The organism is Streptomyces sp. CA-142005, assembly GCF_050942335.1.
In the GTDB taxonomy this organism is placed as follows: Bacteria; Actinomycetota; Actinomycetes; order Streptomycetales; family Streptomycetaceae; genus Streptomyces.
Genome location: NZ_CP192078.1, coordinates 3,835,483 through 3,892,330 on the forward strand (window position 1 = coordinate 3,835,483; position 56,848 = coordinate 3,892,330).

Annotated in this window: 50 protein-coding genes and 1 pseudogene (1 of these 51 cut by a window edge); 29 read left to right on the plus strand and 22 right to left on the minus strand. The window is 72.6% G+C overall.

Annotated features, from left to right (window positions below):
* The first annotated feature begins 3 nt into the window (after nt 1–3).
* A complete protein-coding gene (locus tag ACQPXS_RS18080) occupies nt 4–453 on the plus strand; it encodes a DUF3887 domain-containing protein (RefSeq protein WP_433450350.1) in 450 nt (149 codons plus the stop codon).
* Here the strand turns inward: ACQPXS_RS18080 and ACQPXS_RS18085 are convergent, their stop codons facing one another.
* Nucleotides 454–1,881 (minus strand): FGGY-family carbohydrate kinase, encoded by a 1,428-nt coding sequence (locus tag ACQPXS_RS18085; protein WP_433450352.1) that lies wholly within the window; start codon nt 1,879–1,881, stop codon nt 454–456.
* A 197-nt stretch (nt 1,882–2,078) separates the two neighbouring features.
* Here ACQPXS_RS18085 and ACQPXS_RS18090 point away from each other — a divergent pair, with 197 nt between their 5' ends.
* From ACQPXS_RS18090 to ACQPXS_RS18100, 3 genes are read left to right on the plus strand one after another with little or no spacing between them, the layout of a single operon-like run.
* Nucleotides 2,079–2,900 (plus strand): DeoR/GlpR family DNA-binding transcription regulator, encoded by an 822-nt coding sequence (locus tag ACQPXS_RS18090; protein WP_433450354.1) that lies wholly within the window; start codon nt 2,079–2,081, stop codon nt 2,898–2,900.
* Nucleotides 2,897–3,922: a 2-hydroxyacid dehydrogenase gene (locus ACQPXS_RS18095; RefSeq protein ID WP_433450356.1), complete on the plus strand. Its 1,026-nt coding sequence runs from the start codon at nt 2,897–2,899 to the stop codon at nt 3,920–3,922. Before ACQPXS_RS18090 ends, ACQPXS_RS18095 begins: the two co-directional genes overlap by 4 nt.
* 17 nt (nt 3,923–3,939) lie before the next feature.
* A complete protein-coding gene (locus tag ACQPXS_RS18100) occupies nt 3,940–5,367 on the plus strand; it encodes an FGGY family carbohydrate kinase (RefSeq protein ID WP_433450357.1) in 1,428 nt (475 codons plus the stop codon).
* Between the two features lie 29 nt (nt 5,368–5,396).
* On the opposite strand, the gene ACQPXS_RS18105 is transcribed toward ACQPXS_RS18100, so the two are convergent.
* Entirely contained in the window at nt 5,397–6,065 is a 669-nt protein-coding gene (locus tag ACQPXS_RS18105) for a mycothiol-dependent nitroreductase Rv2466c family protein (protein ID WP_356311509.1), read from the minus strand.
* A gap of 149 nt (nt 6,066–6,214) precedes the next feature.
* Here ACQPXS_RS18105 and pepN (ACQPXS_RS18110) point away from each other — a divergent pair, with 149 nt between their 5' ends.
* The 4 genes and pseudogenes from pepN (ACQPXS_RS18110) to ACQPXS_RS18125 form a co-directional block, all read left to right on the plus strand.
* Nucleotides 6,215–8,794 (plus strand): aminopeptidase N, encoded by a 2,580-nt coding sequence (gene pepN / locus ACQPXS_RS18110; RefSeq protein WP_351797683.1) that lies wholly within the window; start codon nt 6,215–6,217, stop codon nt 8,792–8,794.
* A gap of 207 nt (nt 8,795–9,001) precedes the next feature.
* Complete coding sequence (locus ACQPXS_RS18115; protein WP_433450359.1) at nt 9,002–10,051, plus strand: hypothetical protein; 1,050 nt, start codon at nt 9,002–9,004, stop codon at nt 10,049–10,051.
* Between the two features lie 156 nt (nt 10,052–10,207).
* Nucleotides 10,208–11,014: an SGNH/GDSL hydrolase family protein gene (locus tag ACQPXS_RS18120; protein ID WP_433450360.1), complete on the plus strand. Its 807-nt coding sequence runs from the start codon at nt 10,208–10,210 to the stop codon at nt 11,012–11,014.
* A gap of 50 nt (nt 11,015–11,064) precedes the next feature.
* Nucleotides 11,065–11,433: pseudogene (locus ACQPXS_RS18125) on the plus strand (GNAT family N-acetyltransferase); the annotation flags it as partial.
* On the opposite strand, the gene ACQPXS_RS18130 reads toward ACQPXS_RS18125, so the two are convergent.
* The 6 genes from ACQPXS_RS18130 to ACQPXS_RS18155 all read right to left on the minus strand — a co-directional run bounded on the left by ACQPXS_RS18130 (nt 11,383) and on the right by ACQPXS_RS18155 (nt 17,982).
* Nucleotides 11,383–12,750, minus strand: a complete 1,368-nt coding sequence (locus ACQPXS_RS18130) for a glycosyltransferase (RefSeq protein WP_433455852.1) — start codon at nt 12,748–12,750, stop codon at nt 11,383–11,385. The pseudogene ACQPXS_RS18125 and the gene ACQPXS_RS18130 overlap by 51 nt on opposite strands.
* Before the next feature lie 152 nt (nt 12,751–12,902).
* Nucleotides 12,903–14,033 (minus strand): serine hydrolase domain-containing protein, encoded by a 1,131-nt coding sequence (locus tag ACQPXS_RS18135; protein WP_433450362.1) that lies wholly within the window; start codon nt 14,031–14,033, stop codon nt 12,903–12,905.
* 95 nt (nt 14,034–14,128) lie between these two features.
* On the minus strand, nt 14,129–15,880 hold the full coding sequence (locus ACQPXS_RS18140; protein WP_433450364.1) for a TIGR03767 family metallophosphoesterase: 1,752 nt from the start codon (nt 15,878–15,880) through the stop codon (nt 14,129–14,131).
* A 201-nt stretch (nt 15,881–16,081) separates the two neighbouring features.
* Nucleotides 16,082–16,573, minus strand: coding sequence for an NUDIX hydrolase (locus ACQPXS_RS18145; protein ID WP_351797675.1), 492 nt, complete (start codon nt 16,571–16,573; stop codon nt 16,082–16,084).
* Between the two features lie 9 nt (nt 16,574–16,582).
* Nucleotides 16,583–17,533: a pyridoxamine 5'-phosphate oxidase family protein gene (locus ACQPXS_RS18150; RefSeq protein ID WP_433450366.1), complete on the minus strand. Its 951-nt coding sequence runs from the start codon at nt 17,531–17,533 to the stop codon at nt 16,583–16,585.
* 2 nt (nt 17,534–17,535) lie between these two features.
* The gene (locus ACQPXS_RS18155) at nt 17,536–17,982 is read right to left on the minus strand and encodes a VOC family protein (protein ID WP_351797672.1); all 447 of its coding nucleotides are present in this window, start codon (nt 17,980–17,982) and stop codon (nt 17,536–17,538) included.
* A 109-nt stretch (nt 17,983–18,091) separates the two neighbouring features.
* On the opposite strand from ACQPXS_RS18155, the gene ACQPXS_RS18160 reads away from it, so the two are divergent.
* Nucleotides 18,092–18,634, plus strand: coding sequence for a CGNR zinc finger domain-containing protein (locus ACQPXS_RS18160; RefSeq protein ID WP_433450367.1), 543 nt, complete (start codon nt 18,092–18,094; stop codon nt 18,632–18,634).
* Nucleotides 18,635–18,789: 155 nt separating this feature from the next.
* Nucleotides 18,790–22,092, plus strand: coding sequence for a S8 family serine peptidase (locus ACQPXS_RS18165; protein ID WP_433450368.1), 3,303 nt, complete (start codon nt 18,790–18,792; stop codon nt 22,090–22,092).
* 51 nt (nt 22,093–22,143) lie between these two features.
* On the opposite strand, the gene ACQPXS_RS18170 is transcribed toward ACQPXS_RS18165, so the two are convergent.
* Together ACQPXS_RS18170 and ACQPXS_RS18175 are read right to left on the minus strand one after the other, a co-directional pair.
* On the minus strand, nt 22,144–22,998 hold the full coding sequence (locus tag ACQPXS_RS18170) for a hypothetical protein (protein WP_433450370.1): 855 nt from the start codon (nt 22,996–22,998) through the stop codon (nt 22,144–22,146).
* A 1-nt stretch (nt 22,999) separates the two neighbouring features.
* On the minus strand, nt 23,000–23,557 hold the full coding sequence (locus tag ACQPXS_RS18175; protein ID WP_351798642.1) for an RNA polymerase sigma factor: 558 nt from the start codon (nt 23,555–23,557) through the stop codon (nt 23,000–23,002).
* Between the two features lie 330 nt (nt 23,558–23,887).
* Between ACQPXS_RS18175 and ACQPXS_RS18180 the strand changes: the two genes are divergently transcribed.
* The 3 genes from ACQPXS_RS18180 (at nt 23,888) to ACQPXS_RS18190 (ending at nt 27,212) form a co-directional block, all read left to right on the plus strand.
* Entirely contained in the window at nt 23,888–24,907 is a 1,020-nt protein-coding gene (locus tag ACQPXS_RS18180; RefSeq protein WP_365323678.1) for an aspartate-semialdehyde dehydrogenase, read from the plus strand.
* 137 nt (nt 24,908–25,044) lie between these two features.
* Entirely contained in the window at nt 25,045–26,385 is a 1,341-nt protein-coding gene (locus tag ACQPXS_RS18185) for an RNA polymerase subunit sigma-70 (RefSeq protein WP_433450371.1), read from the plus strand.
* A 68-nt stretch (nt 26,386–26,453) separates the two neighbouring features.
* A complete protein-coding gene (locus ACQPXS_RS18190) occupies nt 26,454–27,212 on the plus strand; it encodes an SDR family NAD(P)-dependent oxidoreductase (RefSeq protein WP_433450372.1) in 759 nt (252 codons plus the stop codon).
* 84 nt (nt 27,213–27,296) lie between these two features.
* Here ACQPXS_RS18190 and pepN (ACQPXS_RS18195) read toward each other — a convergent pair whose 3' ends face one another.
* Nucleotides 27,297–29,909, minus strand: a complete 2,613-nt coding sequence (gene pepN, locus ACQPXS_RS18195; RefSeq protein WP_433450374.1) for an aminopeptidase N — start codon at nt 29,907–29,909, stop codon at nt 27,297–27,299.
* Nucleotides 29,910–30,021: 112 nt separating this feature from the next.
* Between pepN (ACQPXS_RS18195) and ACQPXS_RS18200 the strand changes: the two genes are divergently transcribed.
* A complete protein-coding gene (locus ACQPXS_RS18200; RefSeq protein ID WP_351797658.1) occupies nt 30,022–30,513 on the plus strand; it encodes a DUF1203 domain-containing protein in 492 nt (163 codons plus the stop codon).
* 37 nt (nt 30,514–30,550) lie between these two features.
* On the opposite strand, the gene ACQPXS_RS18205 is transcribed toward ACQPXS_RS18200, so the two are convergent.
* Genes ACQPXS_RS18205 through ACQPXS_RS18225 form a run of 5 tightly spaced genes read right to left on the minus strand, consistent with a single transcriptional unit; the run spans nt 30,551 to nt 35,733 of the window.
* Nucleotides 30,551–31,534, minus strand: a complete 984-nt coding sequence (locus tag ACQPXS_RS18205; RefSeq protein ID WP_433450375.1) for a tetratricopeptide repeat protein — start codon at nt 31,532–31,534, stop codon at nt 30,551–30,553.
* Nucleotides 31,535–31,547: 13 nt separating this feature from the next.
* The gene (locus ACQPXS_RS18210; protein ID WP_433450376.1) at nt 31,548–32,471 is read right to left on the minus strand and encodes a LysR family transcriptional regulator; all 924 of its coding nucleotides are present in this window, start codon (nt 32,469–32,471) and stop codon (nt 31,548–31,550) included.
* A 17-nt stretch (nt 32,472–32,488) separates the two neighbouring features.
* Nucleotides 32,489–33,415, minus strand: a complete 927-nt coding sequence (locus ACQPXS_RS18215) for a DMT family transporter (RefSeq protein ID WP_433450377.1) — start codon at nt 33,413–33,415, stop codon at nt 32,489–32,491.
* A gap of 33 nt (nt 33,416–33,448) precedes the next feature.
* Entirely contained in the window at nt 33,449–34,378 is a 930-nt protein-coding gene (locus ACQPXS_RS18220) for an EamA family transporter (protein WP_433450379.1), read from the minus strand.
* Nucleotides 34,375–35,733, minus strand: a complete 1,359-nt coding sequence (locus ACQPXS_RS18225) for an MFS transporter (RefSeq protein WP_433450380.1) — start codon at nt 35,731–35,733, stop codon at nt 34,375–34,377. Before ACQPXS_RS18225 ends, ACQPXS_RS18220 begins: the two co-directional genes overlap by 4 nt.
* A gap of 108 nt (nt 35,734–35,841) precedes the next feature.
* On the opposite strand from ACQPXS_RS18225, the gene ACQPXS_RS18230 reads away from it, so the two are divergent.
* Nucleotides 35,842–36,360, plus strand: coding sequence for a MarR family winged helix-turn-helix transcriptional regulator (locus tag ACQPXS_RS18230; protein WP_351797650.1), 519 nt, complete (start codon nt 35,842–35,844; stop codon nt 36,358–36,360).
* Nucleotides 36,361–36,368: 8 nt separating this feature from the next.
* On the opposite strand, the gene ACQPXS_RS18235 is transcribed toward ACQPXS_RS18230, so the two are convergent.
* Nucleotides 36,369–37,856: an FAD-dependent monooxygenase gene (locus ACQPXS_RS18235; protein ID WP_433450381.1), complete on the minus strand. Its 1,488-nt coding sequence runs from the start codon at nt 37,854–37,856 to the stop codon at nt 36,369–36,371.
* Nucleotides 37,857–37,985: 129 nt separating this feature from the next.
* On the opposite strand from ACQPXS_RS18235, the gene ACQPXS_RS18240 reads away from it, so the two are divergent.
* A complete protein-coding gene (locus ACQPXS_RS18240) occupies nt 37,986–38,564 on the plus strand; it encodes a TetR family transcriptional regulator (protein ID WP_365323657.1) in 579 nt (192 codons plus the stop codon).
* Between the two features lie 138 nt (nt 38,565–38,702).
* Here ACQPXS_RS18240 and ACQPXS_RS18245 read toward each other — a convergent pair whose 3' ends face one another.
* From ACQPXS_RS18245 to ACQPXS_RS18255, 3 genes are read right to left on the minus strand one after another with little or no spacing between them, the layout of a single operon-like run.
* On the minus strand, nt 38,703–38,978 hold the full coding sequence (locus tag ACQPXS_RS18245) for a hypothetical protein (protein WP_351797645.1): 276 nt from the start codon (nt 38,976–38,978) through the stop codon (nt 38,703–38,705).
* 58 nt (nt 38,979–39,036) lie between these two features.
* On the minus strand, nt 39,037–41,127 hold the full coding sequence (gene malQ, locus ACQPXS_RS18250) for a 4-alpha-glucanotransferase (protein ID WP_433450382.1): 2,091 nt from the start codon (nt 41,125–41,127) through the stop codon (nt 39,037–39,039).
* The gene (locus ACQPXS_RS18255) at nt 41,128–41,421 is read right to left on the minus strand and encodes a hypothetical protein (RefSeq protein ID WP_433450384.1); all 294 of its coding nucleotides are present in this window, start codon (nt 41,419–41,421) and stop codon (nt 41,128–41,130) included.
* Nucleotides 41,422–41,595: 174 nt separating this feature from the next.
* Between ACQPXS_RS18255 and ACQPXS_RS18260 the strand changes: the two genes are divergently transcribed.
* From ACQPXS_RS18260 to ACQPXS_RS18270, 3 genes are read left to right on the plus strand one after another with little or no spacing between them, the layout of a single operon-like run.
* The gene (locus tag ACQPXS_RS18260; RefSeq protein WP_365323649.1) at nt 41,596–42,129 is read left to right on the plus strand and encodes a PadR family transcriptional regulator; all 534 of its coding nucleotides are present in this window, start codon (nt 41,596–41,598) and stop codon (nt 42,127–42,129) included.
* The gene (locus ACQPXS_RS18265) at nt 42,126–42,824 is read left to right on the plus strand and encodes an ABC transporter ATP-binding protein (RefSeq protein WP_433450385.1); all 699 of its coding nucleotides are present in this window, start codon (nt 42,126–42,128) and stop codon (nt 42,822–42,824) included. The genes ACQPXS_RS18260 and ACQPXS_RS18265 overlap by 4 nt, the downstream gene beginning before the upstream one ends.
* Entirely contained in the window at nt 42,821–44,212 is a 1,392-nt protein-coding gene (locus tag ACQPXS_RS18270) for an ABC transporter permease (RefSeq protein WP_433450386.1), read from the plus strand. Before ACQPXS_RS18265 ends, ACQPXS_RS18270 begins: the two co-directional genes overlap by 4 nt.
* A 98-nt stretch (nt 44,213–44,310) precedes the next feature.
* On the opposite strand, the gene ACQPXS_RS18275 is transcribed toward ACQPXS_RS18270, so the two are convergent.
* Nucleotides 44,311–44,847: an HNH endonuclease gene (locus ACQPXS_RS18275; RefSeq protein ID WP_039649619.1), complete on the minus strand. Its 537-nt coding sequence runs from the start codon at nt 44,845–44,847 to the stop codon at nt 44,311–44,313.
* 324 nt (nt 44,848–45,171) lie between these two features.
* On the opposite strand from ACQPXS_RS18275, the gene ACQPXS_RS18280 reads away from it, so the two are divergent.
* On the plus strand, nt 45,172–46,284 hold the full coding sequence (locus ACQPXS_RS18280; protein WP_433450387.1) for a mechanosensitive ion channel family protein: 1,113 nt from the start codon (nt 45,172–45,174) through the stop codon (nt 46,282–46,284).
* 140 nt (nt 46,285–46,424) lie between these two features.
* Nucleotides 46,425–47,045, plus strand: coding sequence for a Uma2 family endonuclease (locus ACQPXS_RS18285; RefSeq protein ID WP_433450388.1), 621 nt, complete (start codon nt 46,425–46,427; stop codon nt 47,043–47,045).
* Here the strand turns inward: ACQPXS_RS18285 and ACQPXS_RS18290 are convergent.
* Complete coding sequence (locus tag ACQPXS_RS18290; RefSeq protein ID WP_433450389.1) at nt 47,035–47,565, minus strand: hypothetical protein; 531 nt, start codon at nt 47,563–47,565, stop codon at nt 47,035–47,037. The genes ACQPXS_RS18285 and ACQPXS_RS18290 overlap by 11 nt on opposite strands.
* Before the next feature lie 270 nt (nt 47,566–47,835).
* On the opposite strand from ACQPXS_RS18290, the gene ACQPXS_RS18295 reads away from it, so the two are divergent.
* The 8 genes from ACQPXS_RS18295 to ACQPXS_RS18330 form a co-directional block, all read left to right on the plus strand.
* Nucleotides 47,836–49,047 carry an ROK family transcriptional regulator gene (locus ACQPXS_RS18295; RefSeq protein WP_433450390.1) on the plus strand — a complete coding sequence of 404 codons (1,212 nt, stop codon included), beginning with the start codon at nt 47,836–47,838 and terminating at the stop codon, nt 49,045–49,047.
* Between the two features lie 48 nt (nt 49,048–49,095).
* A complete protein-coding gene (locus tag ACQPXS_RS18300; RefSeq protein WP_433450391.1) occupies nt 49,096–50,442 on the plus strand; it encodes an ABC transporter substrate-binding protein in 1,347 nt (448 codons plus the stop codon).
* 3 nt (nt 50,443–50,445) lie between these two features.
* Entirely contained in the window at nt 50,446–51,387 is a 942-nt protein-coding gene (locus ACQPXS_RS18305; RefSeq protein ID WP_433450393.1) for a carbohydrate ABC transporter permease, read from the plus strand.
* Between the two features lie 2 nt (nt 51,388–51,389).
* Nucleotides 51,390–52,283: a carbohydrate ABC transporter permease gene (locus ACQPXS_RS18310; RefSeq protein ID WP_433450394.1), complete on the plus strand. Its 894-nt coding sequence runs from the start codon at nt 51,390–51,392 to the stop codon at nt 52,281–52,283.
* Between the two features lie 7 nt (nt 52,284–52,290).
* Nucleotides 52,291–53,556, plus strand: a complete 1,266-nt coding sequence (locus tag ACQPXS_RS18315) for a 6-phospho-beta-glucosidase (protein WP_433450395.1) — start codon at nt 52,291–52,293, stop codon at nt 53,554–53,556.
* On the plus strand, nt 53,547–54,530 hold the full coding sequence (locus tag ACQPXS_RS18320; protein WP_433450396.1) for an N-acetylglucosamine kinase: 984 nt from the start codon (nt 53,547–53,549) through the stop codon (nt 54,528–54,530). Before ACQPXS_RS18315 ends, ACQPXS_RS18320 begins: the two co-directional genes overlap by 10 nt.
* Nucleotides 54,531–54,677: 147 nt before the next feature.
* A complete protein-coding gene (locus ACQPXS_RS18325; protein ID WP_433450398.1) occupies nt 54,678–56,111 on the plus strand; it encodes a hypothetical protein in 1,434 nt (477 codons plus the stop codon).
* 14 nt (nt 56,112–56,125) lie between these two features.
* Nucleotides 56,126–56,848 carry the 5' portion of a glutamate ABC transporter substrate-binding protein gene (locus ACQPXS_RS18330; protein ID WP_433450399.1) on the plus strand. 312 nt of this gene lie beyond the right edge of the window, so the window shows 723 of its 1,035 coding nt (coding positions 1–723); the start codon lies at nt 56,126–56,128; its stop codon lies beyond the right edge, outside the window.

Genomic DNA, 56,848 nt, shown 5'->3' on the forward strand with positions numbered 1-56,848 from the left:
CGCATGTCCGACAAAGACATCGCACGCGGCGGCGAACGGCGACTGCTCCGGGCAGCGGCCAGGCTCGCCCTGGCCGCATCCGCGCCGTTGCCGGCCGCCGGTTCCGCACAGGCCGCGACCCAGCACGACACGATCGCCCTGAAGGCGCTCGACGACATCGTCAAGGGCGACTACAAGGCCGCCACCGCCCACTTCGACGCGGACATGCGCAAGCACCTGCCGCCGGAGGGCCTGAAGGACTCGTGGACGCACTACCAGGACGAATTCGGGCACTACAAGTCGCACCGGAAACCCAAGGACGTCAAGTCCGGCCGGTTCACCGTGGTGAGCGTGCCCCTGCGCATGGCGAAGAGCGACGGCGAGTTCCGCGTGAGCTTCGACAAGTCCGGTGCCATCGCCGGCCTGTTCTTCCTCAGGCCGGGCGTACCGTTCCCGAAGTCGATGCCCACGTGATCACCGGTCCAGCCGGTCCAGAGCGTGCGCCGCCACCTCCCTGGGCAGCCACCCGCGCAGCTCCAGCTCCCCCACCAGCCGTGCGTACGGCTCGGCGAACCGCGCCGTGCGGCCGGGGCGCGGCTCGACCGTCGTCCCCACGCGGGCCATCGCCTCGGCGACGGCGGCGAGGCGGTCTCCCGCTCCGGTGCCGTACGCGGCCAGGGCCGCCATGCCCAGAGCGGGTTCCGGCCGCTCGGGGACGCGGACCGGGCGGCCCAGGACGTCCGCGCGCAACTGGGTCCAGTAGGCGCTGCGGGCCGCGCCGCCGGTGAAGGCGAGGGGGCCGTCCACGCGGGCGCCGAGGTGGTGGAGGTAGTCCAGGCAGAGGCGTTCGGCGAAGGCCACGCCCTGCAGGAGGGCCGCCCACAGGTCGGCGTCCGACTCCGGGTCGCCGAGCAGGAGCGCGGTGGCCTGCGGGGCGCGGAAGGGGAAGCGTTCGCCGGGTGAGACCAGCGGGTAGGCGACGGCACCCGAGGGCTCGTACGCGGCCGCGCGGCCGTCCAGGGCGGCCGGATCGGCGGCCGGGAAGCGGGCGGTGAGGACGCCGGCACCGACGCTGGAGGCGCCCCCGGGCAGCCAGGTGCCGTCCGGGGCACGGTGGTTGTAGACCACACCGGCCGGATCCCGGACCGGCTCGGCGGCCGCGCCCTTGAGCACCAGTGTCGTGCCGAGCACCGAGTTCCACGCGCCCTCGCGCAGCGCGCCCGCGGCGATCTGGGCCGCGCAGCCGTCGGTCATGCCCGCGACGACCGGGGTGCCGGCGGGGATGCCGGTGGCGGCGGCGGCGGCCGCGCAGACCTCGCCGAGCCGGGTGCCGGGCGGTACGACGTCCGGGAGGGCGCCGGCCGGGAGCCCGGTGAGGTCGGGCCAGCGTTCGCGCTCCACGTCGTACGCGGTCTTCAGGGCGTGGCTGGAATCGGCCGGGACACGCTCGCCGGTAAGCCGTGCGGTGATCACGTCCGGCTGGTGCGCGATCCGTCCGGCGCCGTACCGGCCGACGAGCCAGCGCGCCTTCGGCAGGGCCCAGCTGTCCTGCACGGCGAGGCCCGCCGAGCGCAGCCGGCCCGCATCGGCGGACGCGCGCCCGTCGTCGTACATGAGCGCGGGCCCGGCCGGGCGTCCCGTGTCGTCCGTGAGCAGCACGGTCCCGGAGGTCCCGCACACCGCGAGCCCGGCCACCTCCGCACGGGCCCCGCCGAGCGCCTTCCGGCAGGCCGCGCACACCGCGTCCCACCACTCCCCCGGGTCCTGCTCGTGCCGCATCCCGTCCCGCCGCCCGCGCACCAGGGGTGCGGCACCGCTGCCGAGGACCGTGCCGTCGGCCGTCACGAGCAGTGCCCGCACCCCTTGGGTACCGAGGTCGATCCCGAGCCACGCCACCGCCATCCGAACCTCCGCACATCGCGAACGCTCCTGTGAAGTTCCCACTCCTCCCTGAGATTTCCCCCTGTTTTCCCCGTGCACAAGGGATTGACGGCCTTCCCGTGCCGTTACACCCTCTGTTGTCGAGTCGACTCGCCTGTCATCCCGGCCCGACCCCACCGCGACCGGGCCGAGCGACCGGGACGGCGGACAGAGGCAAGATGGGCAACAGCAGCGCGCACTCCCCGCAAGGGCCCGCGGCCCGGCAGACGGCCATGGCCGAACTCGTCCTCGCGGAGGGCTCGGCGACCGCGGCCGAGCTGGCCGAGCGGTTCGGGGTGAGCCTGATGACCATCCACCGGGACCTCGACGAGCTCGAACGGCAGGGGATCGTAAGGAAGTTCCGGGGCGGGGTGACCGCGCAGCCGTCCGGGGTGTTCGAGTCGAACGTGCAGTACCGGCTGAAGACCATGCGCCCGCAGAAGGCCGCGCTCGCCGCGCACGCCATGCGGCACATCGAGCCCGGCATGGCCGTCCTCCTCGACGACTCCACCACCGTCCTGGAGATGGCCCGCCGGCTGCGGCTCGGCGAGATCACCCCGCTGACGGTCGTCACCAACTTCCTGGAGGCGATCAACCTCCTCGCCGGGCAGCGCGGCATCCATCTGATGGCACTGGGCGGCGACTACGACCCGCTGCACTCCTCCTTCCTCGGGGTGTCCTGTGTGGAGGCGGTCGAGCAGCTGCGCGTGGACGTCGGTTTCCTGTCGACGTCGGGGGTGCACGGCGGCTACGCCTACCACCAGGAGCAGCACATCGTCTCCGTGAAGCGGGCGATGCTCGACGCGGCCGCCCGCACCGTGCTGCTGGTCGACCACACCAAGCTGAGCCGGGTCGCGCTGCACCGGGTGGCCCCGCTCTCCCGCTTCGACCTGCTGCTGGTGGACGACGGCGCCTCGCCCGAGGCGCTGCGCGACCTGGACGAGCACAAGGTGCGCCACGAGGTGTGCGCCACGGATCCGAAGGAGCGTGCCTCCCTGTGACGACCTCCCGCGTGCGTGTGCTGGCCGCCGGCGACCACTTCGTCCTGCCGCGGCTGATCACGGCCGCCCTCGGCCGGGAGGCCGACTGCGAGGTGCGGGAGCTGACGCTCGGCTGGCCGCTGGAGCCGTTCGGGCCGGTCGCCGAGGTGAGCGAGGCGAGCGACGCCGAGGACGAGCTGATCACGGCGCTCGACGGCGCGGAGGTGCTGGTCACCCAGATGGGCCCGGTCACCGCCCGCGTCCTCGCCGCCTGCCCCGCGCTGCGGCTGGTCGTGGTCTGCCGGGGCGGGCCGGTGAACGTCAACCTGGAGGCGGCGAAGCGGCACGGCGTACGGGTGTGCTTCGCACCCGGCCGCAACGCCGCCGCCACCGCCGAGTTCACCGTCGGCCTGCTGCTCGCCGCCCTGCGCCGCATCCCGCAGGCCCACAACCTTCTCGCCGGTCGAGGGAGTTGGGGCGGGTCCGCGTACTACACGTACGAGCACAGCGGTGTCGAGCTGGAGGACCTGCCCGTCGGGATCGTCGGATACGGCGCGGTGGGCAGCCGGGTCGCGCGGGTGCTGTGCGCCTTCGGGGCCCGGGTGATGGTGTACGACCCCTATGTGCGCGGCGAGGTGCACGGGCTGCGCCTGGACTCGCTGGACGAACTGCTGCGCCGCTCCCATGTGGTCACCCTGCACGCCCGGCTGACGGCACAGACCCGTGGCCTGCTCGGCGCCCGTGAGCTGGCGCTGCTGCCGCCGGGCGCGGTGGTCGTCAACGCCGCCCGCGGGGCGCTGCTGGACGAGGACGCGCTGTGCGACGCGCTGGCGGACGGGCGGCTCGGCGCGGCGGCCCTGGACACCTACGCCCGCGAACCCCTCCCCGCGGACTCCGGGCTGCGCGCGCCGGCCGACCGGGTGGTGCTGACCCCGCACCTCGGTGGTGCGAGCCGGGCGGTGGCGGAGAAGGCGGCACGGATCGCGGCGGCCGAGGTGGGCCGCTGGGTGCGCGGGGAGCCGCTCGCGCACTGTCTGACCTGAGAACACCCGGGGGTGTCATGTTCGTCGGGATCGATGTGGGCACGTCTTTGGTGAAGGCCGCCGCCTTCGACCGTGCCGGCCGCCAACTGGGCGTGGAGGTGCGGCCGGTGAACCTCGATGTGCGCTTCGGAGCCGTCGAGCAGTGGATGCCGGAGGTGTACGCGGCCGTGTCCGGCGCGCTGAAGGTCCTCACCGGGCGGCTGGAGGAGCCCGTGGAGCTGGCCGGGCTGACCGGGCAGGGCGACGGGGTGTGGCTGGTGGACGCGGCGGGCCGGCAGGTGCGGCCGGCGATCTCCTGGATGGACGGACGGGCGCACGAGCTGGTGGACCGGTGGCTGGCGGACGGCACCTTCGAGGCCGTCTTCCGGCGCACCGGCAGCGCGATGTTCCCCGGCTGTCCGGGTCCGCTGCTGGCCTGGCTGGACCGGCACGAGCCGGCGTCCCTGGACCGGGCGGCGGCGGCCGTGTACTGCAAGGACATGGTGTTCCAGCGGCTGACCGGCGCCGAGCGGGCGGTGACGGACGTGTCGGACGCGTCGATGCCGTTCCTCGACCCGCGCACCCGGTCGTACGACCACGGGGTGCTGGAGCTGCTCGGCCTGACGCACCGCAGGCGGCTGCTGCCTCCGATCGGCGACCCGATCGCGACCGGCGAGGCGGTCGGTGAGGGGCTTGCGGCCGGCACCCGGCTGGCGAACGGCCCGTACGACCTGCCGGCCTGCGCGCTCGGCGCGGGCGTCACCGCGCCCGGCGACGGCCTGCTGATCGTCGGCACCTGTCTGGCGAGCCTGGTCGCCACCACCGAGCTGGATCTCGCGGGCGAACCGGCCGGGCTGTACATCTCCACCGACCGGCCGGGCCACTGGCTGCGCGCGATGCCCGCGATGGTCGGTACGGCGGCCCTGGACTGGGTGCTGGCCACGACGGGCGCCCGGCACCAGGAGCTGGACGCCCTGCTGGCCGAGGCCCCGCCCGGCTCGTTCGGGGTGCGGGTGCTGCCGTACTTCGCGCCCTCCGGTGAGCGCGCGCCCTTCGTGGAGCCGGGGCTGCGCGCCGAGTTGCTCGGTGTCTCGCTGGAGACCCGGCCCGCCCACCTGGTGCGCGCCACCTGCGAGGGCATCGGCTACGCGGCCCGGCACTGTCTGGAGGCCGCGGGTCTGACCGGGACGCTCGCGGTGTGCGGCGGCGGCACTCGCAGTCCGGCCTGGACGCGGCTGCTGGCGGACGTGCTGGGCCGGCCGCTCAGGGTGATGGAGGGCGAGGTCGGCGCGCGGGGCGCGGTGCTGGCGGCGGCGGAGCGGTACGGGGTCCCGCTGGACACCGCGGCCTGGACCGAGCCGACCCGCGTCATCGAGCCGGACCCGGACCGGGCGGCGTACTACGCCAAGGGGTACGAGGAACACCTGGAGCTGCTGGCGGAGGCACGGCAAAGGGCCCGGCGCTGAGCGGCACCGGGCCCTGCGTCTGCCGGGGCTCAGAGGTTGCTGAAGTCCGGCCCCTGCGTCCTGGTGCGCTTGATCTCGTAGAAGCCCGGCACCGAGGCCACGGCGATCGTGCCGTCCCACAGCCGGGCCGCCTCCTCGCCCTTCGGGGCGGGGGTGACGACCGGGCCGAAGAAGGCGATCTGCTCGCCGTCGGGGCCGGGCACCGCGATGACGGGGGTGCCGACGTCCTGGCCGACCTTCTCGATGCCCTCCTTGTGGGAGGCGCGCAGCTCGGCGTCGTACTCGAAGTCCTGCTGCTCGGCGTAGTCGATGAGGTCGGCGGGCAGGCCGACGTCCGCGAGGGCGCCGGCGACGGCCTCCAGGGTCGGGCCCTCGCCGTTGTTGTGGATGCGGGTGCCGAGCGCGGTGTACAGCGGGCCGAGGATGTCGTCGCCATGCTTCTGCCAGGCCGCGGTGACCACGCGGACCGGCTGCCAGGCCTTGGTCGCGAGCATCTCCCGGTACTCCTCGGGCAGCTCGTCGAGCCTGTTCTCGTTGAGGACGGCGAGGCTCATGATGTGCCAGCGGACCTCGATGTCGCGGACCTTCTCCACCTCCAGCACCCAGCGGGAGGTCATCCAGGCCCAGGGGCACAGCGGATCGAACCAGAAGTCGACGGGGGTCTTGCCGGGCGCGGTCGAGGTCGCGGTCTCGGACATGGTTCTCCTCAGCGAAAAGGTCTTTTCAAGCTCAACGACGTCCTCGCGGCCCGCATTCCCCGCTGATTCCCTGCTGCCCCCTGTCAGGGGCACATGGGAGGATCGGTCCTGTTCAGCCGCATCCACGCGATCACAAGGGAGTGCCGTCCGTGCCCGGTGAGAATCTGTCCCGCGACGAGGCCCGGGAGCGGGCCGCCCTGCTGTCCGTAGACGGGTACGAGGTGTCCCTGGACCTCAGGTCCGCGACCGGCGACGGCGAAGGCGAGCCGCGCACGTTCCGCTCGGTGACCACGATCCGCTTCCGCTGCAACGAACCGGGCGCGTCCAGCTTCGCCGATCTGATCGCGCCGAGCGTGACCTCGGTGTCGCTCAACGGCCGGGACCTGGACGCGGGCCAGGTCTTCGACGGCTCGCGGATCCTGCTGGAGGACCTGGCGGCGGAGAACGAGCTGGTGGTGGACGCGCAGTGCGCCTACTCCCGTACCGGTGAGGGCATGCACCGCTTCGTCGACCCGGAGGACGGCGAGGTCTACCTCTACACCCAGTACGAGCCGGCCGACGCCCGCCGCGTCTTCGCCAACTTCGAGCAGCCGGACCTCAAGGCGCCCTACCGCTTCGAGGTGCGGGCGCCGGAGGGCTGGACGGTGTGGAGCAACGGCGCGGGCGAACGGGCCGACGGGGTCTGGCGGTTCGCGGAGACCAAGCCGATCTCGACGTACATCACGTGTGTGGTGGCGGGGCCGTACCACTATGTGACGGATTCCTACGAGCGGGTGTTCGAGGACGGGACCAAGCTGGAGATCCCGCTCGGCGCGATGTGCCGCAAGGGGCTCGCCCCGCACTTCGACGCCGACGACGTCTTCCTGGTCACCAAGCAGGGCCTGGACTTCTTCCACGACCACTTCGACTACCCGTACCCGTTCGGGAAGTACGACCAGGCGTTCGTGCCCGAGTACAACCTGGGCGCGATGGAGAACCCGGGCCTGGTGACCTTCCGCGAGGAGTACATCTTCCGCGGCAAGGTGACGCAGGCGTCGTACGAGGCGCGGGCCAACGTCGTCCTGCACGAGATGGCGCACATGTGGTTCGGCGACCTGGTCACCATGGAGTGGTGGGACGACCTGTGGCTGAAGGAGTCCTTCGCGGACTTCATGGGCACGTTCGCGAACGTGGGCGCGACCCGCTTCAAGGACGCCTGGATCACCTTCGCCAACCGCCGCAAGGCGTGGGCGTACCGCGCGGACCAGCTGCCGTCGACGCATCCGGTCACGGCGGACATCCGTGACCTGGAGGACGCCAAGCTGAACTTCGACGGCATCACCTACGCCAAGGGCGCCTCGGTGCTCAAGCAGCTGGTGGCGTACGTCGGCCAGGACGCGTTCCTGGAGGGCGCGCGGCGCTACTTCAAGCGGCACGCGTACGGCAACACCCGCCTCGGCGACCTGCTGTCGGCGCTGGGCGAGACCAGCGGCCGGGACATGTCGGCGTGGGCGCGTTCGTGGCTGCAGACGGCCGGGGTCAACGCGCTGACGCCGCAGGTGCTGCTGGACGCGGAGGGCCGGGTGGCCGAGCTGGCGGTGGTGCAGGAGGCGCCGGAGACGCATCCCGAGGAGCGCCCGCACCGCATCGCGGTGGGCCTGTACCGGCGTACGCCCGAGGGCGCGCTGGAGCGGTACGCGCGCGTGGAGACGGATGTGGAGGGCCCGCGCACGGTCGTCGCGGACCTGGCGGGCGCCGAGGCCCCGGACCTGGTCCTGGTCAACGACGACGACCTGACGTACTGCAAGATCCGCTTCGACGACACCTCGCTGGCGACGCTTCTGGAGCACCTGGGCGCGCTGACCGACCCGCTGGCCCGTGCGCTGTGCTGGTCGGCGCTGTGGAACATGACCCGGGACGCGCTGCTGCCGGCGCGGGACTTCGTCGGTCTGGTGCTGCGCTTCGCGGGCCGCGAGTCCGACATCGGGGTGCTGCAGATGCTGCACGCGTGGGCGAACTCGGCGCTGGTGCACTATGCGGCGCCCGGGTGGCGGGCGGCCGGCGGTGAGCTGCTGGCCGAGGGCGCGCTGCGGGAGCTGGAGGCGGCCGAGCCCGGCAGTGAGCACCAACTGGCGTGGGCGCGTTTCTTCGCCACGGTCGCGTCCGGCGAGACGGACCTCGCCCTGCTGAAGCGCCTGCTGGACGGCGCGGAGGTCATCGACGGCCTGGAGGTGGACCAGGAGCTGCGCTGGGCGTTCCTGGAGCCGCTGGCGGCGCACGGCGTGGCCGACGAGTCCGTGCTGGCGGCCGAACTGGCCCGCGACGACACGGCGTCCGGCAAGCGCCACCAGGTCCGCTGCCTCGCGGCCCGCCCGTCGGCGGCGGTCAAGGCGCAGGCGTGGGCGCAGGTGGTGGAGTCCGACGCGCTGTCGAACGCGCTGGTGGAGGCGACCATCGCGGGCTTCGGCCAGCCTTCGCAGCGGGAGCTGACGGCGCCGTACGCGGAGAAGTACTTCGCGGCGATCGAGCGGGTGTGGCGGGAGCGGTCGATCCAGATCGGCATGGACGTCGTACGGGGCCTGTTCCCGGCGCTGCAGGACCGGCCGGAGACGCTCGAGGCGACGGACGCGTGGCTGCGGGCGCACCCGGACGCGGCGCCGGCGCTGCGCCGGCTGGTGCTGGAGGCGCGGGACGACCTGGCGCGGGCGCTGCGCGCGCAGGAGTGCGACACGACGGCGGCCGGCGACTGACCTTTGGCCTGAGTTCGGGCTGCCGGTGACCGTTACGGAATTCGGTCAATGTGACCCGTAACCCCTGGTCCGCACCCGATCGGACCAGGGGTTTCCCGTCCCTACTCGGCACCCGAACACCTGACCTTTAGTACCGGCTTGTCCGCATTTCTCGACGACCGTGTAACAGCGGTTAAGGGTGGGACCGGGCGCGGGAATCCCGACGCCATGACGCACAACACCCCGCTCTCCCCCCGCCCCCTCCACCGCCTCTCCCAGGTCTACCGCCGCGTCCTGACGACGGCTCAGCTCCGCGCCCACGGAGTGACGGCGGCCGACCTGACCGAGCAGTGCCGCCCCGGCGGGCCCTGGCAGCAGCTGCTGCCGAACGTGGTCCTGCTCCACCCCGGCCCCCCGACGAGCGAGGAGCGTCTGCACGGGGCGCTGCTGTACGCGGCCCGCGAGTCCGCGCCCGGCGTCCCGGCCCAGCCGCCGGCCGAGGAGCCCCACCGCCCCGTCTACGCCGACGCGATGATCACGGGCCTCGCGGCCCTCACCCTCCACGGCTTCTCCGCCACCCCGCCGCTGCTCTCCCTGGACCACGTCGACGTCCTGGTCTCCCGCCTGCGCCGGCTGCGCTCCACGGGCTATGTCCGCGTCCTGCGCACCCCCGCCCCGCCCACGCCCGACGCGGTGACCGGCCTGCCGGTGGCGCCGGTGCCGCGGGCGCTCGCGGACGCGGTGGCGGAGCTGACGGACGCGGATGCGGTACGGCGGCTGCTGACCGAGGCGGTGCGCGGCGGCCACTGCGAACCCGCCGCCGTCGTACGGGAGTTGACGCAGGCAAAGCTGCTGAACCGCCCGCACGTGGTGGACGCGGTGAACTCGCTCGTGGCGGAGGGCCGTTCGATCGCCGAGGACCGCCTGTACCGGATGGTCGGCGAGTACGGTCTGCCCGACCCGGTCTGGAACGTCGACCTGCGGCTGCCCGGCGGCCCGCACCTCGGCGGCCTGGACGCGTACTGGCCCGAGCAGGCGGTGGCGGTGGAGCTGGACACCCGGGCGCCCCGGCAGGGCCACCGGCGGGACGACGACGGGCTGTGGTCGGAGTACGCCCGCAAGCGGGAGCACCTGGAACGCCTCGGGATCACGGTGGTGTACCTCACGCCGAAGAAGCTCAGTGACGCGATGGAGCAGCAGGCGGCGGTGGTCCGTACGGCCCTGATGGCCTCGGCGGACCGTGATCCGGCCGCGTACGTCGTGGTGCTTCCCCGGTAGTGACGGACCGGAGGGGCGCCAGGAGGGGAGAGGAGGGGCCACCGGGCCGATGCCGGTGGCCCCTCCTCGTGGTCACCGCCCCGGGTGACTCCGCGTTCTCACCCGAACGGAGGAGCCTCGCGGGCGGCGCCGTCCGGACCACGAAAGATGAGAGGTATGCGACACACCCGGACAGCCGCGTGTTCGCCGGCCCTCCTGCTCGCCGCCTGCCTCGTCGCCGCCCCCGCGACGGCACAGGCGGCGCCGCTGAAAGCGGGCCCGGGGTACGTGGCACTCGGTGACTCCTACTCCGCCGGGCTCGGTGCCGGCGACTACCTCCCCACCGGCACGGACTGCAGGCGCAGCGGCCGGGCGTACCCGGTCCTGTGGGCCTCGGCGCACAAGGTGACGACCTTCGCCTTCGCCGCGTGCAACCACGCCCGGACGAGCGACGTCCTGTCCGGCCAGCTCGGCACGCTCGGCGCCGGCACCAGGCTGGTCACCCTCACCGTCGGCGGCAGCGACGCGGGCTTCGTCGGCGTCATGACCACCTGCGCACTGGGCGGCACCAGCCGCTGCCTGTCGGCCGTCGCCGGCGCCCGCGCCACCATGGACCGGTCCCTCGGGGACAGCCTGGACCGGCTCTACTCGGCCATCAGGAACCGGGCTCCCGCCGCCCGCGTCGTGGTGCTCGGCTATCCGCACCTGTACCACCTCAGAGGCGTCTGCGAAATCGGCCTCCAGGACAGCGCGCGCGCCGCCATCAACGACGGTGTGGACCACCTCGACGCGGTGATCGCCCGCCGCGCCGCCGCCCACGGGTTCACCTTCGCCGACGTCAGGGCCGCCTTCGCCGGCCACGAGATCTGCTCCCGCAGCCCGTGGCTGCACAGTGTCGACGTGCTGGCCCCCACCGAGTCGTACCACCCCACGGCTCCGGGGCAGAGCCTCGGCTATCTCCCGGTCCTCGACCGGGTCTCCTGAACCCCGCCGGGGCCGGATTGCCACATCCGTGCCAGGGGCAGAAGTCCTCCATGCCCGCTGAACCCGTTTCCCTGCGGCCCGTCCGTGAGGACGATCTGCCCCTGCTGGAACGCTTCCTGGGCGAGCCCGAGACGGCGGGGCCCTTCCAGTGGTACGGATACGCCGACCCACGGCGGTTCCGGCAGCGCTGGACGGAGAACCGGCTGCTCGGTGAGGACGGCGGCCAGCTGATCGTCGCGGCCGGAACCGAGCCGCTGGGGTTCGTCGCCTGGCGGAAGATCGTCGTCTCGGCCTCCACCTACTGCTGGAACATGGGCGCCCAGCTGCTGCCCGAGGCCCGCGGCCGGGGCATCGGCACCCGGGCCCAGCTACAGCTCGTCCGCTACCTCTTCGCCCACACCCCCGTGATGCGCATCGAGGCCGACACCGAGGCCGAGAACATCGCCGAGCAGCGGGCCCTGGAGAAGGCCGGGTTCACCCGCGAGGGCGTACTGCGGGGCATCGTCTTCCGGGACGGCCGGTGGCGCGACGGCGTCGCCTACAGCGTGCTGCGCCACGACCCGCTGCCCACCGACGTGTGAGGCGTACACCTCGTCGAGCAGCGTGGCGTAGGCCGCGATCATGCGGGTGCGGCTGAAGCGCTCCCGGGCGGCCTCCAGGGCCGGGGCCAGGTCCGTACGGCCGGCGGCCGCGGCGGACCAGGCCAGGGCGATCGCGCCCGGGTCCGGCGGGGTGACGAAGCCGAGGCCCTCGACGATCGACGCGCTGTCGCCGACGTCGGTCGTCACCGGGACCGCGCCGCACATCATGCCCTCGATCAGGCACAGCGGCGCCGCCTCGCCGGAGACGGAGGTCAGGGCGACGACGTCGGCGGCGGCGTACACGGCCGGCATGTCGTGCCGCACGCCGAGCAGGTGGACGCGGTCGGTCAGGGGCGGCGCGTCCGCGAAGGCGTCGGCGAGGTCCGCGCGCAGCCCGGCGTTGCCCTGGGTCATCCCCGCGCCGCACATCAGCACGTGCCCGCCGCCCTCCCGGGCCAGCCAGGCGCGGGCCGCCCGGAGCAGCAGGGGGACGTTCTTCATCGCGGCGTACCGGGCCGCGAAGACGACCACCGGCGCCCGGTCCGCGATCCCGAGGGAGGCGCGCAGGGCGAGCCGTGCGGCCGGGTCCGGGCGGAAGCGGAGCAGGTCGACGCCGTTGGGGATGACATGCAGCAGCCGGCCCGGGATGCCCGCGGCCTCGTAGGCGGCCCGGGTGGACTCGGCGCAGCACACGCACGCGGCCACCGTGCCGTCGGCGATGGCGGCCTTCAGCTCCTCGAGCGCGGGTCCCTGGTTCTCCGGGTCGGAGCGGTGCAGACAGACCACGACCGGGCGGCGGGGCAGGCCGCCCTGGTTGAGCAGGGCCAGCGGCTGCTCCTTCAGGGAGAGGATCACATCCGCCCCGGCCATCGACCGAGCCGTTTCGGCCAGCTCGGGCCCGCTGAAAACGTTCGCCGCGAGCGAGCCGTCCACCAGCCCTGCGCTACGGCCGAGCGAGGTGACACCGACCCCGCCGGCGGTCAGCGCCCGGTAGCAGTGGTCGTCCTCCATGCGCTGCCTGGTGGCCTCGCGATGGACCTCGCCATGGATGCTGAGTACCTGGTGGGACTGGCCGCCCTCGGCCAGTCCCAGTACGACGTCGCTGTGCACGATCCGGGCTCCTCCGGAGAAGAAACCCTCGTAGACCGACAGCACTCGCAGTCCGTGCCTCGTGCGCACGCGACCACCCCGCCTTGCATAAATGATCGAGAAGATCGAGCCATCCCCGTCCAAAGCGGGATAGCCGATATGAGGCGGTACGGACATTGCGTCCGCGTTAACACGGAATGACGTGGGTGAAACGGTGGCTAACAGAATTCCGCTTCGGCCACCGCGCGCCCGCCGCCGGCCCAGTCCCCGTTGAAATTGACGGCGAGGGAATGCCGGCCGTCCTCGGTCGTGATCGCCGTCGAGGTGGAGCCGTGGATGCCGCCGTCGTGGCCCCACACATGAACGCCGCAGCTCAGCGGGGTTTCCATGAGGCCGAGGCCATAGCGTCCCGGCGAGGGGGAGTCCTTGATCTCGACCGTGGTCTTCATTTCCTTCAGCTGGTGCGGTGGAAGGATCTTTCCGCCGAGCAGAGCGCCGTAGAAACGGTCGAGATCGGCGGAATTCGAGATCATTTCACCGGCCGCGGAGGCCAGGGACGGATTCAGGGCCGTCACGTCGTACGTCGGACCCGACGGGTCGGTGAATTTCGAGTAGGCCCGGCTGCTCGGATGCGGGACGGTGACCTCCGTCCCGGGCAGGGAGGTGGCCCTCAGGCGCAGCGGGTGGATGACGCGCCGGGTGATCTCGGTGGCGTACGAGTGTCCCGTCACCTTCTCGATCACCATGCCGGCCAACACGTAGTTGGTGTTGGAGTAGTGCCAGGACGTGCCCGGCGCGAAGTCCGGCTTGTGGCGCATGGCGACGGCCACCAGCTCGCGCGGGGTGAGCGTGTCGTAGCGGTGCCGGGAGAAGCCCTCCTCGGTGAAGTAGGCGCGGCCGAAGTCCTCGTCCTCGGTGTAGTTGTAGATGCCGCTGGTGTGGTTCAGCAGCTGCCGTACGGTGATGTGCCGCCCGTCGTGTCCGTGCCCGCGGACGACGCCCGGCAGCCACTTGTCCACCGTGTCGTCCAGCGACAGCCGGCCCTCCGCCTCCAGCTGGAGCAGGACGGTGGCGACGAAGGTCTTGGTGATGCTGCCGACGCGGTAACGGTCGGCGGTGGAGCGCGGCGTGCCCGTGCGCAGGTCGCCCACGCCGGCGGTGGCGGACCAGGTGCCGTGGGCGTCCTTCGCGGTGGCGGTCACCCCGGGCACGCCGGCCCGGACCGCGGCCTCGACGGCCTTGCGGGTGGCGGCGTGCCCGTGGCCCTCGGCCGCGGCCGCTGCCGGAGCCGCCAGGGCCGCCGAGAGGAGTACGGCCGTGGCGACCGCCAGGGTCGTGCGTACGCGCATGTCTTCCCCCAACCTGAGCTGTTCGGTGCGGTCGGGGGAGGAAACCGGCGTGGGATACCGGAAGGTTGCTCGGCCTTAGGCCAGTTGAGTGGCTCTCAGCCCTTCTTCAGCACCAGCTCCGTGTTCCGGTCGGCCGCGGTGCCCGCGAGGGTCTTGTTGGCGCCGGGGGCGTTGAAGGCCAGTTCGCGGTAGAGGGCGGCGAGGCCGGTCTGGGAGAGGTCGGCGAAGTCGGTGCGGTGCGGGGCCGCGGACTCGATCAGGGTGGTGAAGAGGGAGATCGTGCCGTCCTTGTTGTCCACCAGCTCGATGATGCGGGCCAGGTGGGGGTAGTCGACGTGCGAGGCGGTGGAGATCTCCCAGAAGGAGCGGCCGCCGGAGGCCTGGTGCGGGGTGATGACGTTCTTGTGGATGTGTCCGTTCACCCAGGCCAGGACGTTGGCGTGGGCGGACAGCAGCGAGATCACCTCGGCGCCGCTGTGCCGCTTCTCCCGGGGGCGGGCCGGGTCGGGGCGGGTGTTGTCCATCGTCTTGCTGGTGTGGTGGCTGAAGACGACGGCGTAGGAGTCCTTGTTGTCCTTCAGCGTCCTGTCCAGCCAGTTCAGCTGGGCGGTGCCGATGGAGCCCTCGTAGTGGCCGCCGGCGTCGGTGGTGTCGAGGCTGATGCCGATGACGTCGTCGGAGATGCGGAAGGCGTAGTACTGGGTGCCCGCGTCGAGGTTCGCCGAGGAGTAGCCGTGCCCGGCCGGGCCGTGCCCCTGGTAGGCCGGGTCGAGGTGGGCCTTGAGGTAGTCGGCCTGGGTGTAGGGGGCGCGCTTCTCGTCCGGCGTGACCGAACGCATCGAGCGGGCGTGGGCCTTGAGGAAGTCCCGGTAGCCGGTGCCCTTGGGGTCCTTGGCGTTCTTGATGGCGTCCTGGAGCTTCTGGGCGTCGGCGGCGGAGACACTGAACAGCTTCTTGCCGCCGATGGCCGCCTCGGCGAGGTAGGGGTCGCCGTGGGAGCCGTAGCAGCCGAGCGGGAGGGCGTCGTGGTTGCCGACGGTCGAGAACCAGGGCAGCTTCAGGCCGGGGCTCTGCACCTCGCGGATCGCGGCGGCCAGGAAACCCTTGAGCTGCGGGAAGCCGAGCGCCTTGTCGCCGTCGCGGAGGGCGGAGTCGGGCTGCCAGTACAGCTTCAGACCGCTGTTCTGCACGCCCTCGTAGTGCCTGGCGTCCCCGGAGTTCGGGGTGATGCGCCCACCGCTCATCACCTTCATGAACCACTCCAGTTCGGAGTGGGCGTTGTTGTCGGTGTTGTCGCCGGTGGTCATGACGAAGTGGAGCGGGGCGCCGGTGACGGGGGCGCCCCGCAACGCGTTGACCCGCTCGACGAGCGAGACGGCGCCGGGCACGGTCAGCGCCTCGTGCGGACGCCAGGCGTGCACGTCGTGGGAGCGCAGGTACTCCAGCCGCAGCGGGTGCTGGACGTCCTGCAGGTGCAGGTCGGTGAACTGCACGAACGCGGCGAGGGTCGTACGGCGACCCGCCCGGCCGGACTTGGGCGTGGCCAGCTCGCCGCGCACCACCCGGCCCCAGCCCGGGCCGTCGCCGAGCCTGCGGTAGCCGGAGCTGCCCCGCGGCGCGGCCACGGAGGCGAGGGTCGTGCCCTTGGTGTAGGGGACGAGCGGGGTCGCCGCGGGGGCCTGCCGGGAGTGGGCGACCGGCGCCGCGGCGGTGGTGGCGGCCTGGCTGTCGGTGGGGCGGAGGGCGTAGCCGACGCCCGCGGAGAGCGAGACCGCTCCGGCGGCGGCGAGGACGGTACGGCGGTTGACCTCCAGGGCGGAGGCGGCGACAGAGCGTATGCGCGACATTGGCGCGATCTCCCCGAGTGCGAACGCGTCGGCAGTGGTCGCGGGTCGTCGCTCACGCGAACAACCCGCTCGCTCTGGATCGTTGGCACCGGGGATGACCTGCGCGTGAACGCGGCGGCAACGCGCAGCGCCGATCACCGTACGTGGATCACGGGGTACCGGTCGCGGTCATGGAGTGGCTTTCGGGCGGCCGGGGGGCGGTTACTCCTCGTTCATCTCCTGGGGTACGGGAGGGGTCTCGACGGCGAGATGCCCGTTCGCGGGGCGCTCCCGCCAGAGCCGCAGCGCGGTGTCGACCAGGCGCACCCGGTTCAGGTCCGGTACGACCGAAAGATCCCGCCATGCCGCGAAATCAGTGGATCCATCGATCTCGTATCGGAGTTCACCGCCGACGACCTGCCCTTCGTACACCAGGCGCAGGGCGTGGTGGTCGGTACGACGACGGTGGTGGCGACGCCGGCGCAGGGTCAGCCGGCGCGAGTCCACGCCGAGGAGACCGGTCACCTCGATGCGGTAACCGGTCTCCTCCATGACCTCGCGGCGGACGGTGTCGTACGGGTCCTCGCCGTGCTCCATGCCGCCACCCGGCAGCACCCACTCAGGCGTCCCGTCGGGCCCGGGTGAGCGGGCCAGCAGGATCTGTCCGTCGCGCACGCACACGGCGTAGGCCGCCACCCTCAAATTCCGTCGCATGGACGGACGTTAACGCGCGATGTCGGGATTCGCCGGTGAGTATTCCGGCGTCGACCACCGCAGCGGAAGGGCGGCGGGGGTCCAGCGGGCCTCGGTGAGGGTGAAGCGGACGTCGCGCTCGCCGGCCGCCGTGAACTCGGCGCGGGCCTCTCCGGTGAGCTGGAGGGTCGTGCCGGTGGTCCAGTCGAGGAACAGCAGTCCGGCGCGGGGGTCGGCGCGCAGGTTGCCGAGGGTGAGGAACATGGCGTTGCCGGGGTAGTCGGGCCAGGTCAGTTCGCGTGGCGAGGTGACCTGGACGAAACCGGGGTTGCCGCCGCGGTGGCTGACGTCGGCTCCGCCGGGGTGGGCGGTGGCCAGGAAGAAGGTGTCGGCCGAGCGGATGAACTCCGTTGTCCGCGGGTCGAGTTCGGTCAGCCTCCGGGTGCTGCCCGGCTCGCGGTCGGCGAGTGTCTCGTACGAGTTCCTGCGCTGGATGTACTTGGGGCAGTTGGAGAAGACCTGGTCGGCTTCTACGGCGAAGCCGCGGGGTGTGGGTCTCAGCCGGCCGTTGAGGCGCATGCGGCGGCGGGTCCGGGGATCCAGGGCGATGGTGCCGATACGGGTGCCGGGGGTTTCGAGGGCCGTTGCGAGAGGGTCGTCGTTCGGGTGCCGGCTGTCTGTGGTTGCTCGCGCAGTGCCCTGCACCCCTTCAGGTCGGCTGCACGACCGCCGACCGGTGACCACCGACATCTGCCGCGGGCCCGTCGCCCGGACGAAACCGGGTGCGCCCGTGAGCGCCGACGCACACACCCGGCCCGTTGCCGGGTCCGCCGCCCCCACCACCAGCAGGGGCTGGAGCTGAAGGAAGGCCGCCGCGACCGGCTTGATGTCCTGGCCGAGGGAGCGGCCCACGTGCTCGGCGCGGTCGCGGACGCCCAGCAGTTCCTGCACGGCGAGCGAGCCCGCGTGATAGGTGCTCATGGCTAGAAGAAGCCGCAGGTCGGGGCGTCCGAGTGGGGGGCCGGGGCGCCGTCGGGGCCGAGGGGGGCGGCGATCTCCAGGCGGATGCCGTCCGGGTCGTGGAAGAAGATCCCGCCCGAGGCCGCGCCCTCGCGGTGGGCGACCACGCCGTCGTGGGCGAAGTCCACTCCGGCGGCCCGCAGCGCGGTCTCGTACTCCCGGACGCGGTCGATCGAGTCGGCCGTGAAGGCGAGGTGGTGCAGCCCGGGGCGGCCGCTGTCGTACGAGCCCTGCGCCTGCTGCCAGAGGGTGACGAGCGGGGCGCCGCCGGTCTCCCCCAGCATCGCCCAGCGCCGGTCGTCCTCCTTGCCCTCGGCGAGCACGGCGAAGCCGAGGAGGTCGCGGTAGAAGGCGAGGGAGCGGTCGAGGTCGGTGACGTTCAGGCCGGTGTGCGCGATGCGCGGGGTCATGGATCTTCCCTTCGAGATACCTAACCGTTGTTTCTTAAGCTAGACGGTTAGAGGCGAGATCGTCAACCGGTCACGTACTCTTGAGGGGTTAGTCGAGAAGGAGTGCCCGATGTCCATCGCCCGCGACCCCCGCCCGCTAACCGGCGAGCCCCTCGCGCTCGACCTGCTCAACACCCGGTGGAACCGGGAAGGCGTCACCCAGGACCTGCTCGACTCCACCGAGGGCCTGGCGGTGTGGCTCGCGAGCAACGGGCTGGCCGGGGACCACGCGGCCGACGCGGAGGTGCTGGAGCATCTGCGCGAGGCGCGCGAGGCGCTGAAGGCGGCGGTGGACGGGGCACCGGCCCAGGCCGCGCCGCTGGTGGACGCCGTACTGGAGCACGGGCGGATCCGGGCCCGGCTGACCCCCGACGGCCCCGCCGAGGAACCGGAGTTCGCCGATCCCTCGTGGGGGCCCGCCTGGCTCGCCGCCCGGAACTACCTGGAGCTGATCACCCGGGCCCCGGAGCGCATCCGCACCTGCGCCGGCGGCACCTGCATCCTGCACTTCTTCGACACGTCCCGGAACGGCACCCGCCGCTGGTGCTCGATGGCCGCGTGCGGCAACCGTGCGAAGGCGTCCCGGCATTACGCGCGCTCGAAGGAGAACTGACCCCATCTCCGGCCATACGGGGCCGATAACGGCGAAACGCATCGCGGGTTTTCCCCATACATCGATATCGATTCGGTCAACGATCCCCAAAGAACCGTCCCTTGGGTAAGGCTGAGCGCCCTCGTCCGCTCAATTCCTTGACCTGAGGGATGCCGATGACCCACACGCCCGAGCGTGATCCCATACCCGGTCCGAGACGCCTGGCCCGCATAGCCGTGGCCGTGGGCGTGGTGGCCGCCCTGTCCGCCGCCGGGCCGATACCCCTGGCCCTCGCCGCGGACACCCCCTCCGCCCCACAGGGGCAGTACGACTCCGGTGTCAAGTCCGCCCACGACAAGCTCGGTTCGGACGACGCCGATCTGCTCGCCGAGGCCAAGGCCGACGGCGACAAGAACGTCACGATGATGATCGCGACCGCCCCGGGACAGACCGGGCAGGTCGCCGGGGAGCTGGACGCGGTCGAGGGCGGCTCGGTGGGCCGCACCTACGACAAGCTCGGTTACGTCCGCGCCACCGTGCCGACGGCAAAGGCCGACTCGGCCATCGCGGCCGCCGCCAGGCTCTCCTCGGTGCACGCCATCGACCTCAAGCAGGAGATCCCGCTCGACGACCCGGCGCCGAGCGGCGCCGAGTCCGGTACGGCCACCGGCACTTACCCGGCCCCCGGCCGGAACACCCCGGCGAAGAACCCGTACAACCCGTCCTTCGAGACCGGCGCCGTCGACTTCGTCCAGGACCACCCGAAGTGGGACGGCCGGGGCATCACCATCGGCATCCTCGACTCCGGCGTCGACCTCGGCCACCCGGCGCTGCAGAAGACCAGCACCGGCGAGCGGAAGATCGTCGACTGGGTGACCGCGACCGACCCGATCGTGGACGGCGACGCCACCTGGCGCCCGATGGTCACCGCCGTCTCCGGGCCGAGCTTCTCCTACGGCGGCGCGACCTGGACCGCGTCCTCCGGCTCGTACGAGATCAGCACCTTCAAGGAGTCCGCGACCACCGGCGGCGACGAGAAGGGCGACCTGAACCGGGACGGCGACACGACCGACAGCTGGGGCGTGCTGTACGACCCGGCGGCCGGCACGGTCACCGTCGACCTGGACAACGACCACGACTTCACCGACGACACCCCGATGAAGCCGTACAAGGACGGCTACCAGGTCGGGTACTTCGGCACCGACGACCCGAAGACCGACGTGGCCGAGCGGGTGCCGTTCGTCGTGCAGATCCGCAAGGACGTGCCGATGGACCCCTACGGCGGGTCCTGGGTCGGCAAGAAGGCGGACTTCGTCAACATCGGTGTCATCGAGTCCGAGCACGGGACGCATGTCGCGGGCATCACGGCCGCGAACGGCCTGTTCGGCGGCAAGATGAACGGCGCGGCCCCCGGCGCGAAGATCGTCTCCTCGCGCGCCTGCACCTGGACCGGCGGCTGCACCAACGTGGCCCTCACCGAGGGCATGATCGACCTCGTCGCGAACCGCGGTGTCGACATCGTCAACATGTCGATCGGCGGCCTGCCGGCGCTGAACGACGGCAACAACGCGCGCGCCGAGCTGTACACCCGGCTGATCGACACCTACGGCGTCCAGCTGGTGATCTCCGCGGGCAACTCCGGCCCCGGCGCCAACACCATCGGCGACCCCGGCCTCGCCGACAAAGTGATCTCGGTCGGTGCCGCCATCTCCAAGGAGACCTGGGCCGCCAACTACGGCTCGGTCGTGGAGAAGAAGTACCAGATGATGCCGTTCTCCTCGCGCGGCCCGCGTGAGGACGGCGGCTTCGCCCCGACGCTGGTCGCGCCCGGCGCCGCGATCAACTCCACCCAGACCTGGCTGCCCGGCTCGCCGGTCGGCGAGGCGGGCTACTCGCTGCCGGCCGGCTACTCCATGCTCCAGGGCACCTCGATGGCCTCCCCGCAGGCCGCCGGCGCCAGTGCGCTGCTGCTGAGCGCCGCCAAGCAGAAGGGCATCGACCTGACCCCGGCCGGGCTGCGCACGGCGCTCACGTCGACGGCCCACCACATCAAGGGCGTTCAGGCGTACGAGGAGGGCTCGGGCCTGATCGACATCGTGGACGCCTGGGAGGCGATCAGGGACGGGGCCTCCGCGCACGACTACACCGTCAAGGCGCCCGTCGACACCGCGCTCGACCAGGCGCTGAAGACCCCGGGCTACGGCACCGGCCTGTACGACCGCGAGGGCGGCCTGAAGGCCGGCGAGAAGAAGACCTACGACATCACCATCACCCGCACCTCCGGCCCGGACCGTCCGGTCTGGCACGAGCTGGGCTTCGAGAACAACGCCGGCGCCGCCTTCCGGATCCTCGGCGACGACCTCGTGCGGCTGCCGCTGAACCAGCCGGTGACCGTGAAGGTGCAGGCGGCCCCGGGATCGGCGGGCGTCAAGAGCGCCATCCTGGACGTCGACGACCCGTTCACCGAGGGGATCGACAAGCAGATCCTCACCACCGTCGTGGTCTCCACCCCGGTGCACTACACCTACACCGCGGCCAACTCGGTGCAGCGCAACAGCACCCAGTCGTACTTCCTGACCGTGCCCGAGGGCGCGAAGTCGCTGGAGGTGGCGATCGGCGGGCTGAAGGACAAGAGCCAGACCCGGTTCATCGCCGTCCACCCGTACGGTGTCCCGGTCGACAACACCGGCACCCCGTACTGCTACCCGAACTACCTGGACGGCAACGGCTGCAAGCCGGACGTGCGCTCCTACGCCGACCCGCAGCCCGGCGTCTGGGAGGTGGAGGTGGAGTCCCGCCGCACGTCCCCGCTGCTGGACAACCCGTACACGCTGGACGTCTCCGTCCTCGGCGCGGCCTTCGACCCGGAGACCGTGACCGTGCCCGAGGCCAAGGCCGGCAGCCCGGCCGCCGTCTCCTGGAAGGTGACCAACGCGTACGCGGCCCTCGACGGCAAGGCGGTCGGCGGTCCGCTCGGCTCGGCCAAGACGGCCCGCCCGTCCATCAAGGAGGGCGAGACGCAGACCACCACGGTGGACGTCCCGGCCGGCGCCAAGTCCCTCGACGTCGCCATCGGCAACGTCTCGGACGCCTCCGCCGACCTGGACCTGACGGTGTACGACGCGAGCGGCAAGCAGGTCGCGCAGTCCGCCGACGGCGACTCCGAGGAAGCGGTCTCCATCCCGTCCCCGGCCGCCGGCACGTACACCATCAAGGTCGTCGGCTACGCGGTGCCGTCCGGCGCGACCGACTACGACTACCGGGACGTGTTCTTCTCCCCCACGCTCGGCTCGGTCACGGTCGACGACTCCACGCCGGTCAAGCTCGGCACGGGCGACTCGGCCACGGTCACCGGGCAGGTCACGGCCGCGGCACAGGCCCCGGCGGGCCGTGAGTTCTTCGGCCGGGTCCAGCTGGTGAACGCACGCGGCACGGTCGCGGGCGTGGGCAGCGTGAAGATCGAGAAGGTCACGCCGTAACGACGGGGTGCCTTCGGGTGAGGGGCGGGTGTCCGGGGGGACACCCGCCCCTCACGGCTTGCCGGCGGGCGCCTCCTCGGTGGGGCAGGCCGTGTGCCGGGACGCGGGCAGCGCCTCGGTGATCCAGGCGCGGCTGACCGCGACGCGGGTGTCGCCGACGGCCCACAGGCTCGCGTTCCGCTGTCCCACGCCGACCCGGACGAGGACGTGCTGGCCCGTGCGCGGGGCCGGTTCGGCGGCGCTGTCGAGCAGGAAGCCGACCTCGGCCGGTCCGTGCGCCGGCTTGTAGGAGCGGATCACCTTCAGCGTGATCCGGCTCCAGGGGGACTGCCCTTGCGGCTCCACCTTGGCCACGGTTCCCTCCACGACCAGCCGGGAGCAGGCCAGGTCGAGTTCCGGGTCGGCCGGGCGCCCGCCGTCCCCGGAGACCTTGGCCCCGGCATCACCCGCCTTCTTGTCCGCGGCGCTCGCGCTGTTGTCGTCCGAGGCACCGGTGTGCGACACCATCCAGCCGAACCCGGCGACCAGCGCGAAGGCCGTGGCGCCCGCGAGCACCCCGAACGCGACCCGCAGCGCCCGGCGGGGCCCGGTGGGCCGGCCCGGGCGCGGGGGCCGCGGAGGGCGGCGCCCGGCGCGCACCGGCCGGGTGACCCCGCGAGCCCGCGGCACCGGCCGGGGACTCTCCCCGGGCTCCGTCTCGCCCCCGTTCGCCCGCTCCCCGGTCAATGCCTCCGCGAGCCAGGTCAGCTGCTCCTTCAGCACCGCGACGTCGGCCTCGGCGGCCCGGTGCTCGGCGAGGAAGCCGGGGTCCCGGCGGGCCTCCTCGGGCAGCGGCTCCCCGGTGACGGCGGCCATCAGCGCGTCCATGCCGCCGTACTCCCCCGCGCCTGTGTGTCCGGCGGTCACGTCACACCACCTCGTCCTCGTGCAGGCGGTCGCGCAGGGCGCGGACCGCCGTGTGCAGCCTGCTCTTGACCGTGCCCTCGGGGATGTCCAGCTCCTCGGCGATGGCCCGGACGGACAGGTCGGCGAAGAAGCGCAGGACGAGTACCTGCCGCTGCGCGGCGGGCAGGCCGTCCAGGCCCTGGGCGACGGCGAGGGAGAGCAGGCTGGTCTCCTCGCCGGAGGGGTGCGCGGGCTCGCGCAGCGCGGCCAGCCGCTCCCCCAGCCGCTCCTGGCGCCGCTTGGCCCGGTGCCAGTCCATGGCGAGGTTGGAGGCGACCACCGCCGCCCACGCCGACACGTCCCGCGGCGCCTCCCGCCCGCTCGCGGTCCGCTCCAGCAGCCGCAGCCGGACCTGCTGCACCCCGTCCGGCAGGTCCGACTGCGGCACCCCGCCGAGCGCGAGCACCGCCCGCACCCGGCGTTCCTGTGCCGCGTCCAGCGGGTCGTCGCCGGTACGGTCCCCACGGTCCGTACCGGCGGCGTACGCCCCCTGGTCGCGGCGCGCCCCTCCGCGCAGCACAAGCCACCCCCTCACGCGTCTGCCCCTACGACGCGGCAGCGGGCCGAAACGTTCGGACCGGTTTCCTGCGGTCGCAGAGGCGTACGTCACATCGTCGTATGGCCGGGAACCGCGCGGGCAGGCACGGGACGGCACAGCTTGCGGCCCGGACCCGAGCCGGAGGGAATTTCTCCAGCTCAGCGGGGTGTTCGACGGAGGTATGGAACCGCCCGCCGGGTGATCGTGTCCCACTCCTCGGGCACGCCGCGCAAAGAATTGGACAGGTGGACCGGGGTCGGCCGCATGATGGAAAAGCCCCGGTCATGCACGAGACACAAAGAGGGAGTCACTGTGAGGGTCGGAATCGTCGGAGCCACCGGTCAGGTCGGCACGGTCATGCGCAGGATCCTCACGGAGCGGAACTTCCCGGTGACGCAGCTGCGCCTCTTCGCCTCGGCGCGCTCGGCCGGCACCGTCCTGGACGGGGTGACGGTGGAGGACGCGGCGACCGCCGACTACACCGGCCTGGACATCGTGCTCTTCTCCGCGGGCGGCGCGACCTCCAAGGCGCTGGCCGAGAAGGTCGCCTCCCAGGGCGCCGTCGTGATCGACAACTCCTCCGCCTGGCGCAGGGACCCCGACGTACCCCTGGTCGTGTCCGAGGTGAACCCGCACGCGGTCGCCGACCGCCCCAAGGGCATCATCGCCAACCCGAACTGCACCACGATGGCCGCGATGCCGGTCCTCAGGCCGCTGCACGAGGAGGCCGGCCTCGAAGCGCTGGTCGTCGCCACGTACCAGGCGGTGTCCGGTTCGGGTCTCGCGGGCGTGGCCGAGCTGCACGGCCAGGTGCAGAAGGTCGCCGACGAGGCCGACAAGCTGACCCACGACGGCCGGGCGGTCGACTTCCCCGAGCCGAACGTCTACAAGCGCACCATCGCCTTCAACGTGCTCCCGCTCGCGGGCAACATCGTCGACGACGGTCTGAACGAGACCGACGAGGAGCAGAAGCTGCGCAACGAGTCGCGCAAGATCCTGGAGATCCCCGAGCTGAAGGTCTCCGGCACCTGTGTGCGCGTGCCCGTCTTCTCCGGCCACTCCCTCCAGATCAACGCCCGCTTCGCCCGCCCGATCTCCCCGGAGCGCGCCACCGAGCTGCTCGCAGGGGCCCCGGGCGTCGCCCTCTCCGACATCCCGACCCCGCTGCAGGCGGCCGGCCAGGACCCCTCGTACGTCGGCCGCATCCGCCGCGACGAGACGGTGGACAACGGCCTCGCCCTGTTCGTCTCCAACGACAACCTCCGCAAGGGCGCCGCGCTGAACGCCGTCCAGATCGCGGAGCTGGTGGCGGCGGAGCTGTCCGCGAAGTAACCCCGGCCGAACGGCACAGGGGCGGTCACGGTCACGTGGCCGCCCCTGTGCCGTCCTGCGTGCCCCGAGTTCGCACGGACGGCTGACGGATACGGCCCCGGTGCGCGAGGATCACCGGACCGGATCCGGAGCGGGAGGTGTGCGTGGACACGTGCGCGACCTGTGGCGGTCCTCTTGCGGCGCGGGCCGGGCGCCGGGGCCGTAGCTCGGTGTACTGCTCGGCGGCCTGCCGGCAGAAGGCGTACCGGGAGCGGCAGGACGGCGGCGGGGGCCTGGAGGAGCTGATCGAGTCGGTCGGCCGGCAGGCGGGCTCGCTGGTGCCGAGACCGGCCTCCGCCCTGTACACGGGCGTGACCGAACTGTCCGCCTCCGTGGCCCGGCTGCGCCGCATCGCCCGCGTCGCGCGGGAGACCGCGGACCATTCCGTCACGGAGCCCGACGTGACGCAAAACCCGGGGGCCGAACCCGCCGGCACGGTTTCCGTCACCGACTCCGCCGTGACGGAATACGACGGGACACCGTTCGACGAGACCGCCTTCGCCGTGCTCACCGAATCGCACCGCCGGGAGATCCGCGCCCACTGCTATCGCATGACCGGCTCCTACGACGACGCCGAGGACCTGGTCCAGGAGACGTTCCTGCGGGCCTGGCGGGCGCGGGACGGGTACCAGGGCCGGGCGAGCGCCCGTACCTGGCTGTACCGCATCGCGACCAACGCCTGCCTGGACTTCCAGCGCCGTACCGCCCGCCGCCCGCAGACCTATGAGCCGCTGCCCGGCATGGACCACGGCACCGGCGAGCCGCCCGCTCGTATCACCTGGCTGCAGCCCTGTCCGGACGACGAGCTGCCGGACAGCGCCGCGGAATCGCGCGAGACCGTCGAGCTGCTCCTGCTGGCCGCGCTGCAGCACCTGCCCGCCCGGCAGCGGGCCGCGCTCGTCCTGCGCGACCTGCTCGGACTCACCGCCGCCGAGACCGCGCAGGCCCTCGACACCTCCGTGGCCTCGGTCAACAGCGCGCTGCAACGCGCCCGTCCGGCCCTGCGCGAGCATCTGCCCGCGAGCCGCACGGACTGGACGGCCACCCCGCCCACGGACGCCGAGCGGGCCGCGCTCCAGCGCTACATGACGGCCGCCGAGCGGCTCGACTTCGACGCGATGGCCGAGCTGCTGGCCGAGGACGTCACGCTGACGATGCCGCCCAACCCGTTCTGGTTCACCGGCCGCGAGGCCCTGCTCGCCTTCCTGCGTCCGAGCCTCGACCCGGCGTCACCCGTGTTCCTCGGCCACTGGCGCCACCTGCCCGCCCGCGCCAACGGGCAGCTCGCGGCCGGGGGTTACGTCCGCCGCCCCGGTACCAACGTCTACCGCGCCCAGGTCCTGGACGTGCTCCGCTTCGACGGCGCGGGCCGCATCGCGGAGATCACCTCCTTCGAACCGCACCTGTTCCCGGCGTTCGGACTGCCGCTGCGGCTGTGAGCGATGAGCGCTCGGGGTGCCGTACGTCTGCATCGGTGAAACGGACACCACCTCTGAAGGAGTTCACCATGCTGCTCACCGACAAGACCGCGATCGTCTACGGCGCCGGCGGCTCGATCGGCGGTGCGGTCGCCCGCGCCTTCGCCGAGCAGGGCGCCCGCGTCCACCTCGTCGGCCGCACCCGCAAGACGCTTCAGGCGGCGGCCGCCGGCCTCAAGGAAGCCGAGGTCGCCGTCGTGGACGCCCTCGACGAGGCGGCGGTGGAGGAGCACCTCGCGCAGGTGGGCGACGTCGACATCTCGTTCAACCTCGTCACCCGCGGCGATGTGCAGGGTGCCCCGCTCACCGAGATGCCCGTGGACGACTTCCTGCGGCCGGTGATCAACGGCGCCCGCGCCAACTTCATCACCGCCCGTGCCGCCGGGCGCCGCATGGCCGAGCGGGGCTCGGGCGTGATCCTCACCCTCAACAGCGGCTCCGCGCACGGCAGTCCGATGATGGGCGGCACGGGACCGGCCGATGCCGCGATCGACACGCTCGTCCGGAATCTGGCGATCGAGCTGGGTCCGCGCGGGGTGCGGGCGGTGGGGCTGTGGGCGGCCGGGGTGCCCGAGACGTTCACCGTCGAGAAGCTGTCCGCCGTCAACCCCGCCATCGACGAGGCCGCCGTCCAGGGCATCGTCGACAACCTCGCGACGATGCGCATGACCCGCCGCAACCCGACCCTCGCCGAGGTCGCCGCCACCGCCGTCTTCCTCGCCTCCGACCTGGCGGCCGGCATCACCGGCACCTTCACCAACGTCACCGGCGGGATGGTCGCCCGCTGAGCTGGGAAGGGCGCCCGAGGCGGGCACGCCGTGCGGATACGAAGGGGCGCCCGGCACGCGGGCCGGGCGCCCCTCTTCGCCGTGCTACTTGCCGGCCGCCGCGTCCGCCGCCTGGGCCTTCAGGGCCCGCTCGACGCCCGAGCGGGACTCCGAGACGAGGCGGCGCAGGGCCGCGTTCGGCTCGGCCGTGGCCAGCCAGGTGTCGGTCTTGGCGAGGGTCGCCTCGGAGACCTGGACCGCCGGGTACAGGCCGACGGCGATCTGCTGGGCGATCTCGTGCGACCGCGCGTCCCAGACGCCCTTGACGACCTCGAAGTACCGGTCCGCGTACGGCGCCAGCAGCTCGCGCTGGTCGGTCTGGACGAAGCCGCCGATCACGGCCTCCTGCACGGCGTTCGGCAGCTTGTCGGAGTCGACCACCGATGCCCAGGCCTCCTCCTTGGCCTCCACCGTCGGGCGGGCGGCGCGAGCCGTCGCCGCGTGCCGCTCACCGGCGGCCGTCTTGTCCCGCTCGTACTCGGCCGCGATCTCCGCCTCGTCGAAGCGGCCGACCGCTGCCAGCCGCTCCACGAACGCCCAGCGCAGCTCCGTGTCCACGGCCAGGCCCTCGACGGTCTGGGTGCCCTCCAGCAGGGCCTCCAGCAGGTCCAGCTGCTCCGGGGTGCGGGCGGTCGCCGCGAAGGCGCGCGCCCAGGCCAGCTGGTGGTCGCTGCCCGGCTTCGCCGCCCGCAGGTGGGCCAGCGTGGCGTCGGTCCAGCGGGTCAGCAGGGACTCGCGGGCCGCCGGGTCGGCGTACAGGTCGACGGCCAGCTTCACCTGGCGGTGCAGCGACTGCACGACACCGATGTCCGACTCCTTGGCGATGCCGGACAGGACCAGGGAGAGGTAGTCGCGGGTCGCCAGCTCCGCGTCCCGGGTCATGTCCCAGGCCGACGCCCAGCACAGGGCGCGCGGCAGGGACTGCTCGAAGTCGCCGAGGTGCTCGGTGACCGTCTGCAGGGACTCCTCGTCCAGGCGCACCTTGGCGTAGGACAGGTCGTCGTCGTTGAGCAGGATCACCGCCGGGCGGCGCTTGCCCGTCAGCTGCGGTACGGCCGTCAGCTCGCCGTCGACGTCCAGTTCGACGCGCTCGGTGCGGACCAGCTTGCCGGATTCGGCGTCGAGGTCGTACAGGCCGATGGCGATGCGGTGCGGGCGCAGGACCGGCTCGCCCTTGGCGCCGGCGGGCAGGGCGGGGGCCTCCTGGCGGACGGCGAAGGAGGTGACGACCCCGTCGGCGTCCGTGGCGATCTCCGGGCGGAGGACGTTGATGCCGGCCGTCTCCAGCCACTTCTTCGACCAGGTCTTCAGGTCGCGGCCGGAGGTCTCCTCCAGGGCGCCGAGCAGGTCGGACAGGCGGGTGTTGCCGTACGCGTGCCGCTTGAAGTAGGCCTGCACGCCCTTGAAGAACTCGTCCTGGCCGACGTACGCGACGAGCTGCTTGAGCACGCTCGCGCCCTTGGCGTACGTGATGCCGTCGAAGTTGACGAGCACGTCGTCCAGGTCGCGGATGTCCGCCATGATCGGGTGCGTGGACGGCAGCTGGTCCTGCCGGTACGCCCAGGTCTTCATGGAGTTGGCGAACGTGGTCCACGAGTGCGGCCACTTCGAGCCGGGGGCGGCGGCCTGGCAGGCGATGGAGGTGTAGGTGGCGAACGACTCGTTCAGCCACAGGTCGTTCCACCACTCCATGGTGACGAGGTCGCCGAACCACATGTGGGCCAGCTCGTGCAGGATCGTCTCCGCGCGGACCTCGTACGCCGCGTCGGTCACCTTGGACCGGAAGACGTACTGGTCGCGGATGGTGACGGCGCCCGCGTTCTCCATCGCGCCCGCGTTGAACTCGGGCACGAACAGCTGGTCGTACTTCTCGAAGGGGTAGGCGTAGTCGAACTTCTCCTGGAACCAGTCGAAGCCCTGCCGGGTCACCTCGAAGATCGCGTCCGAGTCCAGGAACTCGGCGAGGGAGGGGCGGCAGTAGATGCCCAGCGGCACGCTCTGCCCGTCCTTCTCGTACACGCTGTGCACCGAGTGGTACGGGCCCGCGATGATCGCCGTGATGTACGTCGAGATGCGCGGGGTCGGCTCGAAGGTCCAGACGTTGTCCTGCGGCTTGGGGGTCGGCGAGTTCGAGACGACCGTCCAGCCCTCGGGCGCGCGCACGGTGAACTGGAAGGTGGCCTTCAGGTCCGGCTGCTCGAAGGAGGCGAACACCCGGCGGGCGTCCGGGACCTCGAACTGGGTGTAGAGGTAGGCCTGCTCGTCGACCGGGTCGACGAAGCGGTGGAGGCCCTCGCCGGTGTTGGTGTAGGCGCAGTCCGCGACGACCCGCAGGACGTTGCGCCCCTCCAGCAGCCCCGGCAGGGCGATCCGCGAGTCCTCGAAGACCTCGGCGGGGTTCAGCGGGTCGCCGTTGAGCACCACCTCGTGCACGGCCGGCGCCACCAGGTCGATGAAGGACTCGGCACCTCCCCCACTCTCGGCTTCGCTCGAGCGGGAGGTACCCCCATGGGCCACGTCGAAGCGCACCGTGGTCACGGACCTGTAGGTACCGCCCTCCTGCGCGCCGGAGAGGTCGAGATCGATCTCGTACGAGTCAACGGTGAGCAGCTCGGCCCGCTGCTGCGCCTCTTCGCGAGTCAGGTTTGTGCCAGGCACGCGGTCATCTCCTCGTTATGTGTGGGTTGCGCCATCCTTCCATGCCGCCCGCCGGGAAGGCGATGTCCGGTTCCCGCCGGTGAGCGGGGCGTCGCCGCAGGACGCTGGAGACATGACGACGACGGACACCACGACGGCACACACCGCACGCCCCATCCGGCCCCGGGTTCTCCAGGAGCTGCGGACCACCGACGACGCCGGCCGGCCCCCGGCCCCCTTCACCGACGAGGAGGGCGGCGCCCCGCTGCGCTGCTGTCTGCGCCGCAGCGAGCCGGGCGAACGGATCGCCCTGGTGTCGTACGCGCCGCTGCGCCGCTGGGCGGCCGAGACGGGAGCCGAGCCGGGCGCGTACGACGAGCAGGGCCCGGTCTTCATCCACGCCGAGGACTGCCCGGGCCCGTCGCCCGACGCCGCCCTGCCCTTCACGAACGCCCCTCGCGTGCTCCGCCGCTACTCGGCCGAGGGCCGGATCCTGGGCGGCCGCCTGACGGACGACGCCTTCCCGTCCGCCCTCACCGAGGCCTTCGCCGACCCTGAGGTGGCGGTGGTGCATGTGCGGGCGGTGGAGTACGGGTGCTTCCTGTACGAGGTGCGGCGGGGCTGACGGGCCGGGCAGCCGGCCTCAGCCGTTGCAGCCGGCCTCAGCCGTTCCGGAAGCGGCGGGCCGCGGCCACGAGCTCGGCGGGCAGGCCGGGGCCGGCACAGGCGTGGTCGATCAGCAGGTCCCGGTACGAGTCGTTCGGCAGGCTGGGCGCCAGCTCGATGAGTTCGCCCAGGTCGGACGGCGAGCCGGTGAGCCGGGCCCGGTAGGCGGCCCCGGCCGCGCGCAGGATGGGCTCGCCCGGGTCATGCGTCATCCCCTGACCGGTCAGCCGGACCGCCTCGGCGAAGTCGCCCTGCTCGGCACGCACGTCGGCCAGGTCGAGATACAGCGACCAGTTGGCCGGGTCCAGGGCGAGGGCGCGCTCGAACGCCGCCACGGTCTGTCCGGCGTCCCCCAGCTTGCGCCACGTACCGGCGCGCACCACCGCCGTCATCATGACCGGCTCCACGGAGTCCGCCAGGTCGCAGAGGGCGAACGACGCGTCGGTACGACCGCATGCCCGCAGCAGGATCGCCATCTTGGCGAGCGCCTCCGGCAGCGGCTCGCGGGCGGCGACCGTGTCGATGGCCCGGAACCACGGCCGGAACCGTTCCCGCATGCTCTCGGTGTCCAGATCGCGGCCGTAGTCCATGGTCCGCATCGCGGCCTCGGCCAGCGCTTCGGCGCTCACCGCGTCGAGGAACCGCTCATCGCCGAACCAGGGGGCACCGGCCCACGCGATGTCGGGCCGCACACCGGTGACCGACCCGAGCGCGAGCACCGCGTCGTCCATGGCCCCGTCGAGGAAGCTGACGTACGACCGCGCCAGGACCGCCCTCAGGGAGTCGGCCCCTTCGACGACTTCGGCCAGCTCCGGCCGCCGGTCCCGCCACAGCTCCTCCAGCACCGCATAGGGCTCGGGGTCCTCGGGCGCGGTGGCGATGGCACCCACCAGATGGTCGACGGCTGCCGCGGGACTGCCCCCGCAGTGCGCCAGGACCCGCGCGAGACCTGCTCCGGCCGCTACCGTTCGATTCGACACCGGCGGAGTGTATCTACCGGGTGAGGCCTCCGCAGTGACCACCGCAGGCGGCAGCGGCCAGCAGTGCGTCCAGCACCCGGTTCACCGCCCGCCTCGTCTCACCGCCCCTGCGCACCGCCGCCGTGACATGCCGGACCGGGCCGTCCGCCCCGAGGTCCCGCATGACCACCCCGTCGCGGCGGCCCGCGGCCATGCGGGGGACCAGGGCAACGCCCATGCCCGCCTCCACCATGGCGAGGATCGCGGTCCAGCCGGAGGCCGAATGGCCCTGGTGGGGGCTGAAGCCGGCGGCCTCGCAGGCGCGGCGGGTGATGTCCGACCAGGGGCCGCTGCCGCCGAAGATCCAGGGGTCCGCGGCCAGGTCGGTCAGGTTCAGCGAGTCCGCGCGGGCGAGAGGGTGGTCCGGGGGCAGGGCCACGTCCAACGGGTCGGCCAGCAGGGGGACCTGGGTGAAGCGGGGGTCGGCCGCGCTCGGGGCCTCGGCCGCGAGGGACAGGGCGAGGTCCACCTCCCCTGCGGCCAGGAGGTCGTACGCCTCGGCGGCCTCCGCCTCCCGCACCCGGACGCTCACCCCGGGGTGCGTGTCCCGCAGGGCGCGTACGGCCGGTACGACCAGGGCGGGGACGGACGTCGGGAACGCGCCGACCCTGACCTCCCCGGCCTCCCCCTGGGTGTATGCCGCCAACGCCGCTTCCGTGCGCTCCAGTTGCTCGAAGACCGGCTCGGTGTGGGCCAGCACCAGACGGGCCGCGTCGGTGAGCCGTACCCGGCGGCCCTGCGCCTCCAGCAGGGGCACGCCGAGCTGCCGGGCGAGGTTGGTGAGCTGCTGGGAGACGGCGGAGGGGGTCATGTGCAGGGCCTCGGCCGTCGCGGTGACGGTGCCGCGCTCGCGCAGGGTGCGCAGGATCTGCAGCTTCCGGATGTCCCACTCGGCCATGCCGGGAAAGCTACACGTCAACGGCGTGGCCCCGCGCCCAGGACGACCCCGCCCAGGATCAGCGCCATCGACAGCAGTTGCGGCGGCCCTGTCGTCTCGCCGAGCAGGGCCCAGGAGAGCACGGCGACGCAGACCGGCTGGAGGTGGTAGACGAGGCCCGCGCGGGTCGCGCCGATCAGGGCGATGGCCTTGTTCCAGGCGAAGAAGGCGACCGCGGAGGAGGCGACGCCGACGTAGAGGAGGGGCAGGACGGTGGCGGGCGTGGGGTGGAAGGAGCCCTGCACGGCCACGCTCACCGTCTGCACGGGCAGGAGGAGGACCGTGCCGGTCAGGAACGTGGTGAACAGGAAGCCGGTGCCGTCGAGTTCGGCGGGCTTGCGGCGCAGCAGCGCGCTGTAGCCGGCGAAGCAGCAGGCGGCCGCGATCATCCACAGACTGCCGGAGGTCAGGCGCGCGCCGCCGCCGACGAGCAGTGCCACACCCGCGCAGGCGATGAGCAGCCCGGTGGTCCGCCGGGCGCCGAGCCGTACGCCGCCCAGCCGTTCGAACACCGCCATGAGCACCGGCGCGGCGGCCATGATCAGGCCCATGGTGGCGGCCGGGGTGGTCAGTCCGGCCTGGTTGACGAGGGTGTTGTAGGTGGCCACGCCGAGGAGGGAGGCGAGGAGGACATGGCGGGCGTGCCGCCGGATCAGGGTCCGCTGCCGCCAGGCCCGGCGGGCGCCGAAGGGGGCCACGGCCAGGAGTGCGACGACCCAGCGCCAGAAGGCGTGCTGGACGGGCGGGACGCTGTCGTGCAGGCCGCGCGAGGTGACGAAGCTGCCGGACCAGACGAGGGTGGCGAGGGCGGCGAGGGCGAGACCGGCCGCGGGGGCGGCGGCCCTGCGGGCGGGTGGGGTGGCGGATGCGGCGGAAGTGGTGGTCCTGGGCAGGACGGCGGCCACGGGGCTCCTTTCGGCGGTGGTGGGTCCGTGTCCCTACCGTCGCAGCGCCGGATCCATCCGGTCCATCGAAACTTTCTGAGCATTCTTTTCAGGTGAACTGAACGATCGCCCTCGGCCTCCGCCGAGCTGTCCCGCCAGCGTCGCGCCGAACGCCAGCGCCATGCCCGCCACCTGCGCCGGTGTGAGCGCCTGGCCGAGCGCCGCCCAGCCGACGACGGCCGCGGTGAGCGGGGAGAGCGGGCCGAGGAAGGCCACCTGGGTGGCGGTGAGCCGGCCGATGCCGCGGAACCAGAGCCAGTACGCCACCGCAGTGTTGGCCAGGGCCAGGTAGACATAGCCGCCCACGGCTCGGGCGTCCAGGGCCGGCGGGGCGCCCTCCGCCAGGACGGCGAGCGGCGCGATGAGCAGGCCGCCCGCGGTGAGCTGCCAGCCGGTGAGCGCCAGCGGACCGACGCCGTCCGGACGGCCCCACCGCTTGGTCAGCACCGTACCGGCGGCCATGGAGGCGGTGGCGGCGACGGCCGCGAGGACGCCCACGGCATCGAGGGTTCCGGTCCCCTGGAGCACGACGAGGCTGACGCCGAGCGCCGCCACGGCACCGGTGACGAGCGTGCGCGGGGCCGGGCGCTGGCCGAGCAGCAGCGCCGAGAGGCCGACGACGAACAGCGGCTGGACCGAGCCGACGACGGCGGCCATACCGCCGGGCAGCCGGTACGCCGACACGAACAGCAGCGGGAAGAAGGCGCCGATGTTCAGCGCGCCGAGCACCGCCGACCGCCACCACCAGCCGCCCCGCGGCAGCACCCGGGTCAGTGCCAGCAGGAGCAGTCCGGCGGGCAGGGCCCGCAGGAGAGCCGTGAACAGGGGCCGGTCCGGTGGGAGGAGCACGGTGGTGACGGCGTAGGTGGTGCCCCAGGAGACCGGGGCGAGCGCGGTGAGCGGGACGGTCAGGGATCGCTTCACGACCGGTTCCCTTCGGGACGCGTGAGGACGGGGGCGGGTGCGGGGGCGGGGGCATGACCGCGGGCCACCGTCGTCGGCAGCGGCCGTACCGCCTGGGCCGGCAGCCGGGGTTCCGTCCGGATCAGGAGGGCCGCGGCGATGGCCGAGGTGAGGACGAGGACGGCCCACGGCGCCCGGCCGTCCAGGGCCAGCAGGGCCGTGAACAGGGAGGGCGCCACGGCCTTCGCCAGCGACCAGGACATCTGGTACGCCGCCAGGTACCGGCCGCGCACCGCTTCGGGCGCCGCCGCCACCGCGAGCACCTGGGCGGCGGGGCTGTGGATCAGCTCGCCGAGGGTGTAGACGACGACCACGGCGACCAGGGCCCCGCCCAGGACCGTGGCCGAGCCCGGCCGTACGGTGCCGAGCACGATCTGCGCGGCGAAGGCGGTCGCGAACAGGGCGCCGCCCAGCGCCGCCGCCCGGGTGCGCCGGGCCCCGGCCCCGCGGACCCGCGCGCCGACCCCGATCCCGGCGACCGCGCACAGCACGGTGTTGAGGGTGAACGCGGCGCCGGTGAGCACCGAGGGCCCGTGCAGCCACTCCACCATGAACAGCGGGAAGAGCACCGACAGGGCCGAATAGCTCAGTGCGTTCAGGAAGTTGACGCCGGTGACGACCAGGAAGGGCCGGTCGGCGAGGACGAGCCGGTAGCCGGCGCCCGCCCGGCGCGCGACCGGGGCCGCAGCACCCGCCGCACGCCCCCGCCGCACCTGCCGCACCTGCCGCAGGGGCCGCAGGAGCAGCGCCGCGAGCGCGAAGGAGAGGGCGTTGCCCCAGGCCGCGTACGTGTAACCGGCGCTGCCCGCGAGGGAGACGACCAGCGTGGCCAGCAGCGCACCGGCCCCGTTGCCGGCGTTCTGCAGGGCGCGCGTGGACGCCTGCAGCCGGTCCTGCCCCGCCCCGCGCGCCACCTCGCCGATCAGGGACTGCTGGGCCGCCGGGAAGGCCCGGTCGGCGGCGGCCGTGACCAGGGCGACGGCCGCGAAGGCGGGGAGGGAGTGGGCGAAGGGGTAGAGGACGAACCCGGCGACCCGGACGCCGTACAGCGCGCACTGCACCCGCTTCGCGCCGTACCGGTCCACCGCCGCGCCGGCGAGCGGGAGTACGGCGATGCCCGCGAGGCCGGTGGCGGTGAGCACGGCGCCCACGACCGTGAACGACAGCCCGGTGACGGCGTGGAAGAAGACCAGCGTGAACGGCACGTACATGCCGGTGCCGATGCCGTTGACGGCCGCGGTGACGGGCAGGGTCCACTCGCCGGGGACGCGCTCGTCCGCTGCGCGCTCTCTGCGCCTTGCCTTCGGCGTTGTCATGTGCCGCCCCCTCGAAAAGTTAGCTTGGCAGGAAGTAGCTTAGCGCTAAGCAACTTTCTTGCAAGCTACTTTCTTGCGGGTGATCATCGTGCGGGTGATACTCGGCACATGGACGAAGGCCGGCAGCAGCGCAGGGATCCCGTCGACGCGATCATCGACCAGTGGGCGGCCGTGCGGCCCGACCTCGACTCCAGGGCGATGGAGGTCTTCGGGCGGATCTACCGCCTCTCGCGCACCATGGGCGACCGCATGGAGAAGGCGTACCAGCCCTACGGCATCTCACGCGGCGAGTTCGACGTGCTCGCGACCCTGCGCCGGACCGGCGAGCCGTACACCCTCTCGCCGCGCCAGCTGTCGGCCACCCTCATGCTCACCACCGGCGGGATGACCGGGCGCCTCGACAAGCTGGAGAAGGCCGGCCTGCTGCGCCGCTCCCCCGATCCGCACGACCGCCGGGGCCTTCAGGTGACGCTGACCGAGAAGGGGCTGGACGTCATCGACCGGGCGGTCGGCGCGGGCCTCGCGGTCCAGACGGAGGCCCTGGCGCTCCTCGACGACGAGCAGGTCGGCCAACTGGCCGACCTGCTCAGGGAGTTGCTCGCGGGGACGCTGGAGGCGCCGCACTGAGCGGCGGTCTAGCCGCCGACGTGGGTGGCGACCGCCGCCTCGATGTCCGCCGCGCCGGCCGACTCGGCGGCCCAGGCCGCGTATCCGTCGGGTCGGACCAGCACGGTCGTCCGGCGGCCGCTCGCCCAGTGCGCCACGGTCAGCCGGCCCGCGCGGCCGGGCCCCGCCTCGTACGGCTCCGGGGTGATCAGCACGAACCGGCCGCCGCGCAGGGCCTCGTAGAGCCGGTCGCCGCCGGCCAGGGCGACGTCCGGGACCCGGGTGCCGGTGAGGCGGTGGGCGCCGCGCGGGGCCGGGTAGCGGTAGCCGACGCCGGTGACCTGGCCGGCGACCTTGCGCCGGGCGGGGCCGACGGCGTTCAGGAACGTGGTGAGCGCGGCGCGGGCCGCGAGGGTCCAGGGGCGCTTGGCCATGGCGAGGCGGACGATCCCGCCGCTGCTGCGCAGCACCGACCTGCCCACGGGGTGCCGCTCGGCCTGGTAGGTGTCGAGCAGTGCGGGGTCCGCGTGTCCGGTGACGACCGCGGCGAGCTTCCAGCTCAGGTTGGCCGCGTCCTGGAGTCCGGTGTTCATGCCCTGGCCGCCGGCCGGGGTGTGCACGTGCGCGGCGTCGCCGGCGAGGAAGACCCGGCCGACCCGGTAGGCGGGCGCCTGCCGTTCGTCGCTGTGGAAGCGGGACATCCAGCGGGCGTCGTGCATCCCGAAGTCCCGGCCGAGGGCGAGCCGGGTGATCTCCTGGATCTCCGCCAGGTCCAGCGGCTCGGTGTCGGGGACGTTGCGGCCGCGGTGCCAGCCGATCACCCGGTAGTAGCCGTCGCCGAACGGCGCGAGGAAGGCGAAGGCGTCGCCGACGGCGTTCACGGTGAGCAGGGTCGGCGGCTCCTCGGCGAGCCGGACGTCGGCGAGGACCACGGACCGGATCACCGACCTGCCCGGGAAGGGCAGCCCGATCGCGTCCCGTACGGCGCTGCGCATGCCGTCGGTGCCGACGACGTACGCCGCCCGCAGCGTCTGCGTACGCCCCTCGGGCCCGCGCGCCTGCACGCTCACCCCGTCGGCGTCCTGCGTGAGCCCGGTCAGCTCGGTCTCGTACCGGAAGTCGACGCCCGCCTCGACCGCCCGGCGCTCCAGGACCTTCTCGACCTCGTACTGCGGCAGGACGAGGAGGTGGTTGAACCGGGAGGGGAGGGCGGCCAGGTCGACGGTGAGCCGGCCGAAGAGGCGGAGGCGGTCGAGGGGCCGGCCGACCTTTTCGAGGTCGTCGGCGAGGGCGCGGGCGTCGAGCTGTTCGAGGGTGCGGGCGTGCAGGACGAAGGCGCGGGAGAGGTTGCTGGTTTTGTGGGGGCGCTTTTCGAGGACGGTGACCGGGACGCCGGCGGTGGCGAGGTCGCCGGCGAGAAGCAGGCCGGCGGGACCGGAGCCGACGACGATGACGGTTCCGGTGGCGCCGGTGACGTCGTGGGTGCGGGTGCCGTTGTTGCCAGTGGTGCCGGTCATGGTGGCCTCCTGGGTGCCAACGATTGTTGGTCAACGTCCGTTGGTCAACGCTTGTTGGCAAGCCTAGAACCCTGCATCCAAGGCAGTCAACACTTGTTGGCCCACACATGTTGACCTACGCTCGTCGGCATGACCGGCAGCACGAAGAGCAACCAGGCGCGCCGCTCCGACGCCACCCGTACCGCCATCCTCGACGCCGCCCGGGAGCGGTTCGCCGCCGACGGCTATGAGCGGGCCACCATCCGCGCGATCGCCAGGGACGCGCGCATCGACCCGTCCATGGTGATGCGCTACTACGGCAGCAAGGAGGGCCTCTTCGCCGCGGCCGTCGCGCTGGATCTGCGGCTGCCCGACCTGACCGGCGTCCCGCGGGACGAGGTGGGCCGGGCGCTGGTGAGCCACTTCCTCGGCGTGTGGGAGGAGAACGAGGAGCTGACGGCCGTCCTGCGGGTCGGCGCCACCAACCAGGCCGGGGCCGAGCGGATGCAGGGCATCTTCCGGGACCAGCTGCTGCCGGTGGCCCGGCAGGTGTGCCCCGATCCCGAGCAGGTGCCGGCGCGGGCCGCGCTGTGTGCCGCACAGCTGCTCGGGCTGGCCCTGACCCGCTATGTGCTGCGGCTGCCGGCGGCGCGGGAACTGACCCGCGAGGAACTGCTGGCGTGGCTCGGACCGACCGTGCAGCGGTATCTGACCGCGCCGAATCCCTGAGCCGCGCCGGACCGCGCCCGGACCTCACGAAAGGGCCCGGAAAGACGAAACGCCGAGGGCGCCGACCTCACCCGGGTACGGCGTCGCGCGCGTACCGACGGGAGGACAGGCGCCCCCGGCGAGAGAACCGGTGTCCGGTCAGGCCTTGGCCTTCGCCTCGGGCTTCACGTTGGACGAGGGCTTGATGGTCCTGATCTTGGACTTGTCCAGCGCCATCACCAGACCGGCGATGACCACGAACAGCGCGATCGGGAGCAGCACGTAGAGGCCCAGCGTCTGGATGACGCTCAGGCCGGGGCCGGGGTCGTCGCCGTCGTCGCGGGTCAGCGCGAGCGCGGGGGACGACATGAGCAGCATCATCAGCGTCGTGCCGGCGGCCAGGGCGCCGGCGCGCAGGGCGTTCTTCTTGTCCACGATCTCAAGTTAGCGAACCCCCTGGAGGGGCGCGCGCCCGGGGTCCCGTACCGGGGATTCACCCGCTCCCGGCCTGCTCGAACACATGGAGTAGTGCCCGCAGCCGGGGGGAGGCCGTCAGATCCTCCAGCGGCACCGGCCGGCCCTCCCGGTCCGCGATCGGCAGCCGCCAGTTCGGGTACTGGTCCCAGGTCCCCGGGAGGTTCTGCGGGCGCCGGTCGCCGACGCCGTCCGGGAGCCAGACGCCGATCAGCCGGGCCGGGGTTCGCAGCAGGAAGCGGTGGACGGCGCGGATCTCCTCCTCCTCGTCGGAGCCGGGCGGCCCGGCGGCGGTCAGGTCCAGCAGGCCGAGGCTGCCCAGCAGGGCGAGCCACTCGGCGGCCTCGGCGACGGCCTCGGCGCGTTCCTCGGTCGCCGGGCGGGTGAGCAGGCCCAGGCGGTCGCGCAGGTCGACGTGGTCGCCGGTGAGCCGGGCGGCGGTGGGCGGCAGGTCGTGGGTGGTGGCGGTGGCCAGGCAGTCGGCGCGCCAGCGCTCGGGCGGCAGCGGGCGTCCGTCGCCCTCCCAGTCGCGTTCGAACCACAGCACCGAGGTGCCGAGCACCCCGCGCCGCTGCAGCGTCTCGCGGACGCCGGGCTCGACGGTGCCGAGGTCCTCCCCGATGACGAGGGCCCCGGCGCGCCCGGCCTCCAGGGCGAGGATCGCGAGCATGGCGTCGGCGTCGTAGCGGACGTAGGTGCCCCCGGTGGGCGGGCTGCCCTGGGGGACCCACCACAGCCGGAACAGGCCCATGACGTGGTCGATGCGCAGGGCGCCGGCGTAGCGGAAGAGGGCGCGCAGCAGCTCGCGGTAGGGGGCGTAGGCGGTGGCGGCGAGCCGGTCGGGGCGCCAGGGCGGCAGGCCCCAGTCCTGGCCGCGGGCGTTGAAGGCGTCGGGCGGGGCGCCGACGGACATGCCGGCGGCGAACACGTCCTGCTGGGCCCAGGCGTCGGCGCCGAGGGGGTGCACGCCGACGGCGAGGTCGTGCACGATCCCGACGGGCATGCCGGCCTCGCGGGCGGCGCGCTGGGCGGCGCGGAGCTGGCCGTCGGTGAGCCAGGCCAGGCGGGCGTGGAACTCGACGCGGTCGGCGAGGCCGGCGCGGGCCCGGGCGGTCTCGGCCGAGCGGGGGTCCCGCAGGGCCGAGGGCCACCGCTGCCAGTCGGAGCCGTGGACCTCGGCGAGGGCGTACCAGGTGGCGTGGTCGTCGAGGGCCTGGCCGTGGGCGGCGCGGAAGTCGTCGTAGGCGGCCCGGCGGCCGGGGCCGAGGGGGACGGCCAGGACCAGGTCCAGAGCCTCGCGCTTGAGCTCCCACACCGCGTCCCGGTCGATGAGGGCGCCCTTGTCGAGGACGTCGGCGCGCAGTCGTGCGGCCCGCTCCAGCAGGGCGCTCAGCCGCTCGCGGTCCTCGGCGTAGGCGTACTCGGGGATGTCCTCGATCCGCAGGTGGACGGGGTCGGGGAAGCGGCGCGAGGACGGGCGGTAGGGGGAGGGGTCGGTGGGTGCGCCGGGTACGCCCGCGTGCAGCGGGTTGACCTGGACGAATCCGGCGCCGGCGGTGCGCCCGGCCCAGCCGGCCAGCTCGGCGAGGTCACCGAGGTCGCCCATGCCCCAGGAGCGGCGGGACAGCAGGGAGTACAGCTGGACGAGGAGGCCGTGGGAGCGGCCGGGCGGGGCGGGCAGCCGGTCGGGGGCGACGACGAGGTGGGCGTGGCCGGTGCGGCCGTCGGGTGCGAGCGCGGTCACCCGGTGCACGCCGAGCGGCAGTTCGGCGGCGGTGTCCCGCTCCTCGCCGTCCTCGGTCTCGACGCGCAGGCGGGTGCCGGGCGGCAGTGCGGCGAGGGCGGCGGGGCCGTGCGGGTCGCCGGCCCAGTGCACGAGCGTCGGCGGCAGCAGGCGCTCGCGCAGTTCGCGTTCGCGCGCGGCGAGGGCGGTGCGTACGGCGGCGGGGCCGGCCGCGTCGACGCCGAGTGCGGCCAGGGCGGCGACCACGGCGGACGCGGGGACCGGGACGTCGCGGCCCGGGGCGGGGCTGTAGGAGGTGGCGACCCCGTGCAGGCCGGCGAGCCGGGACAGGTCCTCGTCCGCGAAGTCCTCGAACGCCCCGGTCATCTACGGCCTCGCGCCGTAGGCGCCGGACTCGTACGACCCCGCGCCGTAGGGGTCGGATGCGTGACCCCCCGCGCCGAAGGCGTCCGACTCGCTGGTCAGCGGGGCGGCCTCGGCGAGCGGCGGCTCGCTGGTCAGGGGCTCGGCGTCGGGCAGGGGCGGCTCGCTGGTCAGCGGGGCCCGGGCGCAGGCGCTCTCGGCGCTGAAGACGCACGCCTGGGTGTCGTGGGGTTCGGCGGACGGGTCCGCCGGGGGTTTCGACGGGGCCGGGACCGAGAGGTGGGCCAGTGCGGCCACGGGGGCCTCCTCTGCTGAGGGTTCTGCGGGCGGTCGGATGTTGTCGCTTTGAACGGATTACGGCAGGCCTACCCCGTGACGGCGCGGGCACTCCCGACAGCCGCTCGAACAGGCTCCTCGCCGATCACAGATCACTATTCACTCAGTACATGTATCGAGTGCATAATGATCGGCATGAGCACCCGTCACATCCTTCTGGGTCTGCTCGCGGCAGGGCCGAGCCATGGCTACGACCTGAAGCGACGCCACGACGAACGCTTCCCGCAGGCCCGTCCACTGGCCTACGGGCAGGTCTACACGACCCTGCAGCGCCTGGTCCGGGACGGCCTCGCGGAGGTGGAGGGCACCGACGCGGACGGCGGTCCGGAGCGCACGCTGTACCGCTCCACGGACACCGGTTCGGGCGAACTGGCCCGCTGGGCGGGTGAGATCGCCCCGCCGGCGCCCTTCGTGACGAACGAGATCTTCGCCAAGGTCGTCGTGTCGATCCTGGCCGGCGGCGACCCGGCCGCCTATCTGCGCGCCCAGCGGGCCGCGCACATGGAGCGGATGCGGCAGCTCACGGCGGTCAAGACCGACCGGAACGCCGACCTGGCGACCGTGCTGTCGGCCGACTACGCCCTCAACCACCTCGACGCCGACCTCCGCTGGATGAACACCACGGCGGCCCGGCTCACCACTCTGACCGCGGAGGTCGACGGAGCATGACCCACAAGGGGGACACCTCGGCCCCGGTTCTCACGAGCCGGGACCTCGTCAAGGCCCACGGCAGGACCCGGGCGCTGCGCGGCGCCTCGGCCGACCTGCACGCCGGCGAGATCCTCGCCGTGACGGGGCCCAGCGGCAGCGGCAAGTCCACCCTGCTGCACTGCCTCGCGGGCCTCGTCCGCCCGGACGAGGGCTCGGTGGTCTACGCCGGGCAGCGGCTGGACCGGCTCCCGGAGAAGCGGCTGAGCGAGCTGCGCCGTACCGACTTCGGCGTGGTCTTCCAGTTCGGGCAGCTGATCCCGGAACTGACCGCCGCGGACAACGTGGCGCTGCCGCTGATGCTGGCGGGCGCCGGCCGCGCCGAGGCCCGGGAGCGGGCCGGCGAGTGGCTGGAGCGGTTCGGGGTGCACGGGCAGGAGGCGCTGCGGCCCGGCGAGCTGAGCGGCGGCCAGACGCAGCGGGTCGCCCTGGCCCGGGCGCTGGTGACCGGGCCTCGGGTGGTCTTCGCCGACGAGCCGACGGGCGCGCTGGACTCGCTGGCGACCGAGCAGGTGATGACGGCCCTGGTCCGCACGGCCCGCGAGTCGGGCGCGGCGGTGCTGCTGATCACGCACGACGCCCAGGTGGCGGCGTACGCGGACCGCGAGGTGCGCCTCAGCGACGGTGCCGTGGTGCCGGCGGAGGTGACGGCATGACGCAGCAGGCGCTCCCCCGGACGCGTGCCGGTGCGTCGGTCGACGTCCGGCTGGCCTGGCAGCTGGTCCGGGGCTCGGACCGGCAGGAGTGGTGGCGGCTCGGGCTGACGGCGGCCGGGGCCGCGCTCGCCACCGGGTTCGCGCTCGCGGCCGTCGCCCTGGCCTCACTGCACGGGTACTACCGGGTGTCCTTCGGCCACGGCCTGCTGGACGGCCCGGGCGAGCGCTCGGGGGTGGTCGTCAGCCTGCTGCTCCTGCTGGTGCCGGTGCTGGGGTTCCTCGGGCAGTGCGCGCGGATCGGCGCCGTGCACCGTGACCGGCGGCTGGCCGGGCTCCGGCTGGCGGGCGCCGGCCCGGCGCAGGTGCGCCGGATCGCCGCACTGGAGACGGGGACGGCCTGTCTGCTGGGCTCGGTCCTCGCCAGCGCGGTCTGCGTCCCCGTCCTGCTGGGCGTGTGGAGCGGCCCGACCGCCTGGACCTGGGCCGGGTCCGTGCTGGTCCTGCTGGGGGTGCCGGTGCTGGGCGCGGCGGCGGGCGCGCTGGCGCTGCGCCGGGTGGTGGCCTCGCCGCTGGGCTGGGTGCGCCGGGTGCGGCCGAGCAGCGGGCGCGGGCCGGGGCTGCTGTTCGTCGCCGGTGTCCTTCTCGTTCTGCTGCTGGCGCTGTGGGCCGTGGCGAACACCTCCGGCGCCGACCGCGGGCGGCTGCCGTTGACGGTGTTCGCGCTGGTCCTCCTGGTCGGCGGGGGCACGGTGTGGCTGGCCGGGGGCACGGCCGGGGTGGTCGGGCGGCTGCTGGCGGGCCGGGCCCGCTCCGCGGCGACGCTGATCGCTGCGGAGCGGCTGCGCGCCGATCCCTGGGCGGCGGCCCGCACCCACGCGGCGGTGCTGCTGGTCACGATCGTCGGCACGGGGTTCGTGGGGGTCCGGGGGGCGCTCCTTGCGGACCTGCACGAGATGAGCCGCGACCAGCGGCTCGGCACGGACCTGGCCTTCTACACGACGGGCCTCGATCTGACGGCGGCCGCGATCCTCGTCGGGCTCGCAATCACCCTCTCCGGCCTCGCCGTCGGCACCGCCGAGTCGGTGGCGAACCGCCGCCGGGGCCTGGCCGCACAGGTCGCCTCCGGGGTGCCCCGGGCGGTGCTCGGCCGGGCGCTGCTGCTGGAGACGGCGCTGCCGCTGGCCCCGGCGGTCGTGCTGGCGGGCGCCGGCGGCATGGCGATCGGCGTCTGGTACGCCTCGCTGACCGAGGGCCGGCTCACCCAGACCGTGCCGTACGCCGCACTGCTGGTGCCGGTGGGCGTGTACGCCTGCTGTCTGCTGGCGGCGGCCGCCTCACTGCCCCTGCTGCGCCGTTCGGCGCACCCGGGGGAGCTCAGGTACGCGTGAGCCTCCGGCTCCGGGGGCACAGGGGACTCCCGGAGCCGGTTCGCGCCCTCACCCCGCGTGCGCGGGGTGAGGCGGGTACGCGAAGGCCCGGATCGTCGTCAGGCAGAAATGCCGTCGATCCGGGCCAGGGCATCGTCCGCGCCGTACGGCTGCAAGTAGGGCAGCCAGCGCGGGTCCCTATGCCCGGTACCGATGATGCGCCAGGCCAGGCCGGTCGGCGGAGCCGGTTTGTGCCGCAGCCGCCACCCCAGCTCGACGAGGTGACGGTCGGCCTTCACGTGGTTGCAGCGGCGGCAGGAGGCCACCACGTTGTCCCAGACGTGCTTGCCCCCGCGACTGCGCGGGATGACGTGGTCGACGCTGGTTGCGACGCCACCGCAGTACATGCACCGGCCCCCGTCGCGCGCGAACAGCGCACGCCGGGTGAGAGGAACGGGCCCCCGATAGGGAACCCGGACGAATCGCTTGAGCCGGACCACGCTGGGTGCGGGGACTGTGACGGTTGCGCTGTGCATATAGGCGCCGGATTCCTCGAGGGAGACGGCCTTGTTCTCCAGGACGAGGACGAGCGCGCGGCGGAGCGGTACGACGCCGAGCGGCTCGTACGACGCGTTGAGGACCAGGACATGCGGCACGGGTGCCTCCTTGGGCGTCGGCGGCGCGTGGCTCGCGCCGGGACGATCTGCAGTCAGTCTCCCCTCATGCCTGGTGGAAGCGCCACCATGTCCCGGTAACGGGCTGGGAGTGTTTTCGACCACACCTGATTCATCCCCCGGATCACGGCCTGTTCAAGCCAGGGTGAGTCCCGTCTCTCCTGCGCCCCTCCTTGGCGGATCCGCGCGATGCACACACAATGCCCCGTTAGTGTGGTGGCCCTGTCCGTCCGGTGACCTTCTCGTGACCTCGAAGACCTTGACCGCCCGCCGGCACGGACCGTGCAGCACCTGGAGGTACCTGCCGTGTCGTCCTTGCCCGCCGTCCTGCTGGCCGCCGGTGCGTCGCCGACCCCGTCCCCCTCTCCCTCCGGTTCGACGGCGCCGGCCGTGCCGTCGCTCCAGGACGCCCAGGAGAGCGCCACGAACGCGGCGAGCTGGGTCGAGCAGAACTGGTCGACCTGGCTCGCGATGGGGCTGCAGATCCTGCTGATCCTGGTGATCGCGGTCGCGCTGCGCGCGGTGGTGCGGCGGGCGATCACCAAGCTGATCGACCGGATGGGCCGCACCGCCGAGGCCGTGGACGGCTCCGCGCTGAGCGGGCTGCTGGTCAACGCAGAGCGGCGGCGGCAGCGTTCGGCGGCGATCGGCTCGGTGCTGCGGTCGGTGGCGAGCTTCCTGATCCTCGGCACGGCCGCGCTGATGATCCTGTCCACCTTCAAGATCAACCTGGCGCCGCTGCTGGCCTCGGCCGGTGTGGCCGGCGTGGCGATCGGTTTCGGCGCCCGGAACCTGGTCACCGACTTCCTCTCCGGCGTCTTCATGATCCTGGAGGACCAGTACGGCGTCGGTGACGTGGTCGACGCGGGCGTGGCCACCGGTGAGGTGATCGAGGTCGGGCTGCGCGTGACCAAGCTGCGCGGTGCCGACGGCGAGATCTGGTACGTCCGCAACGGCGAGGTCAAGCGGATCGGCAACCTCTCCCAGGGCTGGGCGACGGCCGGGGTCGACGTGACGGTGCGGGCGAGCGAGGACCTGGACAAGGTCAAGGCGACCCTGGACGACGTCGCCGAGCACATGAGCAAGGAAGAGCCCTGGAACGAGCTGCTGTGGGGCCCGATCGAGGTCCTCGGCCTGGACTCGGTCCTGATCGACTCCATGGTGGTGCGGGTCTCCGCCAGGACCATGCCGGGCAAGGCGCTGACGGTCGAACGCGAGCTGCGCTGGCGCATCAAGCGCGCCTTCGACCAGGCGAGCATCCGCATCGTGGGCGGCGCCACGTCCGTGGAGGACGCGGAGGAGCCCGCCGACCCGACGGCCGCGGTGGCGGCCCCGTCGGTCTTCGCCAACGCGGACTCGCCGCAGGCGGCGGCGACGGCACCGATCGCCGCGCAGCGGCCGACGCCTCCGGGCAAGTAGCGAGCGGAACGGTTTCAGCACACTCGTTCGAGTGAACGGATGGGGCATTCCGGCACCGAGGGCGCACGGGGTGCCCCATCGTTCTGCCGGGGCGCCCAGCGCGGGCTTAGCCTGGCATCAGCATCACGAGGAGAACCGGGATGAGCGCCGAACCCATCATGGAGAGGGTCATGATGCAGGTGGACCCCATCGACCTGTTGAGCGTGATCGAAGAAGCGTCTCCGACGCCGATTCGACCGGAGTATGTCGAGGGGACGGTCATCGTGCCGCCGCAACCTGACGAAAACCACAACGACGGTATCGGCGAGCTGTACTACCAGTTCCGCACAGCCGGTTTTCGTCTCGTCGGCTTCGGCTGCGGCTACCGCGCCGCCCATAAGGACGGCAGCACCATGGCGTTGCTCATCCCGGACTTCTACGTGCGTCGCCGTAAGGCCTCGGAACTCGACGAGTCGTATCGCAAGGCCAACAAGGGCTGGTACCCGGTCGACATGATCGCGCTGGTCGGCGAAGTCACGTCATCCAATCACTGGGCGGACACCGGCCCAAAACTCCGCACCTATGCTGCCGCCGGTATCCCCGCCTACGTTCTGATCAACCGCAGCACGAAGACTGCCCACTGCTACACGGATCCCATTCTTCCGAGCGGCGACCCCACCAAGGCTTACTACAACGCGGACAACCCGGTCGGCCTCGGTGCCCCTCTCCCTCTCCCCGCCCCCTACCCCACCCTCGACACCACCCCCTTCCTCACCGACTGACCAGCCGCACTATCTGGCACAGCGCGACGAACGCGCTCGCCCTGCGCAGCCCCAGGCCGGCCGTCAGGTTCTCGTCGGCGTCGATCCTCAGCCGGGCCTCTCCCGACGCGGAGTCGAAGGTCACGGTGCCGCCGACGGACCGCCGGCCGCGGAACGGGCGCCAGCGGAAGTGGATTTCTTCGCCGCTCAGCACGTCCCACGCGCGCTCGCACATGGGCAGGCCGGCCCTCAGGCGCGTCGCCCGGTCGGCCGGAAACGTGTGCTCCTGCGTGGCGGCCAGTGCCTCAACCGTGACCGGGAGGCCGGTGCCGCGAGCGCGGCGGTGCAGGGCGCCGTACGCGTAGACGGCAAAGAGGACGGCGAGGACCGCGTAGAAGACGAGGTCCATGACGACGTCGTAGGCCGTCGACCAGGACAGGCCGTCATTCGTGACATCGCCCGTGCAGAGCAGCACCGTCGGCAGCAGGAACACGGACATCGTGGCCAGCCACAGCTTCACCAGGAGTCTTCGGTCGGGCATGGTCCACCATCCGCATCGACGGCCGGGGCACCTGCCCGGCGAGCGGATCAAAGATCACGGGCCCGTGGACGGGCTGTACAGCCCCGCGAGATAACGACTCTGCAGCCCCCGCGCCCTTGTCTATTGACGCCCCCTTCGTCCTGGGCTTACGTTCCTCCCACCCAAATAGGAAAGTTTCCTAACAGTGATCTCCAGGGCGGCCGGTGATCAAGACTGGACCTCCCGCCAGGTCACTGCGAAGCTGGGCGGCTGGAAAGGCAGGTGTCGACCATGGCAGGAACCGCCGGTACGCCGGGCACCCCGCGCGTGCTGCGCGCCATGAACGACCGTGCCGCCCTGGACCTCCTGCTGGAGCACGGGCCGCTGTCGCGCACCCGGATCGGGAAGCTCACCGGCCTGTCCAAGCCCACCGCCTCGCAACTGCTGGCCCGCCTGGAGGCGGCCGGACTGGTCCGGGTCACCGGCACCAGCGAGGGCCGGCCGGGTCCGAACGCCCAGCTGTACGCCGTCAACCCCACGGCCGCGCACGCCGCCGGGCTCGACGTCACTCCCACCCGCATCCGCGCCGCCGTCGCCGACATCACCGGCCGGACGGTGGGTGAGTACGAGCTGCCCACCCCCGGGCGGCGGCCCGCCCACCCGGTCGTCCAGCAGGTCGCCGACGCGCTCGACGGCGCCGTCAAGGCCGCCGGGCTCGCCCGGTCCGACGTGCACCGGCTGGTCATCGGCACCCCGGGCGCCTTCGACCCCAACACCGGCCGGCTGCGCTACGCCTCCCACCTGCCCGGCTGGCACTCCCCCACCCTGCTCGACGAGCTCGCCGCCGCCCTGCCGATGCCGGTGGAGTACGAGAACGACGTCAACCTCGTCGCCCTCGCCGAACAGCGGCTCGGCGCCGCCCGGGGCCACGGCGACTTCGTCCTGCTGTGGAACCAGGAGGGGCTCGGCGCCGCCCTGGTGCTCGGCGGCCGGCTGCACCGCGGCTGGACCGGCGGCGCCGGCGAGGTCGGCTTCCTGCCCGTGCCGGGCACACCCCTGGTGCGGCAGGTGACCAAGGCCAACAGCGGTGGCTACCAGGAGCTGGCCGGCTCCCAGGCCGTACCGAAGCTGGCCCGGGAACTCGGCATCACCGATGTGCCGTCGGGGCCGTACGCCGAGGCCGCCGCCGAACTCGTGGCCCGGGGTGCCGATCACGCCTCCGGTCCCTACCGGGAGCTGCTCCGGACCTATGCGACCCGGCTCGCCACCGGTCTCGCCTCGCTCGTCTCCGTCCTCGACCCCGAACTCGTCGTCCTCAGCGGCTCCGCGCTGACGGCCGGCGGCGAGGGCCTGCGCGCCCTCGTCCAGGCCGAGCTGGAGGAGCTGGCCGCGGCCCGCCCCCGGCTGGTCGTCGGCGACGTCCACGAACACCCCGTCCTGCGCGGCGCGTTGGAGTCCGCGCTCGTGACCACCCGCGACGAGGTCTTCGACACCTCGCGCTGACCCGGCAGCACCCCTCTTCCCCTTCACCCGTCCCTGGGAGACCTCGCCATGCCCACAGCCATACCCGAAGTCGCCCGAAAAGCGGCTTTCGCCCTGACCGTCTCCGCCCTGCTGCTCACCGCCACCGCCTGTACCGGGCAGTCCGGCTCCGGTGCCACGGACGACGCCTCGAAGGACACGACGATCAACTTCTGGCACGCCTGGAGCGCGCCGAACGAGGTGAAGGCCGTCAAGTCCCTGGTCGCCGGCTTCGAGAAGGCGCACCCCAACATCCACGTGAACATCGTCGGCAACATGACCGACGACAAGATCAACCAGGCGCTGCGGTCGGGCGGTGACAAGGCGCCGGACGTGATCTCCTCGTTCACCACCAACAACGTGGGCAAGTTCTGTTCCTCGGGTGCGCTGGTCGACCTCAACCCCTTCTTCAAGAAGGCCGGGATCGACCCCGCGAAGACGTTCCCGAAGACCATGAACGAGTACACCCAGTTCGACGGCAACCGCTGCACGGTGCCGCTGCTCGGTGACGCGTACGGGCTCTACTACAACAAGACGGCGTTCCGGAAGGCCGGCATCGCCAATCCGCCGAAGACCTGGTCCGAGTTCGAGGCCGACGCCAAGAAGCTGACCATCGCCCAGGGAGACGGCTACAAGCAGCTCGGGTTCATGCCGGACTACCACGGCTGGGAGACCACCACCGAGCACTACTTTGCCCAGTTCTCGCCGACGTACTTCGGCGCGGACGGCAAGTCGGACCTCGCCAAGGACCCGGCGTTCGAGAAGGGCTTCGCACTCCAGAAGCGGCTCGTGGACGAACTCGGCGGGTTCCAGAAGCTGGAGAAGTTCCGGGCGACCCTCGGTGACGAGTGGGGTCCCAAGCACCCCTTCCACACCGGTCAGGTCGCCATGCAGCTCGACGGCGAGTGGCGGCTCGGGATGGCGCAGCAGGCCAAGCCGGACTTCGAGATCGGGGTCGCCCCGCTGCCCGTGCCCGACGACCAGGTCGCGCAGTACGGCAAGGGCTACATCACCGGCACCATCGCGGGCATCGCCGCCACCAGCCACAAGCAGAACGCGGCCTGGGAGTTCGTCAAGTACATCACCACGGACACGGACGCCGTGGTCGGCTTCGCCAACGACATCCACAACGTCCCCTCCACCCTGGCGGCGCTGAAGTCCCCGAAGCTGAGGTACGACCCGCGCTTCAAGACGTTCCTCGACATCGCCGCCGACCCGAACTCCGCCACGACTCCCGCCTCCATCAACGGCGGGCAGTACCTGGTGACGATCCAGCAGTTCGGCTACGACTACGAAAGCGGCAAGGTCACCGATCTGAAGGCCGGGCTGAAGAAGGCGGCCGCGCAGATCGACACGGACATCGCGCAGGCGAAGTAGCCGATGAGTACGGTCACTCCGGCGTCGAAGCGCCGCCGGTCGGCGCTTCGCACCCTCGCCTTCATGTCGCCCTGGCTGATCGGCTTCGCGGTGTTCTTCGCGTACCCGCTGATCTCGACGGTCTACTTCTCCTTCATGCACTACGACGGCTTCCGGCCGCCGACGTGGAGCGGCGGGAAGAACTGGCGTTACGTCTTCGCGCACTACCCGCTCTTCTGGCCGGCCCTGCGCAACACGCTGTGGCTGGTGCTGGTGATGGTGTCGCTGCGGGTCGTCTTCGGGCTCGGCATCGGCCTGCTCATCACCAAGATCAAGACGGGTACGGGGGTCTTCCGCACCCTCTTCTACCTGCCGTACCTGGCCCCGCCGGTCGCCGCGACCATGGCCTTCGCCTTCCTGCTCAACCCCGGTACGGGCCCGGTCAACTCGATCCTGGAGAAGGTGGGCATCCCGGCGCCCGGCTGGTTCAACGACCCCACCTGGTCCAAGCCGGCCCTGACCCTGCTGGCGCTGTGGGGCATCGGCGACCTCATGGTCATCTTCATGGCCGCGCTGCTGGACGTGCCGACCGAGCAGTACGAGGCGGCCGAGCTGGACGGGGCCTCGGCCTGGCAGCGGTTCAGGTACGTCACCCTGCCGAACATCTCCCCGATCGTGATGTTCGCGGTCGTCACCGGCGTGATCCAGACCATGCAGTACTACACCCAGCCGCTGATCGCCGGGAAGGTCGCCTCCGGCGTGATCCAGGGCGCCGGCACCCAGTTCGAGCCCGGCTACCCGGACAAGTCCACGCTCACCCTCCCCCAGCTCGTCTACAACCTCGGCTTCCAGCGCTTCGACTACGGCTCGGCCTGTGTGGTGGCGCTGGTGCTGTTCGCCCTGTCGATGGTGTTCACCGGGTTCCTGATGCGGCGCCGGGGCGGTCTCATCCAGGCAGGTGACTGACCATGACCCAAGTACTGGACAAACCGGTCGAGTTGAGGACGGCGTCCGCGGCCGCCGAGCGCACCGCCCGGCGCAGGGCGCTGCTCGAATGGATCGCGGTCCACTCCCTCGGCGTCGCCGCCGCGCTGTTCTTCGCGCTGCCGTTCGTGTTCGTGTTCCTGACCTCGCTGATGAGCGACACCCAGGCGCTCAGCCGCGATCTGATCCCGTACACCTGGGAGTGGGGCAACTACCGGAAGGTCTTCGACACGCCCGGCTTCCTCACCTGGTGGAAGAACACGCTGATCTACGCCGGCCTCGGCACCGTGCTGACCGTGGTGTCGTCCATCCCGGTGGCGTACGCGCTCGCCAAGTTCCGCTTCCGGGGGCGCAACCTGTCCCTGATGCTGGTGATCTCGATGATGATGCTGCCCCCGCAGGTGGTCGTCATCCCGATGTACCTGTTCTGGGCGAAGCAGCTGGATCTGTCCGGCACGCTGTGGCCGCTGATCATCCCGATGGCGTTCGGCGACGCGTTCTCCATCTTCCTGCTGCGCCAGTTCCTGATGACGATCCCGAACGAGTACCTGGACGCCGCGAGGGTGGACGGCTGCGGCGACCTCAGGACGCTGCTGAAGGTCGTCCTGCCCATGGCCAGGCCGGGCATCGCCGCCGTCGCCCTCTTCCAGTTCTTCTACGCCTGGAACGACTACTTCGGCCCGCAGATCTACGCGTCCGAGAACCCCGGCGCCTGGACCCTGAGTTACGGCCTGGAGTCCTTCAAGGGCGCCCACCACACCGACTGGAACCTCACGATGGCCGCGACCGTGCTGGTCATGGCCCCCGTGATCCTCGTGTTCTTCTTCGCGCAGAAGGCGTTCGTCGAAGGCGTCACCCTCACCGGAGTAAAGGGTTGATCCGCATATGAAACTCACCGTGGTCGGCGGAGGCTCGACCTACACCCCCGAACTCATCGACGGCTTCGCGCGCCTGAGGGACACCCTGCCCATCGAGGAACTCGTCCTGGTGGACCCGGCCGCGGAGCGCCTGGAACTGGTGGGCGGGCTGGCCCGCCGCATCTTCGCCAAGCAGGGTCACCCCGGCCGGATCGTCACCACCGCCGACCTGGACGCGGGCGTGGACGGCGCCGACGCCGTGCTGCTCCAGCTGCGCGTCGGCGGCCAGGCGGCCCGCGAGCAGGACGAGACCTGGCCGCTGGAGTGCGGCTGCGTCGGCCAGGAGACCACCGGCGCGGGCGGCCTGGCCAAGGCGCTGCGCACGGTCCCGGTCGTCCTCGACATCGCCGAACGGGTCCGCCGTGCCAACCCGCGCGCGTGGATCATCGACTTCACCAACCCGGTCGGCATCGTCACCCGCGCCCTGCTGCAGGCCGGGCACCGCGCGGTCGGGCTGTGCAACGTGGCGATCGGCTTCCAGCGGAAGTTCGCGAAGCTGCTCGGCGTGGCCCCGGCCGACGTCCATCTCGCGCACGTGGGCCTCAACCACCTCACCTGGGAGACGGGGGTACGGCTCGGCGGCCCGGAGGGCGAGAACGCGCTGCCCAAGCTGCTGGCCGAGCACGGCGAGGCGATCGCCGACGACCTGCACCTCCCGCGCCCCCTCCTGGACCGCCTGGGCGTGGTCCCCTCCTACTACCTGCGCTACTACTACGCCCACGACGAGGTCGTGCGCGAACTGCGCACCAAGCCGTCCCGGGCGGCGGAAGTCGCGGCGATGGAGCGGGAGTTGCTGACGATGTACGGCGACCCGGCCCTGGACGAGAAGCCGGCGCTGCTCGCCAAGCGCGGCGGCGCCTACTACTCGGAGGCGGCCGTCGACCTCGCGGCGGCGCTGCTGGGCGGGGGAGGCAGCCCCTACCAGGTGGTGAACGCCTTCAACAAGGGCACGCTGCCCTTCCTGCCCGACGACGCGGTGATCGAGGTCCAGGCCGCGGTGGGCCCGACCGGCCCGGCTCCGCTGCCGGTGCCGGAGCTGGACCCCCTGTTCTCGGGGCTGATCGCGAACGTGACGGCGTACGAGGACCTGGCCCTGGAGGCGGCGCTGCGCGGCGGCCGCGACCGCGTCTTCCGCGCCCTGCTCGCCCATCCGCTGATCGGCCAGTACGCGTACGCCGACGCCCTCACCGACCAGCTGATCGCACACAACCGGGAGCACCTCGCGTGGGCCTGACCGCACCTGATTCCGGGAGTGTCCTCGCGATCGACGCGGGCAACAGCAAGACCGACGTGGCCGTCGTCACCGCCGCCGGGGAGGTGCTGGCCACGGCCCGCGGCGGCGGTTTCCGCCCGCCCGCGGTGGGGGTGGCGGCGGCGCTGGACGCGCTGGCCGAACCGGTGGGGCGCGCCTTCGCGAGCGCGGGCGTCACGTCCGTCTCCCATGTCTCGGCGTGCCTCGCCAACGCCGATCTCCCCGTCGAGGAGGAGCAGTTGGCGACCGCGCTCCAGGCCCGCGGCTGGGGCGCGGCGGTGGAGGTGCGCAACGACACCTTCGCGATCCTGCGCGCGGGCGTCGCCGAGCCGCGCGGGGTGGCCGTGGTGTGCGGGGCCGGCATCAACTGCGTCGGCATGCGCCCCGACGGCCGTACCGCGCGCTTCCCGGCCATCGGCCGGATCTCCGGCGACTGGGGCGGGGGCTGGGGCCTGGCGGAGGAGGCCCTGTGGTTCGCCGCCCGCGCGGAGGACGGCCGGGGCGAGCCGACGGCCCTCGCCCGCACCCTGCCCGGCCACTTCGGGCTGCCGACGATGTACGCGCTGATCGAGGCGCTGCATCTGGAGCACGTCGGCCACGACCGCCGGCACGAGCTGACCCCGGTGCTGTTCACGACGGCCGCCGAGGGCGACGCGGTGGCCCGCTCGATCGTCGCCCGGCTCGCGGAGGAGGTGACGGTGATGGCCACGGTGGCGCTGACCCGCCTGGACCTCCTCGACGAGGAGACTCCGGTCCTGCTCGGCGGCAGCGTCCTGACCGCCGGCCACGCCCTGCTCGACGACGGCATCCGCGAGCTGCTCGCCGCCCGCGCCCCCAAGGCCGACGTCCACGTGGTCACGGCGAGCCCGGTCCTGGGCGCGGCCCTGCTGGGCCTGGACCGGCTCGGGGCGGACGGTCAGGCGCGGGAGCGGGCGCGGGGGCACTGGGAGGGGTGACCGGCCCCGGGGGAACCGAACACCTGCACAGGGCGTATTCATGGGCAGCGCACGCTGCGATCCGATCAAGATCCAGTGAAGGCCGGTGCGGATGCCGGTGCGTGCCGCGATACTGGGCGGCGAACGGTTGACCCTGGGGGAGGTCGAGTGACACACCCGCCGAAGAGCGCAGCACCACCCGTGCCGGGCCCCGGCGTGCCCGCCGCCCCCGGCATCCCCGCGCAGACGCCCCGCCCGGCCCCCACCGGCTCCCCCGGCCCGTCCGCCCCGCGGACCGCGTTCGCCGAGGGCGTCGACCGGCTGCGGGACGCGGCGACCACCGAGCCGGGGCGGCTGCGGATCATCGGGGCCGTACTGGCGCTGCTGGTCGTGGCGTTCGGCGCGGTCACCGCCTGGCAGGCCAGTGAGCGGGCGGCCGCCGCCGACGACGTACTGCACCGCAGCCAGCCGCTCAGTTCCGGAGCGGCCGACATCTACCGCTCGCTGGCCGACGCCAACACGGCCGCCTCCAGCGGGTTCCTGGCCGGCGGCCAGGAGACGGCCGCCTCCCGCGACCGGTACGAGAAGGACATCCGCACGGCCGCCGCGGGCCTGGTGACGGCCGCCGCGAACGCCGAGCCGGGCTCCGCCTCCGAGGCGACCATCGCCCGGCTGAACAAGCTGCTGCCGGAGTACAAGGGGCTCATCGAGCGGGCCCGGACGTACAACCGGCAGGGCTATCCGGTCGGCGGCGCCTATCTGCGCTACGCCAACGAGAAGATGCAGAAGGAGATGCTCCCGGCGGCGGAGGATCTCTACACCAAGGAGAACCAGCGGCTGGACGCCGACTACGGCGACGCCACCCCGTATCCGTGGATCGCCATCGCGCTCGGCGTGCTCGCGCTGGCCGCGCTCGGCTGGGCCCAGCACCGCAGCTACCGGCGCACCAACCGGGTCCTCAACCACGGCCTGGTCGCCGCCTCCGCCGCCACCACGGTCGCGCTGCTGTGGCTGGTCGTCGGGCACGCGGTGGCCCGCTCGGACCTGAACGGCTCCTACGACCACGGCATCCGCTCGCTGACCGTGCTGCACGACGCCCGGATCGCCTCCCTGAAGGCGCGCGGCAACGAGAACCTGAGCCTGGTGGCGCGCGGCGCCGAGACCATCACGGTCGAGGGGCGGACGTACGACGCGTACTACTACGTCTTCGACAAGGACATGGCCGGCCTCGGCCAGGGCCTGACCCGGGCGGCGAAGCTCGCCGACGACCAGGGCGGCAGCGCGCCGGTGAAGGCGGCCGAGGGCAACATGGCGGTGTGGAAGCAGCGCCACACCGCGGCCCGCACCGAGGACGAGAACGGCAACTACCAGCAGGCGCTGGACAAGGTGATCGGCGCCAAGGGCGCCACCGGCGAGTGCTTCGACAGCGTCGACGCCAACCTCGCCCGGGCCATCGACCACGAGCAGAGCGAGTTCCAGCAGGCCGCCGGCGACGGCCGGGACGCCATGGCCGGACTGCCGGTGGGCGCCGCGGTGCTCGCGGTGCTCGGCGCGGCCGGCGCCGTCTTCGGCATCGGCCGCAGGCTTTCGGAGTACCGGTGACAGGAGGCATGACCATGTACGCGGCACGTGTACGAGCCTCCCTGCGGGGCTGGGGCGGGGTCGGCGCGATGGCGGTGCTGTGCGCGCTGGCACTGGCGTTCGTCCTGCTGCTGCCGTGCACCCAGCAGCCCCCGCCGCCCGGTCCGGAGCGGACCGGTCAGGCCGTCGCCAGCGGGATGCAGGCCCGCGCCGGGGACTGCAAGGACTCCGAGGCGCAGAACCAGACCCTGTCGCCGTCCGGCGCGGACGGCCCGACCATCGACGCGATCAAGGCCCGTACCGGCGCCAAGCGCAAGCTGATCGTCGGCGTCGACCAGAACAGCTACCACTGGGGCTACCGCAACCCCAACACCCAGGGCACGGAGCTGGAGGGCTTCGACATCGACCTGGTGCACCGCATCGCGCAGGACATCCTCGGCGACCCGGACGCGGTGCAGTTCAAGGCGATCCCGACCAGCCAGCGGATCTCCGCGATACAGGACGGGCGGGTGGACATGGTCGTGCGGACCATGACCATCACCTGCGACCGGCTGTCCCAGGTGGCGTTCTCCGCGCCCTACTTCAAGACCGGGCAGCAGGTCCTCGCGCCCAAGTCGTCGGCTATCAGGGGCTACAACGCCACCCTGGCGCACAAGAGGATCTGCACGGCGGCCGGTTCGACGGCGTACACCAAGCTGGACGCCGACAGGAAGGACGGCGCCCTGCCCTCCTCCACGGACATCTCCACCACCGTCCCG

Coding starts and splice junctions, on each gene's coding strand:
- ACQPXS_RS18080 (WP_433450350.1), top strand. CDS start 4: ATGTCCGACAAAGACATCGCACGCGGCGGCGAACGGCGACTGCTCCGG.
- ACQPXS_RS18085 (WP_433450352.1), bottom strand. CDS start 1,881: ATGGCGGTGGCGTGGCTCGGGATCGACCTCGGTACCCAAGGGGTGCGG.
- ACQPXS_RS18090 (WP_433450354.1), top strand. CDS start 2,079: ATGGGCAACAGCAGCGCGCACTCCCCGCAAGGGCCCGCGGCCCGGCAG.
- ACQPXS_RS18100 (WP_433450357.1), top strand. CDS start 3,940: ATGTTCGTCGGGATCGATGTGGGCACGTCTTTGGTGAAGGCCGCCGCC.
- ACQPXS_RS18105 (WP_356311509.1), bottom strand. CDS start 6,065: ATGTCCGAGACCGCGACCTCGACCGCGCCCGGCAAGACCCCCGTCGAC.
- ACQPXS_RS18115 (WP_433450359.1), top strand. CDS start 9,002: ATGACGCACAACACCCCGCTCTCCCCCCGCCCCCTCCACCGCCTCTCC.
- ACQPXS_RS18120 (WP_433450360.1), top strand. CDS start 10,208: ATGCGACACACCCGGACAGCCGCGTGTTCGCCGGCCCTCCTGCTCGCC.
- ACQPXS_RS18135 (WP_433450362.1), bottom strand. CDS start 14,033: ATGCGCGTACGCACGACCCTGGCGGTCGCCACGGCCGTACTCCTCTCG.
- ACQPXS_RS18140 (WP_433450364.1), bottom strand. CDS start 15,880: ATGTCGCGCATACGCTCTGTCGCCGCCTCCGCCCTGGAGGTCAACCGC.
- ACQPXS_RS18145 (WP_351797675.1), bottom strand. CDS start 16,573: ATGCGACGGAATTTGAGGGTGGCGGCCTACGCCGTGTGCGTGCGCGAC.
- ACQPXS_RS18150 (WP_433450366.1), bottom strand. CDS start 17,533: ATGAGCACCTATCACGCGGGCTCGCTCGCCGTGCAGGAACTGCTGGGC.
- ACQPXS_RS18155 (WP_351797672.1), bottom strand. CDS start 17,982: ATGACCCCGCGCATCGCGCACACCGGCCTGAACGTCACCGACCTCGAC.
- ACQPXS_RS18160 (WP_433450367.1), top strand. CDS start 18,092: ATGTCCATCGCCCGCGACCCCCGCCCGCTAACCGGCGAGCCCCTCGCG.
- ACQPXS_RS18165 (WP_433450368.1), top strand. CDS start 18,790: ATGACCCACACGCCCGAGCGTGATCCCATACCCGGTCCGAGACGCCTG.
- ACQPXS_RS18190 (WP_433450372.1), top strand. CDS start 26,454: ATGCTGCTCACCGACAAGACCGCGATCGTCTACGGCGCCGGCGGCTCG.
- ACQPXS_RS18200 (WP_351797658.1), top strand. CDS start 30,022: ATGACGACGACGGACACCACGACGGCACACACCGCACGCCCCATCCGG.
- ACQPXS_RS18210 (WP_433450376.1), bottom strand. CDS start 32,471: ATGGCCGAGTGGGACATCCGGAAGCTGCAGATCCTGCGCACCCTGCGC.
- ACQPXS_RS18225 (WP_433450380.1), bottom strand. CDS start 35,733: ATGACAACGCCGAAGGCAAGGCGCAGAGAGCGCGCAGCGGACGAGCGC.
- ACQPXS_RS18230 (WP_351797650.1), top strand. CDS start 35,842: ATGGACGAAGGCCGGCAGCAGCGCAGGGATCCCGTCGACGCGATCATC.
- ACQPXS_RS18235 (WP_433450381.1), bottom strand. CDS start 37,856: ATGACCGGCACCACTGGCAACAACGGCACCCGCACCCACGACGTCACC.
- ACQPXS_RS18240 (WP_365323657.1), top strand. CDS start 37,986: ATGACCGGCAGCACGAAGAGCAACCAGGCGCGCCGCTCCGACGCCACC.
- malQ (WP_433450382.1), bottom strand. CDS start 41,127: ATGACCGGGGCGTTCGAGGACTTCGCGGACGAGGACCTGTCCCGGCTC.
- ACQPXS_RS18260 (WP_365323649.1), top strand. CDS start 41,596: ATGAGCACCCGTCACATCCTTCTGGGTCTGCTCGCGGCAGGGCCGAGC.
- ACQPXS_RS18265 (WP_433450385.1), top strand. CDS start 42,126: ATGACCCACAAGGGGGACACCTCGGCCCCGGTTCTCACGAGCCGGGAC.
- ACQPXS_RS18270 (WP_433450386.1), top strand. CDS start 42,821: ATGACGCAGCAGGCGCTCCCCCGGACGCGTGCCGGTGCGTCGGTCGAC.
- ACQPXS_RS18285 (WP_433450388.1), top strand. CDS start 46,425: ATGAGCGCCGAACCCATCATGGAGAGGGTCATGATGCAGGTGGACCCC.
- ACQPXS_RS18290 (WP_433450389.1), bottom strand. CDS start 47,565: ATGCCCGACCGAAGACTCCTGGTGAAGCTGTGGCTGGCCACGATGTCC.
- ACQPXS_RS18295 (WP_433450390.1), top strand. CDS start 47,836: ATGGCAGGAACCGCCGGTACGCCGGGCACCCCGCGCGTGCTGCGCGCC.
- ACQPXS_RS18300 (WP_433450391.1), top strand. CDS start 49,096: ATGCCCACAGCCATACCCGAAGTCGCCCGAAAAGCGGCTTTCGCCCTG.
- ACQPXS_RS18305 (WP_433450393.1), top strand. CDS start 50,446: ATGAGTACGGTCACTCCGGCGTCGAAGCGCCGCCGGTCGGCGCTTCGC.
- ACQPXS_RS18310 (WP_433450394.1), top strand. CDS start 51,390: ATGACCCAAGTACTGGACAAACCGGTCGAGTTGAGGACGGCGTCCGCG.
- ACQPXS_RS18315 (WP_433450395.1), top strand. CDS start 52,291: ATGAAACTCACCGTGGTCGGCGGAGGCTCGACCTACACCCCCGAACTC.